The organism is Rhizobium sp. SRDI969, from assembly GCF_025152725.1.
Classification (GTDB): Bacteria; Pseudomonadota; Alphaproteobacteria; order Rhizobiales; family Rhizobiaceae; genus Rhizobium; species Rhizobium leguminosarum_I.
This window is the reverse complement of the sequence record NZ_CP104035.1, coordinates 2,753,849-2,811,519: the sequence shown is the minus strand read 5'-3', so window position 1 is coordinate 2,811,519 and position 57,671 is coordinate 2,753,849. Positions and strand designations below refer to the sequence as shown.

The window sequence follows — 57,671 nt, the reverse complement described above, 5'->3', positions numbered from 1 at the left end:
AAGCGTCGATTTCGAGAATGGAAGTTATTTTTTGGGGGTGTTGATGAGTCGCAAGCATGTCGCTGTCCTGATGGGCGGATTTTCCTCGGAAAGGCCCGTCAGCCTTTCCTCGGGAAAGGCTTGCGCAGAAGCTCTTGAAGCGGAGGGTTTCGACGTAACGCGCATCGACGTGGCGCGCGACGTTTCCGAGAAACTTGCCGCGCTGAAGCCCGATGTCGTCTTCAATGCGCTCCACGGCCCGTTCGGCGAAGACGGCACCATTCAGGGCATCCTCGAATATCTCGAAATCCCCTATACGCATTCGGGCGTGCTTGCCTCAGCGCTGGCGATGGACAAGGACAAGGCGAAGCTCGTTGCCGGCGCCGCCGGCATTCCGGTCGCCGAATCGCAGGTGGTCAACCGTTTCGCCTTTCCCTCGACACATCCGATGAAGCCGCCCTATGTGGTGAAACCCCTCCGCGAGGGGTCGAGCTTCGGCGTCGTCATCGTCACCGAAGATCAGGCGCATCCGCCGCAGATCGTCAGTTCGCCCGAGTGGCGTTACGGCGAGGAAGTGATCGTCGAGCGCTATGTTTACGGTCGCGAACTCACCTGCGGCGTCATGGGTGAAGCTGCGCTCGGTGTCACGGAAGTGGTGCCGCAGGGACACAATTTTTATGATTACGACTCCAAGTATGCGGCGGGCGGTTCAAAACACGTCATCCCCGCGAAAATTTCACCGAATATTTACCAAAAAATACAAACATTGTCCCTAAGGGCGCATCAGGCAATCGGTTGTCGCGGCGTCAGTCGGTCCGACTTTCGTTACGACGATCGTTTCTCCGAAGACGGCGAAATCATCTGGCTGGAGGTCAATACCCAGCCAGGGATGACTCCAACCTCGCTCGTGCCCGAAATGGCCGGTCATGCCGGCTATTCCTTTGGTCAGTTTCTCCGGTGGATGGTGGAGGACGCGTCTTGTTTGCGTTGACGGTCAAGAGGATAGGGCGCCCCAGCCATCATGCCGTGCTTCCGATCATGGAAGCCGAAGAGCGGTTCGTGCTGCCGCGACCATTGCGCCGGGTCACGCGCTTCCTGATCAGCCTCTGCAGCGGCCGCATCTACATTCCTGTTCATACGGGCACGGTCTCGGCGCTCGCTTTTCTGGCTGCGACGGGGCTTTACGGCATGTCGCTCGGCGGTCACACGGAAGCCGTCGCGCAGGCGACGACGACGGCCGCGGGTTTTGCCATCGAGGATGTCAAGGTCTCCGGCAATTCGGAGACCTCCGAAATCGAGATCCTGCAGCTGATTGGCCTTGACGGCACAACCTCGCTGGTCGCCCTCGACGTCGATGCCGCCCGCAGGAAGATCGCCCATCTTCCCTGGGTCGAAAATGTCGAGGTCCGCAAGATTTATCCGAAGACGATCGAGGTGAAGCTCAAGGAGCGCCAGGCCTATGCGATTTGGCAGCACGGGCAGGAGCTTTCCCTGATCGAGAAGAACGGCAGCGTCATTGCGCCGCTGCGCGACAACAAGTTTTCGGCGCTGCCGCTCGTCGTCGGCCGCGATGCCGAAACGGCGGCGGCTTCGCTCGACGAAGCCTTCTCGAAGTGGCCCGACGTGAAGGCCCGCGTGAAGGCCTATGTCTGGATATCCGGCCGTCGCTGGGACCTGCACATGGATAACGGCGTCGTCGTCAAGCTGCCGGAAGACGGTATCGATCAGGCACTGGCGACGCTTTCGAAGTTCGACAATGAGCACCAGCTGCTGGAGCGGGACATTGCCGCAGTCGATCTCCGGCTGGCCGACAGAACCGCGATCCAGCTGACGCCGGAGGCGGCGATCCGCAGGCAGACGGCAGTGACGGAGCGTACGAAAGAATTGAAGAAGGCGGGGCAGAATATATGAGCTTGTTCGGTTCATCCCATTTCGGATTGCCGCGCCTGAAGCCGCTTTCGTCGAAGCGGTCGCATGTCGTTTCGGTGCTCGACATCGGCTCGACCAAGGTCGTCTGCATGATCGGCCGGCTGACGCCGCGCGAGGAAAGCCAGATCCTGCCGGGCCGCACGCACAATATCGAGATTATCGGCATCGGCCATCAGCGCTCCCGTGGCATCAAGACCGGCGTCATCGCCGATCTCGACGCGCTGGAAGGCGTCATTCGCCTTGCGGTCGACGCGGCGGAGCGCATGGCGGGGCTGACCGTCGAAAGCCTGATCGTCAACCTGACGGCTGGCCGCCTCGGCAGCGACATCTACACTGCGACGATCGATCTCGGCGGCCAGGAAGTCGAGCTCAACGATCTGAAGAAGGTGCTGTCGGCCGCTTGCCAGCAGTCGCTGCGCCAGGACCGTTCGGTGCTGCATTCGCTGGCGACCGGCTTCTCGCTCGACGGCGAGCGCGGCATCCGCGATCCGCTGGCGATGTATGGCGATGCGCTCGGCGTCGACATGCATGTCGTGACGGCGGAGCGCTCGGCGCTGAAGAACCTCGAGCTTAGCGTCAACCGCGCACATCTGTCGGTCGAGGGCATCGTCGCGACGCCCTATGCATCGGGTCTTGCGGCTCTCGTCGACGACGAGGTCGAGCTCGGCTGTGCAGCGATCGACATGGGCGGCGGCACGACGACGATCTCGGTCTTTGCCGAGGGCAAGCTCGTTCATACGGATGCTGTCGGCCTCGGCGGCCATCACGTCACCACCGACCTGGCGCGCGGCCTTTCGACCCGCATCGAGGATGCGGAGCGCCTGAAGGTCGTGCATGCCTCGGCCCTTTCGAATTCCTCCGACGAGCGCGAGCTGATCTCGATCCCGCCGATCGGCGAGGATGATCGCGACCAGCCGTCACAGGTGCCGCGAGCCTTGGTTTCGCGCATCGTATCGGCCCGAATCGAGGAGACGATGGAACTGATCCGCGACCGTATCCAGCGCTCCGGCTTCAGCCCGATCGTCGGCAAGCGTGTCGTGCTGACCGGCGGGGCGAGCCAACTGACCGGCCTTGCGGACGTGGCGCGGCGCATCCTTGCCCGCAACGTCCGCATTGGTCGTCCGATGGGCGTTTCGGGGTTGCCGACGGCGGCCAAGGGGCCGGCTTTTTCGACGGCCGTCGGCCTGATGATTTATCCGCAGGTCGCGGACATGGAGACACATGCGTCACAGAGCGGTCTGCTCATGTCGCTTGGGGGAAATAACAGCCGCATAGCCCGCATGGGCCAGTGGCTGAAGGAAAGTTTCTGAAATTGCGTAATTGGCCGGCGTGGCGATGCGGCCAGAGAGAGAAGGAACAGGTACCATGACCATCAAGCTGCAAAAGCCTGACATCACAGAGCTGAAGCCGCGCATCACCGTGTTCGGCGTTGGCGGCGGTGGCGGCAATGCCGTCAACAACATGATCACCGCAGGCCTCCAGGGCGTCGACTTCGTCGTCGCCAACACGGATGCGCAGGCGCTGACGATGACGAAGGCCGAGCGCATCATCCAGCTCGGCGTCAACGTTACCGAAGGCCTCGGTGCCGGCTCGCAGCCGGAAGTCGGCCGCGCGGCTGCCGAGGAGTGCATCGACGAAATCGTCGATCACCTGAACGGCACGCATATGTGCTTCGTCACCGCCGGCATGGGCGGCGGCACCGGCACTGGCGCTGCTCCCGTTGTCGCACAGGCGGCTCGCAATAAGGGCATCCTGACGGTCGGCGTCGTCACCAAGCCGTTCCATTTCGAAGGCGGGCGGCGCATGCGCCTGGCAGAGATGGGCATCCAGGAGCTGCAGAAGTCTGTCGATACGCTGATCGTCATTCCGAACCAGAACCTCTTCCGCATTGCCAACGACAAGACGACCTTCGCCGATGCCTTCGCCATGGCTGACCAGGTTCTCTATTCGGGTGTTGCCTGCATCACCGACCTGATGGTCAAGGAAGGTCTCATCAACCTCGACTTCGCCGACGTCCGCTCGGTGATGCGCGAGATGGGCCGCGCGATGATGGGCACCGGCGAAGCTTCCGGCTCCGGCCGCGCGCTGCAGGCCGCAGAGGCTGCGATCGCCAACCCGCTGCTCGACGAAACCTCGATGAAGGGCGCCCAGGGCCTGCTGATCTCCATTACCGGTGGTCGCGACCTCACCCTCTTCGAAGTTGACGAAGCCGCGACCCGCATCCGCGAGGAAGTCGATCCTGACGCCAACATCATCCTCGGCGCCACCTTCGACGAATCGCTCGAAGGCATCATCCGCGTCTCGGTCGTCGCAACCGGCATCGACCGGGCGATGAACGAAGCCGCCGAGCGGAACCTCCAACCGGCAGCAAGGCCCGCTATCCGTCCCTCCGCGGCTGTTGCTCCGGCAGCGGCCGCAGTTCAGCCTGCCCCCGTGATGCAGGCACCGAAGGCCATGGATCCGATTGCGCAGACCATCCGCGAAGCCGAGATGGAACGCGAGCTCGAAATTCCGGCCCCGCGTGCTGCCGCACCGCTGCAGCAGCCGGCGGCACAGCAGGAGACCTTCCGTCCGCAGAGCAAGATCTTTGCGCCGGCACCGGAAGCTCCGGCAATGCGTCCGGCACCGGTGCAGCAGCAGGCTCCGGCGCCCGTCATGAGCCAGCCGGTGATAAGCCAGCCGGTCCAGCAGCAGCCGGTTCGGCAGGAGCCGATCATCCGCCAGACGCCCGAACCGATGCGCATGCCGAAGGTCGAGGATTTCCCGCCGGTCGTCCAGGCCGAACTCGACCACCGCACCCAGCCGGCCTCCGCGCATGCGGCGGAGGAGCGCGGTCCGATGGGCCTGCTCAAGCGAATCACCAATTCGCTTGGCCGCCGCGACGACGACGCCGTTGCCGCCGATATGACCGCCGCGCCGCCCGCCGCTTCGCAACAGCGCCGTCCGCTGTCGCCGGAGGCAAGCCTCTACGCACCGCGTCGCGGCAACCTCGACGACCAGGGCCGCGCGGTTCCGCAGGCCCGGATGATGCAGGAAGACGACCAGCTGGAAATCCCGGCATTCCTGCGTCGCCAGTCGAACTGAGGCCGTAATCGGCACCGTTTATGCCCGGGATCAAGGTCCCGGGCATTGCTATTTTTCTGCCGGTGATTCGCAAACGATTTCAATTGCGTGACTTCGTAACAAAGCGAAAGAAACAGTGATTTGGATTGGAGCGCCGGCGCACGTAAGTATGGTGCAACGAAACTGCCCCATGAGACCTTTCGACAGGCTCCGGCTGCAGAATAAACGATGACCGCGCCGATCGGACATGCCGCCGGTGCGGAAGAATAAAGGCAGAATTTATGGCAATTGGCTTGCTGGGTTTTCAAACGACGGTATCGCGTCCCGTGACGCTTTCGGGCATCGGAGTGCATTCGGGCGCTGAAGTCTCGATCACTCTGAACCCGGCGGAATCGGACACCGGCGTCGTTTTCCAGCGCCTGCATGACAATGGCGACATTACCGAACTCAAGGCTGTTTCCTCGCAGGTCGGCAATACCGACCTCTGCACCGTGCTCGGCTTCTCACCCGCCCATTCGGTCGCGACGATCGAGCATGTCATGGCCGCCGTCTATGCGCTCGGCCTCGACAATGTGGTGATCGAGGTGCCGGGCTCCGAAATGCCGATCATGGATGGCAGCTCGCTGCCCTTCGTCGAGGCGATTGAGCAGGTCGGTCTCGTCTCGCTTGGCGTCAAGCGCCGTTATATCCGTATCACCAAGCCGGTGCGAATCGAGCATGGCGGCTCCTGGAGTGAATTCCGTCCCTATGATGGTACGCGCTTCGAAGTCGAGATCGATTTCGACTGCCCGCTGATCGGCCGGCAGAAGTGGGCCGGCGACATGACAGCCGCCGTCTTCAAGACGGAACTTTCCCGCGCCCGCACCTTCGGCTTCATGCGCGATGTCGAACGCCTCTGGGCGTCGGGCCACGCGCTCGGCTCCTCACTCGAAAATTCCGTCGTCATCTCGGACGACAACACCGTCATCAACGTCGAAGGGCTGCGTTACGCCAAGGACGAATTCGTCCGCCATAAGACGCTCGATGCCGTCGGCGATCTGTCGCTTGCCGGTGCCCAGTTCATCGGCTGCTACCGCTCGTATCGCGGTGGTCACAAGATGAATGCCAATGCGCTGAAGGCGCTGCTCGCCGATCCCTCCGCCTATGAGGTCGTAGAGACGTCGACGCCGCGCCAGCGTGTCGCTGCCCGCGAGCTGATCGCAGTCAGCGCTTCGGAATTCGCTCCCTGGTCGGCATGACCTCCAGCATATTCTCAAGACCAGGCCGCCTCTTTCCCGGAGGCGGTTTTTTTATGTCCGACCGCGTCTGCGGCGATAACCGATGCTTGGCTGCCACAGGTCGGGAAGAAGTTGAAAAGGCGGTCATTCTTCGGCCGCTGCCACAAAAATGCGTTAATGCCTTATCATTGCGTTGCTCTTGATGCACATTTGTGGCTAGAAACGCCAGCGAGGCGTGGCTGCCGTGGAGAGAGCGGCAGCAGTGGGGTTCTTTCGAATGGGTTATGCAGGATCTGAAGGTATGATGAAGACAGCGCGCGCTTTGTTCGCATCGCTTCTGGTGCTCAGCGCAGGCGCCTCGATCTCCGGTTGCCAGTCGGATCCCGATATCGACATCACCAAGCTCGGCCTCGAAACCGATCCGCCTGACGTGCTCTACACCCAGGGTCTTGCCAATATGAAGGCCGGCAACATGGCGGAAGCGGCGCGCAAGTTCGACGCGATCGACCGCGAAAACCCGTTCTCCGAATGGGCGCGCAAGGCGCTTGTGATGAGCACCTTCGTCAAATATCGCCAGGGCCGTTTGGACGATGCGCTTGCTTCCGGCAATCGCTACATGTCGCAATATCCGAAGTCCCAGGATGCTGCCTATGTGCAGTATCTTATCGGTCTCACCTATTCCAAGCAGATCGTCGACGTGACGCAGGACCAGCGCGCCTCGGCCAAGACGATCGAGGCGATGCAGGCCGTCATCGACAATTATCCGAACTCCGAATATGTCGACGACGCACAGGCCAAGATCCGCTTCGCGCGCGACCAGCTCGCCGGCAAGGAAATGCAGATCGGCCGCTACTACATGGAGCGGAAGGAATACCTCGCCGCGATCTCGCGCTTCCGCATCGTCGTCGAGAAATATCCGAATACGAACCAGATCGAAGAGGCCTTAGCGCGCCTCGTCGAAGCTTATTACGCCATGGGCATCGTCGACGAGGCGCAGACAGCCGCTGCCGTTCTCGGTCACAATTATCCCGACAGCCAGTGGTATGCTGATTCCTATAAGCTGCTGCAGAGCGGCGGTGCCGAGCCGCGTGAAAACAAGGGCTCGTGGATCGCGGCAGCGGGCAAGAAACTTCTTCTCGGTTCCTGAGGCCAATGCTGATCCAGCTTTCGATCCGCGATATCGTCCTGATCGAGCGGCTGGATCTTGCCTTCGAGACCGGCCTCTCCGTGCTGACGGGCGAGACCGGGGCGGGCAAATCCATCCTGCTCGACAGCTTGTCGCTGGCGCTTGGTGGGCGCGGCGACGGCGATTTGGTGCGCCATGGCGAGGACAAGGGCCAGGTGACGGCGGTGTTCGACGTCGGCATGGAACACGGCGCCCGCACACTGCTGCGCGAAAACGGCATCGATGACGAGGGCGACTTGATCTTCCGCCGCCAGCAATCGGCGGATGGGCGCACCAAGGCCTATGTCAACGACCAGCCGGTCAGCGTGCAACTGATGCGCCAGGCCGGTCAGATGCTCGTCGAAATCCACGGCCAGCACGACGATCGCGCCTTAGTCGACACCAACGCTCACCGCACGCTGCTCGATGCCTTCGCCGGCCTCACCGACGAGGTTTCAGAGATCTCCCGGCTCTATCGCCTGTGGCGCGATAGCGAGCGGACGCTGAAGAAGCACCGCGAGAAAGTGGAAAGCGCGGCGCGCGAAGCCGACTATCTGCGCTCGTCCGTCGCGGAACTCGAGAAGCTCCAGCCGCAGGATGGCGAGGAGGAAGAGCTCGCCGATCGCCGGCAGAAGATGATGAAAGCCGAGCGAATTGCCGGCGATATCGCCGAGGCGTCCGAATTCCTGAACGGCAATGCCTCGCCGGTGCCCCATATTGCCTCGCTGGTGCGCCGGCTGGAGCGCAAGAGCCATGAGGCGCCGGGACTGCTCGAAGACACCGTGACGCTGCTCGATGCCGCGCTCGACCAGCTTTCCAACGCGCAGATGGAAGTCGAGGCGGCGCTGCGCAAGACCGAATACGATCCGAGAGAGCTGGAGCGGGTGGAGGAGCGGCTTTTCGCGCTGCGGGCCGCCTCGCGCAAATATTCCGTGCCCGTCACCGAACTGCCGGCGCTTGCCGTGCGCATGATCGCCGATCTTGCCGATCTCGACGCGGGCGAGGAGAGGCTTGCGCGGCTCGAAGCCGAGGTCGGCCTGGCGCGGGAAAATTACGATGCGGCGGCGCGCTCGCTCTCCGACAAGCGCCATCATGCCGGCACCGCGCTGGCTGGGGCCGTCATGGCCGAGCTGCCGGCGCTGAAGCTCGAACGGGCCCGTTTCATGGTCGAGATCAGCACGGATGCGGGGGAGGCGCTCGCCGAAGGCATCGACGTCGTCGAGTTCCATGTCCAGACCAATCCGGGTACGCGACCAGGCTCGATCATGAAGGTCGCTTCGGGCGGCGAACTCTCGCGTTTCCTGCTGGCGCTGAAAGTGGCGCTCGCCGATCGTGGATCGGCCCCGACGCTGGTCTTCGACGAAATCGATACCGGCGTCGGCGGTGCGGTGGCCGATGCGATCGGCCAGCGGCTGAAGCGGCTGTCGGAGCGTGTGCAGGTGCTGTCGGTCACGCATGCGCCGCAAGTCGCGGCGCGGGCGGCGACGCATCTGTTGATTTCCAAAGGACCGTCGGCCGACGGCTCTGAAAAGATTGCGACGCGCGTCGCGACGATGGCGCAGAAGGACCGCACCGAGGAGATCGCCCGTATGCTGGCCGGGGCTTCGGTCACCGAAGAGGCGAGGGCGGCGGCGAAGCGGCTGCTGGCCGGCAACGGCTGATTTTTCTTCCGATGCTCTTTCCGGTTGGGCCGGCGGGATGACAATCACTCCGCAGCACGATATGCGCTGAAGCTTCCCGATCGGCGACGAGCTCATGCCATGCGGCTTTTCCATTTCAGCGACGATGCCGGTATCGCGGCGTTCGAGCCACGCCCGGTTCGCGTCCCGTCAGACCGCGCGCCCGGCCGAGAATGGCTGAACGGTCCGCTCGTCTGGGCAATCGATGCCGATGATGATTTCCTATATCTCTTTCCGCGCGATTGTCCCCGCATCCTGCTCTGGGCGTCAGCCGATACGCCCGAGACTGAACGGCGGCACTGGCTCGGCGATTGGCGCGCTGCGGCTTTCATCGAGCGCCGGTGGCTGGAAAGGCTCGAAGCGGAGACGATCCACCGTTATGAGATGCCGCCCGAGGGCTTCGAGGGTCTGGATGATGCGGGCATGTGGGTGGCGCGCAGACGCATCATTCCCATAGAGAGGACCGCCATCTCGCGGCTCGACCAGGAGTTTGCGCCGCGCAGGGTGGAGCTTCGGGTCGTCGATAGCCTGCGGCCGTTGAAGAACCTCTGGGACACCAGCCTGCATGTCAGCGGCATCCGGCTGCGCAATGCCAGGGATTGGGAGTAGGCGCAGGAAACCAATCTTCCCGATGCAGGATATCCAGCCTCTCTTTTCATCCGGCAATTTTGCTCTAAAAACAATCCAGATTTTCTGGCCAGATTCTCTGGAGTAATATTCCATGTCCACCGAAGGTTCCACCGTCGACACGTTGACGATCGAAGAGGCTGCCGCCGAGCTCGAACGGCTGGCAAAGGAGATCGCGCATCACGATGCTCTCTACCACGGCAAGGACCGGCCGGAGATTTCGGATGCCGATTACGACGCGCTGAAGCGCCGCAACGATGCGCTGGAAATGCGGTTTCCCGAGCTGATTCGTGAGGACAGCCCGTCGCGGCATGTCGGTGCAGCGCCCTCCGTCACCTTCGCGCCTGTTGTTCATGCGCGGCCGATGCTGTCGCTCGACAACACCTTCTCGCAGGAGGACGTGCAGGATTTCGTCGCCGGCGTCTATCGCTTTCTCGGCCGGCTGCCGGACCAGTCGATCGCCTTTACTGCGGAACCGAAGATCGACGGCCTGTCGATGTCGATCCGTTACGAGAACGGCAGGCTGGTGACGGCCGCGACGCGCGGCGACGGCACGACGGGCGAGAACGTCACTGCCAACATCCGGACCATCGCCGAAATCCCCAACGAGCTGCCGAAAGGCGTGCCCGCCGTCGTGGAGATCCGCGGCGAAGTCTATATGGCCAAGAGCGACTTCCTGGCACTGAACCGGCAGATGGAGGCGGAGGGCAAGCAGACCTATGTCAATCCGCGCAACACCGCGGCCGGGTCGCTACGCCAGCTCGACGCCAAGGTGACGGCGAGCCGCAAGCTGAAATTCTTCGCTTATGCCTGGGGCGAGATGTCGGAGATGCCCGCCGATACACAGTTCGGTATGGTGCAGACCTTCAAGGACTGGGGTTTTCCGGTCAATCCGCTGATGAAACGGTTGAACTCGGTCGCCGACATCCTGACGCATTATGACGAGATCGGGCTCAAGCGCCCGGATCTCGACTACGACATCGATGGCGTCGTTTACAAGGTCGACAGTCTCGAACTGCAGGCCCGTCTTGGCTTCCGCTCGCGGAGCCCGCGCTGGGCGACGGCGCACAAGTTTCCTGCCGAACAGGCTTTCACGATCGTCGAGAACATCGACATCCAGGTTGGCCGCACTGGCGCGTTGACCCCGGTGGCGCGTTTGACGCCGATCACCGTCGGCGGCGTGGTCGTCACCAATGCGACGCTGCACAACGCGGATTACATCCAGGGCATCGGCAATAGCGGTGAACGCATCCGCGACGACGAGCACGATATCCGCATCGGCGATACCGTCATCGTGCAGCGCGCCGGCGACGTCATTCCGCAGGTACTCGACGTCGTCATGGAGAAACGCCCGGCCGAGGCCAAGCCCTATGAATTTCCGAAGACCTGCCCGGTCTGCGGTTCGCATGCGGTGCGTGAAAGACATGAGAAGACCGGCAAGCTCGATTCGGTCACCCGCTGCACCGGTGGTTTCATCTGCAGGGCGCAGGCGATGGAGCACCTGAAGCACTTCGTTTCGCGCAACGCCTTCGATATCGAAGGGCTCGGTTCGAAGCAGATCGACTTCTTCTTTGAAAACGAGGATCCGTCGCTGCAGATCCGCACCGCGCCCGATATCTTTACGCTGGAGGAACGGCAGCGGGATTCATTGACCAAGCTCGAGAATATCGACGGCTTCGGCAAGGTCAGCGTCGGCAAGCTCTATGGCGCGATCAACGAGCGGCGCAGCATAGCGCTCCATCGCTTTATCTACGCGCTCGGCATCCGTCATGTCGGCGAGACCACGGCGAAGCTGCTGGCGCGTTCCTACGGCACCTATGGGGCATTCGAGACGGCGATGCGGGAGGCCGAGACACTTTCCGGCGACGCCTGGAACGATCTCAACGCCATCGAGGGCATCGGCGAGGTGGTCGCGCGCGCCATCGTCGAATTCTACAAGGAGCCGCGCAACGTCGAGGTGATCACCCGACTGCTTGAGGAAGTGACGCCCGAGGAGGCCGAGCAACCGAAGACGGCAGGCAGTCCGGTTGCCGGCAAGACGGTGGTTTTCACCGGCTCGCTGGAAAAGTTTACCCGCGACGAGGCAAAGGCGAGGGCCGAAAGCCTCGGCGCCAAGGTGGCGGGATCGGTCTCGAAGAAGACCGACATCGTCGTCGCCGGCCCCGGCGCCGGCTCCAAGCTCGACAAGGCGCGCGAACTCGGCGTGCAGACGATGGACGAGGATGAATGGCTGGCGCTGATCAGCGGCTGAGGGGCTGACGGCAAGCCGCCAACCCGTTTGCTCATAGCCTGAGCCGCGCCATCGTATAGGCGTCGACATACTCGCCGGATCGAAAGCCGAAGGCCTTCAACAGGCCTTCCTGCTCGAAGCCGAATTTCCGATAGAGGCCGATGGCGACGTCGTTGTCGGTGTAGACGGTCAGTTCAAGCCGTTTGATATCGAGCCAGTCGTCGGCAGCGTCGATCATCGCGCCGAGCAGGATCCGCCCGAAGCCGCGGCCGGTGAAATCGTCATGCACGCCCATGCCGATGCTGGCGACGTGCTGCCTACGGCCGGAGAGGCGGTTGAGGCCACCATTGCCAACGATCTTGCCATCCAGGGTGATGACGAGGTTGAGCCGCCCGGCGACGGATTTTCCATGTGTTTGCGAACTTCTTCGACCCGCTGGTATGGCGGCCGCAAGGTGCCGGCCCGGTAGCCCGGCAGATTTAGGAGATCGGTGATCTCCTCCGCATCGGACAGGCGGACGGCGCGCACGAGGACGCCATCTGGCAGGCGCGCTCGGCCGCGAGGTTCATTCTCTTCGTTTTCGGACATTCATGCTCTCCATCGGTTTTACGAGGAGAGCCGGTTTCCGAAACCCTGCTCGCCTCGGCAGGGTTTTCGGGATGATCGGATCGCTGCTAACGCGCCATCGCTCCCGCGTACCCTTCGAGGGTCGTGGTGTGATGAATAAGCGCTGCCATGGTAAGGGAAACGATCATGGCAGCAAGTTTCGGTATGTGGGCTAAAAAGTCAACCTTGCGTCGTGTCGAATTTGCACGGCCGCAAGCGGGGCGGTATTCCTGTTCCCGAAGAAACGATTCGGGTTGCTGCATTGAAGACCATCGCAATTGACTTCGAGACGGCGAACGAACAGCGCGGCAGCGCCTGTTCCGTCGGCCTTGCCTGGATCGAGGACGACAGAGTGATGCGCGTCGAGGAGCGGCTGATCCGACCGCGGGACATGCGCTTCTCCGGGATGAACATCGCAATCCATGGCATCCGGCCGGAGCATGTCGAAGATGCGCCCGAGTTTCCCGAGGTGATGGACGAGTTCGAGGAAGATTTTCGCGGCGCGACGATGATCGCGCACAATGCCGCCTTCGATTTCAGCGTCTGGCGGGCGAGCCTCGATCTCTACCGGCAATCCTATCCGGATCTTACCTATCTCTGCAGCCTGAAGATGGCGCAGCGAATCTGGCCGCATTTCGTCTCGCACCGGCTGAACCTGATCGCCGAGCATCTCGGCCTGCGTTTCGTGCACCACAACGCCGCCGAGGATGCCGCGGTCTGCGCGGCGGCGGCGATCGAGATGGCGAAAGCGGTAAAGGCCAATGCCGTTCACGCGATACCGGCGCTGATCGGCATGCGGCCCGGCCGGCTGACGGCGCGGGCCTACGAGCCCTGCACCTGCCGGAAAGGCTGATCCCTTCCGCGAGCTCCATTTCTTGCAAAGCATGGGTGCATGCTTATCTAGAATGCGGTTATTCAGGGAGCCGCCATGTCCAGACTGCGCAATCTTCTCCTCGCCGCCTTCTCTTTCGCCGCCGTTTCCGCAGGTACTGCCTCGGCCGAAGTCGTCGGCAAGGTCGGGGTCGACTGGATCGGCAACGACATCATCGTCGAGGCGGTCTCCGACCCCGAGGTCAAGGGCATCACCTGCCACGTCACCTATTTCGACCGCAGCCTGATCGACCGGTTCAAGAACGGCAACTGGTTCGAGGACCCGTCGAACAATTCCATTGCCTGCCGGCAGACCGGGCCGATCGAGATCGGCAATATCGACCTGTCCAAGGATGGCAGCGAGGTGTTCCGCCAAGGCATGTCGCTGATCTGGAAGACACTGGTCGTCAACCGTATCTACGACAAGACGAACGACACGCTGATCTATCTCGCCCATTCGCGCGAACTGACCGACGGTTCGGCGAAGATGTCGATCTCGACCATTCCGCTCTATGGGCAGAACGTTGTCTGGAAGAATGGGAAGCCGCAGTGATCAGCGCGTCCTGAATGGGCGGAAATAAGCGCGGATATCTTCGGCCAGAAGCTCGGGCCGCTCCATGGCGGCAAAATGGCCTCCCTTCGGCATTTCGGTCCATCGCCTGACGTCATAGACGCGTTCGACCCAAGAGCGTGGCGGCTGGGGCAATTCCCTTGCGAAATGCGCCACGCCGAGTGGCGGCAGGACGCGTTCGTTCGCCTTGAAATGCATCGGCCGCTTTCGGCTTTCCTTGTAGAGCCTAAGCGACGAATCCAGGGTGCCGCTGAACCAATAGATCGAAATCTCGATCAAGAGGGCGTCGAGAGAGAACGTCGTCCTGATATTGCCGTCGCTCCACGCCTGAAATTTTTCGCTGATCCAGGCAGCGAGGCCAATGGGCGAATCCGTCAGCGCATAGGCAAGCGTCTGCGGCTTCGTTCCTTGCATGTGGGCGTAAGCGCCTTCGCTATCGGCCCATTGCGCGGCGCGTTCGAGAAAGGCCTGTTCCTCCGTCGAAATCGGTGCCTGTCCCGCGCCCAGCGGCGGCCGGTAGCTCCCCGGAATATAGTTCAGGTGCAGCGCTGTCGTATTCTGTGGAAACCGGTAGGCGAGCCAGCTCGAAACGGCCGCGCCGATATCGCCGCCTTGCAGGCAGAAGGTCTCGTATCCCAAACCCTGCATCAGTTTCAGCCACAGTCCCGATATTTCATAGGGGCCGATCCCGGCTGAGCCTGGCGCCTGCGAGAAGCCGTAGCCCGGAAGGGACGGCACGACGACATCGAATGCATCAGCAGGGTCGGCGCCATGTGCTGCAGGATCCGCCAGCATTGGGATAATCCCCTCCATTTCGAAGAAGGAGCCCGGCCAGCCGTGCGTGAGGATGAGTGGCAGTGGCGAGGGCCCGTTTCCTCTCTGGTGGACGAAATGAATCGACAGGTCATCGATCTCGGCAATGAACTGCGGAAGCGTGTTGAGGCGCGTCTCCTGCGCGCGCCAGTCGAAACGGTCTTTCCAATAGGCGAGGAGCTCCTTGAGAAAAGCGAGACTTGTTCCGTCTTCCCAGCTGTCGGCGTCGAGTGCTGTCGGCCATCGCGTCGAGCGCAGGCGCCGTTGCAGGTCGTCGACCCGTTCGTCGTCGATGTTTATCTTGTAGGTGCTGACACGCATGGAAGGCTCCTGACCGGGCACTTTGTCGGAGGGGGAGGTAGTCTCCGTCCGAGCAATTGGAAGGTGACGGCGTGTCCGTCTGCTTGCGGCACCTTGCGCTGCCGGTCCGTTAAATACAAAAAAACCGCCCGCAGCGATCGGCTGCAGGCGGCCTTCCGATCGAGGAGCGGTTGTTCTTATGCGGCCTGTGTCAGCTCGTCGGCAATAACCGTGTCGAGGTTCAAGAAGCAAACCATGGTCTTTTCGAGAGCGACGATGCCGCGGCAGAAGGCGCGCTGGGCTTCCGGGATGATTTCCGGCGGCGGCTGCAGGTCTTCACTCTTGATGGTCATCATGTCGGAAACCTGCTCGACCAGCAGGCCGACCAGCTTGCCGGCGATGTCGGTGACGATGATCGCCGAGCGCTCGGAGGGCTCGGTCATCTTCATGCCGAGGCGGCAGGCCATGTCGATGACAGGGATCACGGCACCGCGCAGATTGATGAGGCCCAGCACGTAGGGCGGGGTGTGCGGCATCGGCGTCACCGGCGCCCAGCCGCGAATTTCGCGGATAGCCATGATGTCGATGCAGAATTCCTGATCGCCTAGGTGGAACGAAACGATTTCGAGATAAGCGCCCGACTGCTTGATGGCGTTGTTGTTCATGGTCAGAATTCTTCCCAGTTGTCCCCGGCGGGAGAGGCGATGCAGAACCGCTGTTAAATATAGATGTGACGGCTTAAGTCTTTCCTAACGATATGTATTTTCCGATTATCCGTCGCTCTAAAGGCAAGCTATTCACAAACATGCCATTTTTGATCCGCGCAGATTCCTGACGTCGGATTTCGTTGCCGTTGCAGTTTCTATCGGTGAGACAATTAATCACCGGTCAGAAAACATATTCTTGAATTGCGCGCGTCCGGTCGAGGCTATAATCACGCGGGGCAAGGGCGGGCCGCGCGTTCTCCGCCCGGATCGAGGATCATGCCAATGAAGACATTCCGCATCGCCGTCTGGGTCGGTGTCCTGATACTTGCCGGGTTTCTTGGTGCCTACACGCTCAACCTGACGAAGTCGAGGGACATGGTGGCCGAACCGCCCTTCGGCGTGCCCTTCACTCTGGTCTCCCAAAGCGGGCAGCCGATCACCGAGCAGGCGTTGCGCGGTAAGCCGACGGCGCTGTTCTTCGGCTTTACCCATTGCCCGGAAGTCTGCCCGACGACACTTTTCGAGTTGAACGGATGGATGGAGAAGGTGGATCCGAAGGGCGACAAGCTACAGGCCTATTTCGTGACCGTCGATCCGGAGCGCGATACGCCTGAGATCATGAACGAATACGTCTCCAATGTTTCCAAGCGCATCATCGGCATTTCAGGCGCGCCTGACAAGATCGCCGACGTCATCAAGGGTTTCCGCGTCTACGCCAAGAAAGTACCGGTCGACGAGAAGGATCCGAACGGCGACTACACAATGGATCACACTGCCTCGGTCTTCCTTCTCGATTCGGTCGGGCGGTTTTCCGGAACGATCGCCTATGGCGAAAACCCGGACACGGCGGTAAAGAAGCTGGAGAATCTCGCCAGCAAGGGCTGACAGCTTCAGCGTGATGGGGCGTTGGCTCGACCTGCGGCGGGCAACGGAAACGGGAAAGACCGCCTATCGTGAGTGAAATCCGCCTTTACGTGACGACGACCGAAAGCAAGGCCGAGGAGATCCTCGACCTTCTGAGCGCGGTCTTCGGTGAAGAAGACTTTGCCATCGGCACCACCGAGATCGACGAGAAGAAGGATATCTGGGAAGCCTCGATCTACATGATGGCCGAGGACGAGGCTGAGGTGCATTCCCGCGTCAAGGACGCATTGAAGGCCTCTTTTCCCGATGCCCGGCTGGAGCGGGAAGTCATCCCCGAGATCGACTGGGTGGTGAAATCGCTAGAGGGGCTGAAGCCCGTCCGGGCAGGGCGCTTCCTGGTGCATGGCTCGCATGACCGCGACAAGATCCGCCCCGGCGACATCGCCATCGAGATCGATGCCGGCCAGGCCTTCGGCACCGGCCATCATGGCACGACGGCGGGCTGCCTCGAGGTGATCGATGCCGTGGTGCGCTCGCGTTCGGTCCGCAACGCGCTCGATCTCGGCACCGGCAGCGGTGTACTGGCGATTGCGGTGCGCAAGCTCAGGAACATACCGGTGCTGGCGACCGACATCGATCCGATCGCGACGAAGGTGGCGGCCGAGAACGTGCGCCGCAACGGCATCGCCTCGGGCATCGTCACCAGGACAGCGCCGGGCTTCCACTCGACGGCCTTTTCCGAGCACGGTCCCTTCGATCTCATCATCGCCAATATTCTCGCGCGGCCGCTGATCCGCATGGCACCGAAGCTTGCGACGCATCTTGCGCCTGGCGGATCGGTCATTCTCTCCGGCATCCTTGCCGGACAACGCTGGAAGGTGATTGCCGCCTATAATGGCGCGCGGCTTCGCCACGTCAGAACCATCTGGCGCAACGGCTGGGTGACCATCCACCTCGATCGGCCTTGATGAAGGCGAGGGTTGGGGAGGCGAATGCGGTGTCCCTCTTCTCCCCAGCGGGAAGAAGTGCCGGAGCGATAGCGAGGCGATGAGGGGTGAGCGGCGAAGCCGCGAATGCGCAGAGCGCAGCGAAGGGCAATGAATGGCCTGCCGCGTGGCCTCCTCGTCCGACCCTTCGGGCCACCCCCTCTCCGAGGGGAGAAGAGAGAGCAAGCTGCGACCGATCATTCCACAGGATAGCGTACCTCCCAAGCCTTGTTGAAGATAAGAAAAAGGCGGTGCCGATGGCACCGCCTTCGACCGGTCTATCCGGTCAATGCCCGCGAGCTCAAGGGGAGGAGGGCTCAAGCGGGCTCTACTGCATTCCAATAGGCCGGTCCGGGAGGGAGGAGACGGACTGGCTTTCAGGCTTAGAACGCGTAGCTGGGGGCGCCCTTGTGGCGCGTGGCCCGCTGGCCGGCGCCGAGCAGCTTGAGGCTGTCCTCGTTTTGCGGGCGGCGGGCGCCGATCACGTGACGCACGGTCTGGCGTTCGCCAGCCTGCACCGGGCTGCTATATGCGAAGCGCGAGAGAGAGGCGGTCATTTCAAGAATTCCTTTGTTATAGGTTCATCGCGAACCGTTCGATGACGCCTATATAGCTATTCTGAAATGCGGAGGCAGAGGGTCTCGCTCATGGGAGCCATGCGGCCAATGCATAAAGCGTGCCAAATTAACTTTTGGCGTCACAGTTCCGTCAAAATGTTGAGCGGTCCCAGGGCTTTCGACTCGCTTGGTCGCTTTTTCTCCCCATCAGTTGAAATTTCGCTAACATGGCCGGCATCCCATTAACCGGATTCGTCTCAATCATTCGGGTTTCCAGCATGTTCCAGTCTTTCGAAGTCACTTCCACGCCGCAATTCGGCAGGGATCGCGTATCGGCGCTGCGCGCCGGTTTCGATTCGCTCGGCATCGACGCCTTTCTCGTGCCGCGCGCCGACGAGTTCAACGGCGAATATGTTCCCGCATGTTCGGAGCGCTTGGCATGGCTGACGGGCTTTACCGGTTCGGCCGGTATTGCGCTCATCCTGCGCACGCAGGCGATCGTCTTCGTCGACGGGCGCTATGTGACTCAGCTTGCCGAACAGGTCGACGGTTCGGTCTTTTCGGGCGGCGACCTCGTCAACGAACCGCCGCACCTCTGGCTTGCCGCAAACGGCGGCAAGGGCCTGCGGCTAGGCATCGACCCATGGCTGCATGCGGGTGCAGAGGTGCGCCGTCTGGAAGAGGCGCTTTCGCAGATTGGCGGCACGCTGGTCTTCCTGCCGCACAATCCGCTCGACAGGCTTTGGAGCGACCGGCCAACCGAGCCGCTCGGCGCGGTCAGCATCCAGAACCTCGCGCAGGCCGGCATGCTGGCCAGGGACAAAATCGCGACGATCGCCACCGATCTTTCGAAGAAGAACCTTGCGGCGGTGCTGATCGCCGATCCCTCTTCGGTTGCCTGGGCCTTCAATATCCGCGGCGCCGACGTGCCGCACACGCCGCATCCGCTGGCGCGCGCCATCATTCATGCCGACGGCCGGGCAGAGCTCTTCCTCGACAAGCGCAAGACCGGCATCGAGCCGGAGGCCTATCTCGCGCAGATCTGCACACAATTGCCGCCGTCGGCGTTGGAGGAGAGGCTTGCCGCCGTTTCGCGAGATGGCGGCCGCGTGCTGATCGACCCTGATATCGCCGCCTATGCGCTGGCGGAGATCATCCGTAAGGCGGGCGGCGAAGTGGTGGAGGGCGCCGATCCCGCCAAGCTGCCGCGCGCGGTGAAGAACGACGTCGAGATCAACGGCTCGGCCGCCGCACATCTGCAGGACGGGGCGGCGATGGTGGAATTCCTCTGTTGGCTGTCGCAGACGAAGCCTGGCACGGTGAGCGAGATCGCTGCTGCCGAGCATCTCGAAGCGGCGCGTGCCCGCGTCGGCCAGAGCATGCAGAACCCTCTGAAGGACATTTCCTTCGACACGATTTCGGGCGCCGGCGAACATGCGGCGATCATGCATTACCGCGTGACGACCGAGACCAACCGGTTGATCGAGGCCGGCGAACTCTTCCTGATCGATTCGGGTGCGCAATATATCAACGGCACGACAGACATCACCCGCACCGTCGGCATAGGTACGGTATCGGAAGAGCATCGGCGCTTCTTCACGCTGGTGCTGAAGGGGATGATAGAGATCAGCACGGCACGTTTCCCGAAGGGCACGCGCGGCTGCGACCTCGATCCGCTGGCGCGCATCGCGCTGTGGCGGGCCGGCGCCGATTTCGCTCACGGCACAGGCCACGGCGTCGGCTCCTATCTCTCGGTGCACGAGGGGCCGCAGCGCATCTCCAGGCTTTCGACGCAGGAACTGCTGCCCGGCATGATCCTTTCGAACGAACCGGGTTATTATCGGCCCGGCAGTTTCGGCATCCGCATCGAGAACCTGATCTATGTGCGCGGGGCCGAGGAGATCGAGGGCGGCGACGCGCCGATGCTCGGATTCGAAACGCTGACTTTCTGCCCGATCGACCGCAGCCTTGTCATTCCCGAGCTTCTGACCCATGACGAACTGCACTGGTTCAACGACTATCATCGCCGCACATGCGAGGCGCTGATGCCGCTCATCCACGATCACGATGTCAGGGCGTGGCTCGAAAACGCGACGCTGCCGCTGGAATATTGAGAGAACGGCATTACGGCGTCGGCGACGCTGTAATGCCTTGAGTTTCTGCGCCGGCTTCGGGCCGGTGCTCAGGCGCCGATCGTGTGGCGCCAGGTCATCACGACGATCCAGGCGGCGACCAGCATCCATGTATGGGTGAAGCGCAAGCCGATGAATAGGGCGGCGATCAGCGCCAGCTTCGATTCCCAGCCGCCGATGAAGAAGGCGGGTGCGACGAGCGTCGTCAGCACGGCCGCCGGAACGGCATTCAGCGCCGCCTCCATGCGCGGGGGGATACTTTTCATTCGGGTGATGAGGATATAGCCGCCGATGCGGGTGGCGAAGGTGGCGGCGGCTGCGGCGAGGATAACGAGCGCCATGTGAAGATCGAATTCCATGGCTCAGACCTCGTGCACTTCGGATTGAAGGGCGTCGGCTTCGAGATCTTGCGGTTGCGGCGGCAGCGGCAACAGGGCGGCAAGCACGATGCCAACGGCGGCACCGAGGCTGACATGCCAGGGCGAGCCGACGTAGCGGTAGGCGAACACGGATGCCACCGCGCTGACGAGCGCCACGGCCAGGAAATTGTCTCGCTTGCGGAAACCGAGGACGATGCCGAGGAAATAAGCCGGCAACAGGATGTCGAGGCCGATGGCCTTGGGATCGCCGATGAAGCCGCCGAGCATGCCGCCGGCGATGCTGATCAGCACCCACGGAATGTAGATGATGATGGCGAAGCCGAAATACCAGGCGAAGGTGAGTTGCCGGCCGGCCTCGGCGCGCTTGACTGCTTCGGCGAATTGCGGATCGACGAGGAGAAAAAAAGTAAAGAATTTCTGCACCGGCGTGAAATGGCCGATGTAGCGCGCCAGCGCCGCCGAGTAGAGCACGTGGCGGAAATTCACGGCGAGGATCGACAGTACGATCAGCCAGGCGTGGACATTGTGACCGAAGAGTTCGATGCCGACCATCTGGCTGGCGCCGGCATAGACGGTGGCACTCATGAAGGCGGCTTCGGAAAGCGACATGCCATTTTCGACCGCCAGCGCTCCGAAGAGAGCGCCAAAGGGCGCCGATGCCAACGCAACGGCGGAGCCGCCCCGCAAACCTTCAACAAAGTCGGCGCGATTCATGCGATCTTGTCCAGTTGGAATTCAAGTTTTCCCTTATGGTCTACGGCTTGCGACGGCAATTGAATTTCCTTGATTGACCAATCGATTTTGCTGAACCATCAAAGTCCCGATCGCATTCGGCAACGAGGAAATCATGAAAAAGATCGAATTTTCCAAGGAAGAAAAGGCTGAGATCGTTTCGCGCATCCGCGCTTATTTCGGCCGGGAACTCGATCCCATCGGTGCATTGCCGGCTGAATTCCTGCTTGACTTCTTCGCCGAGGAGATCGGGCCGTACTTTTACAATCGAGGGCTACGAGATGCCCAGGCCGCATTATTGCAGAGAATGGACGACGTAGCCGAGGATATCCATCTGCTTGAGAGGGAGGAAAAATTCTAAAGCGCGTCGCGATCTTCAAATTCGCTTGTCGCGCTTAAACCGCTGCACAGTTTCGCGCGACATGTTTCAGCGCCCTGAAACCAAAAGAGGCCTTCACTTAACGCCAATTTATTTCTGCGCCGATATGGTCGTGTCGCTTTCGTTCACCGGGTTGCGTGTTATGGCCGTGATTGTCTCTGTTATCGATGAACCTCGATCTGCCAAGCTCGGCAAGGCGTTGATCTTTATGGTCTGGCTTGCGCTGGCGTCTGCGCTCTGCTGGTCCGAAACGCCCTGGCGTGACGAGGTTCGTGCGTTGTCACTCGCGCTTCAAGGGGATAACTTTATCGATATGCTTCGCCGGATGCATGGTGAGGGTCATCCTGCTGTCTGGTATATTCTGCTGCGCGCCGCCCATGCCGTGGTCGGCTCACCTGTCGTCCTGAAGATCGTCGCACTGACGATTGCAGCGACCGCGGCCTATCTCCTTGTTTTCAGGCTGAAACTGCCGCTTTCCATCATGCTTCTGTCGCTGTTCGGCAGCTTTTCGATTTTCGATTATGCCGCGATGTCGCGAAATTACGGCATCAGCATGCTGGTGATTTTCCTTATCGTCCTCAGTTGGGAGAAAGGAGCACGCAACGGGATATTGCTCGGCCTGTTGTTTGCCCTGCTGGCAAATACGAACGTCCATTCGGTCGTCCTCGTCGGCGGCTTCCTCGCCTACTGGTTTTTCGATTTAATTCTGGCCCGGCCAAGGCCGCCTCTGACGGCATATCGGGCCTTTGCGACCGCCGCTGCCATTGCCGCGGTTGGAATTGTTTTATGTTTCGTAACAGTCTATCCGACCTTCAACGATACGGGGCAGAACGATCTCAGCGGCGAGAATTTCGCTTTGCTTGTCCTTCGCGCTTTTGCCCTGACCAGTTCCCATTTTATGGCGTTCTATCCCAACAGCGTCCTTGAACTGGTCGTTGCGTATCCGTTGGCCGCCCAGATTTTCGCAGCGTTGATGTCCGCGCTCATCTACGGCAGCCTGTTGGCGCTGGCGAACCGATGGCCGGCGATGATCGCAGCGGGACTGGTTCTCTTGGGGCTTTCGCTGCTTTTTACGCTTGTCTATCCCGGCGGATACAGACATCAGGCGCTCTGGCTGGTTTTCATGATCGCGATCACTGCCATAGAGTCTCAGCGCGACGGGGCGGGCGTTGCAGGCATCGAGGCTGTTGGCGGCATCGTAAAGTTCGGGCGCCTGTGCTTCCTGATATTGCTGGCGCTACAGGTCGTGTCCGGCGTCGAGAAGGTCCACCAGGCCTTCATAGCCGAAATACCCCTGAGCCGAAGCAAGGATCTCGGTGCGTTCATTCAATCGCGCCCCGATCTCAAGGATGCGATCATCATGGCGGATCCCGACTATCTGGTGGAAGCCTTGCCCTATTACGTCCGCAACCGCACCTATCTTCTGCGGGAGGAGCGGTTCGGCGCCATCGTACGATATACCCGGAATGCGCGGCTTTCGCTCAGCCTTGCCGATATTCTGCAAACGGCACACCGATTGCAGCAGAGTGAGCATGTCCCTGTTGTCATCCTTCTTTCACAGCGACTTGATCAGATTACTGCGCCCGTTTCCCTGCGTGAAAGCTACGTTTGGCGGTTGTCTCTGACGCCGGAAGATATTTCTGCTTTCCAGAGCGCGACAAGCCTCGTCAAGCGTTTCGGCACGGTTGTCGGAAGCGATGAGACGTTCGACGTCTACGTCCTGAAATAAGCTACCGGCCGGCAGCTTATTTACACACGTCCACGCATTTGATCATTGTGACTTGCGTCCGCATTTCGTCGATTACGGCGGCAACACCTTCGGGAGTGGCGCCGCGATTGGAGCGCGAATAGACGAACAAGGGCACGAGCCTATAGACGGGACGCGACAGTGCCCGCGGCCCCGCAATCGCAAAGGCGCGTTCAGCCTTCACGCTTCATCCGCTCCCGGCGTTCGATCTCGGCCTCCGAGGGCTGCGCCAGCTCGAATGTGCCTGTCTTGATTGCGCCGGCGCGCTCGTAGACGCTCATGATGACGCCCGTCGTCGATATCGTGTTGGCAGTGAGCTTCAGCGCCTGCGGCTTGGCGCCTTGACCGAACAGGCGTTTGCCCTGGCCGAGGACGAGCGGAAAAGTCAGGAGCCGGAATTCGTCGATCAGGTCATGCGCCAATAGGGTCTGCAACAGGCCGCTGCTGCCCTGTGTCAGGAGGACGGGACCGTCCTCTCGTTTCAACCGGGCGATTTCGGCGGCGGCTTCGCCACGAAGGGCGACGGAATTTGCCCAGGTGAGCGGCTCGGTGGAAGTGGTCGCGACATATTTGGTCACGGCGTTGAAGACCTTGCCGATTGGATCGTCTTTCCCGACGAAGGGCCAGTGCGCGGCGAAGATTTCGTAGGTCTTGCGGCCAAGCAGCAGTTCGAAGGGATCGGTAAAGATCCCGCCCATGAACTGGCCCATCGGCTCGTCCCAATAATTGACGGTCCAGCCGCCCTGCGTGAAGCCGCCGGTCGGATCCTCCCGCGGCCCGCCCGGCGCCTGCATGACACCGTCCAAACTGACGAAGGCTGCAGCAACTAGCTTTCTCATCTCTCAACTCCCATTGTTGGTGTGTTCAGAGCCGAGGACGGATTGACTTGCACCGATCCGACATTCGACGCGGTTTTTTTCCGGCGGTATCCGAGCTCAATTAGCCGGCCAAGGCCTTGACGCTGTCGATGATCGCGATGCCATGCGCCCGCATCTCTTCGATGGCGGCGGCGACGCCTTCGGGCGTGATGCCGCGGCTTGCGTCCTCGATGAAGCGCACGTGGATACCAGGCATCATCTCCAGCGCGTCGAGCGCGGAGAACTTGACGCAATAGTCGGTCGCCAGTCCGCAGACGTCGAGGTCGGTGACGCCCTGATCCTCGAGGAAATCGGAAAGGCCGGTCGAGGCATCGCGGCCATTGTCGCGGAAGGCCGAATAGCTGTCGATATCAGGATTCTCGCCCTTCTGCTGGATCAGGTCGATCTCTTCGGATTTGAGTTCGGGATGCAGTTCGGCATCAAGCGTACCCTGAATGCAGTGGTCAGGCCACATCATCTGCGGCTTGCCCGACAGTTCGCCCATCTCGAAGGCGGCGGCACCCGGATGGGCGGAGGCAAAGCTGCCGTGGCCCGGCGGATGCCAGTCCTGCGAGGCGACGATCAGGTCGTATTTGCCGCTGTCGATCAGTCTGTTTGCGACGGGAACCACCTTGTCGCCGTCAGGCACCGGCAGATTGCCGCCTGGACAGAAGCCGTTTTGAATGTCGACGAGCAGCAGCGCTTTCATCAAGGCTCAATCCCTTCGCTTATTGCAGTGTAGGACGTTAAGCACACCGAATGGATCAACTAGTGGATTTCCAGGCGCGAACGCGCAAGTGTTAATTCTGGCGCTGGCGGCAGTAAGTCGTCAAAGCAGAATGCTCTAATGCAATCATTGCGATAGCTGGTGGCGGTTCTCGTGGTGAAATGGAACGGAGCGGCAAGGCACGTGCATGATTTCCGGATCGCAGACACGGCCGACGACGGTGGCAAGTGCCGCCAAATCGATCTGCCTGCGTGGACACTTTTGTGCGGCATCGATGGATCGAGGCTCCCCCGGCAGAGCCCGGATTTCAGCCAGCTAGACCGCCGCCACGTCTTCGGTTGCGGAATCGCCTGCTGCGGCGGAAGCGCCGTAGGTATTGCGGTAGGCCTGAAGGGCCGTCTGCATGTCGCTCAGCACTTTGGTGAGGAGCGGATCGCTGTCGCCCGAAGTCTTGATGCTGTTCGGTTCGGCGGCAAGAAATTCGGATTCGGTCAACTTGCCGTCGCCATTCGTATCCATCGCGGCGAAGACGCCCTTGGAATTGTCGTCGCTCTGATCGCTGCCGTCGGCCTGATCGTCGCTGCTGTCGGTCTTCTGCATGGACAGCATCAGCGACAGAATGTCGGCGGTGATCTTGTTGACGATATCGGTGCCGCTGTCGTCGCCGTCGGTCGACGCCATGGCCGATGTCGGGGACTGCGAGGCGGCGGCCAACTCGTCCGCCGATATGACGCCGTCGCCATTCTTGTCCAGACTGGAAAGCGGAGACTGGTACTGGGTCATTGTGCTGCCGAGAGATGAAACACTGGTCACTTGAACCTCCTTCGAAAAGTTCGTCGTGAAGCCCGCCTTTCATGGGTGGGCAGCCTTTGGGCTAAGCTGATTTGCGCAAGGCGTCAAAGCGACGTTTTGACAGGGTAGAAGTGCGATTGACGGCGCGGGGCGACGCACGTTAACCTTTCGGTTACCAAAGTTGTTTCATTGGAATTATTGGCTTTTTTAGCGATTGCTTCGTCTGGAGGCGATTAAATCCATGTCCGTGTTTGCCTGAAATTGTCGTAATGAAGCGTGCGGAGGAGCCATGGGCGGAGTGCCGGGGTTTGCGCGGCTGCGACATTTCGTCTGCTTCCTGTGAGGGCGATGTCAGGTCGAGCTTGCTCTGGATCATGATTTCTGCCTTTCTTACCTCAGCAGCGGGAAGCGAAGCCATGTCCGAGCCGGATCCCGACGAAAAGATCGATGCGACATTTCGCAACGGGTCGCTGACAGCGGCCGGGATCATCCTCGGTTTCTCGCTCAATTTCATCAGTGTCTGGGTTTCCAACCCCAACGACTGGAGTCGCATCGATATTCCGCCGATGCTGTTCTTGACGATCGGCATCGCCATCCAGGTGAAGGTCTTTGCCGATCTGCTGGCGCGCGACTCTCTCTTTGCCGTCAAATATGATCGGTCTCGCCGGCTCTTCCTGATCGGATTGGGAATCATCGCCACCGGAATCGGCATTGCGCTGATCAACGATATTCTTGGGATCGGAAGGATGCGGATGCTCGGGTAAACGTTCTCGCGTCGTGCCGAGGTGAGATCACACGCGCTCGACGAACCCGTCCAAGACCCGCTTCTGTCCGGCCCGGTCGAACTCGATCGTCAGCTTGTTGCCTTCGATGCCGGTGATGTTGCCGTTGCCGAATTTCAGGTGGAACACGCGGTCGCCGAGGGTGAATCTCGACGGTTCCGACGAGGTCGATTTGGCAACCAGCTCGCCTTCGATCGTGCGCCCCTTCGGGCCGCTCTCGCCGTAGCCGATGCGTTCGACGGCGTGGCCGGAGCGGGTGCCCCAATTGTCGCGTGTGGCGTCGGTCTTGTTGGCCTGGGCGCGTTTCCAGCCGGGCGTGGAATAGGAATTGGCGAAGGGTTCGGCCTTGTCGAAGCGGGACTGGCCGTAGCCACCGCGGCCGTACCCGCCGTAGCTCTGTTCCATTTGAGCGACCTCGACATGGGTTTCCGGCAGTTCGTCGAGGAAGCGTGAGGGCAGGGTCGATTGCCAGAGGCCATGGATGCGGCGGTTGGAGACGAACCAGATGTGGCAGCGATGCTTGGCGCGGGTGATGCCGACATAGGCGAGGCGGCGTTCCTCCTCCAGGCCGGCGCGGCCGCTCTCGTCCAGCGAGCGCTGGTGCGGGAAGAGGCCTTCCTCCCAGCCGGGCAGGAAGACGGTGTCGAATTCCAAACCCTTGGCTGAGTGCAGCGTCATGATCGAGACGGCATCAAGGTTCTCGTTGGTCTCGGCATCCATCACCAGCGAGACGTGTTCGAGGAAGCCGCGCATCGATTCGAAGCTTTCCATCGAGCGGATCAGTTCCTTGAGGTTCTCAAGGCGGCCCGGCGCTTCGGCGCTCTTGTCGTTCTTCCACATGTCGGTATAGCCGGACTCTTCGAGGATCTGCTCGGCCAGCTCGGTATGCGATGTGTTTTCAAGCAGTTCCTGCCATCGGCGGAAAGATTGAATCACGTCGAAGAGCGCCTTTCGCGCCTTCGGCTTCAGCTCGTCGGTCTCGATGATGTCGGCGGCCGCCGCAAGCATCGGGATATCGCGGGCACGCGCATAGTCGTGCAGCGCGCGCACCGTCGTATCGCCGAGGCCCCGCTTCGGGGTGTTGACGATGCGTTCGAAGGCGAGGTCGTCGGAGGCTTGCGCAACGAGGCGGAAATAGGCCAAGGCGTCGCGGATCTCGAGGCGCTCGTAGAAGCGCGGGCCACCGATGACGCGGTAGTTGAGGCCGAGGGTGACGAAGCGGTCTTCGAATTCGCGCATCTGGAACGAGGCGCGCACGAGGATCGCCATGTCGTTCAAGAGATGCTTGCCGCGCTGGAGCTGCTCGATCTCCTCGCCGATGGCGCGGGCTTCCTCCTCCGAATCCCAGGAAGCGTGGACCTGCACCTTGACGTCGTCCGGATCGGAGCGGTCGGTGAACAGCGTCTTGCCGAGACGACCCTCATTATGGGCGATCAGATGGGCGGCGGCGCCAAGGATATGTTCAGTCGAGCGATAGTTGCGCTCGAGCTTGATGACCTTGGCGCCGGGGAAATCCTTTTCAAAGCGCAGGATATTGTCGACCTCCGCGCCGCGCCAGCCATAGATCGACTGGTCATCGTCGCCGACGCAGCAGACGTTCTGCGGCTCGCCTTTGGATCGCTGGGCGAGAAGCCTGAGCCACATGTATTGGGCGGTGTTGGTGTCCTGGTACTCGTCGACGAGGATATAGCGGAAGCGGCCGTGATATTCCCTCAAGAGGTCCGGGTTCTTGCGGAAGATCGCGATCGGATGCATCAGCAGGTCGCCGAAATCGCAGGCGTTCAGCGTCGTCAGGCGCGCCTGATAGGCGAAATAGAGATCGCGGCCGCGGCCATTGGCAAAGGCGCGAGCGTCGCCCTCGGGGATATCGGCCGGGCCGAGCCCCTTGTTCTTCCACGTGTCGATCATGCCGGCGAACTGCTTGGCCGGCCAGCGCTTGTCGTCGAGACCCTCGGCCTGGATCAACTGCTTGATCAGGCGAACGACGTCGTCGGTATCGAGAATGGTAAAATCGGAGCGCAGGCCGACGAGCTCGCCGTGGCGGCGCAGAAGTTTGACGCCGATCGAATGGAAGGTGCCGAGCCAGGGCATGCCTTCGACGGCGCCGCCGACGAGCAGCGCGATGCGCTCCTTCATCTCGCGGGCGGCCTTGTTGGTGAAGGTGACGGCGAGGATCTGCGAGGGAAAGGCGCGGCCGGTATTGAGGATATGGGCAATGCGGGTGGTGAGCACCCGCGTCTTGCCAGTGCCGGCGCCGGCGAGCACGAGGACGGGGCCTTCCAGCGTTTCGACGGCTTCGGTCTGCTCGGGGTTCAGCCCGGTGAGGTAATCCGGCCGCTTGCCGCCGTCGCGGGCCGCCATGGCGCGTGCGGCGATGCCGCCACCGGTGGCGGGCGCCCTTTCGGCGGGTGCGGCAGGCGGCTGCGGCTTGCGCGCCATCTCGCCCGGCTCTTCGTCGAAGAAGGGCATTTCGTCGAAACTATTGCTCATGGCGCGTAATGTAGTGATTCGGGAAGGAAAGACCAGAAAAGATGTTCTGCTTTCATTCCCGAGCCGGCGCTATCCAGGCGGCATGTTACAGGCGGCAAGGCCGCCGCCGAGCCCGGCTGCGGTCAAGATGCGGGCGGGCAGGGCTAAAATTCCGATCACGGCGTGTCGGAACCGGCGCCAGTAAGGCGTCCTTGAGGCATCGGACAGCAGTCCGGATCAACACCCGTCAACAAGGAGGCCGTCATGCCGAAGGTCGTTTCAAATCTCTGGTTCGCCGAGGAAGCGCGCGAAGCCGTCGAATTCTACGTGTCTGTTATCCCGGACTCCAGGATCGGCCGCACCACCATACTTCAGGCGGAAACGCCGAGCGGGCCTCCCGGCAGCGTCGAGCTGATCGAGTTCACGCTCGCCGACCAGTTCTTCCTGGCCATGAAGGCCGGCCCGCTCGATAGCTTCAACCATTCCTTCTCGATTGCGATCCTCGTCGAAGGTCAGGCCGAGATCGATCGAATATGGGAGGCATTCCTCGCCAATGGCGGTACGCCGGAGGCCTGCGGTTGGCTGAAGGACCGCTGGGGCCTTTCCTGGCAAATCGTGCCGCGCGTGCTATCGGAGATGATCGCCGACAGCGACCCTGAGCGGGCGAGGCGCGTGACCGAAGTGATGCTCGGCATGGTCAAGATCGACGTCGCTGTGCTCGAGAATGCGTTCAACGGCTGAGAGGCCTGTGGAGACATGATCGCAAATCAGGCGCATGATAGTCATGCGCCTGATTCCCTAAGAATATCCCCAAATTTCGATGACATACGATCCGTCGCGCATCGATATTCACCGATCGAAGCAGGTTCGCCGCCTGCCAATCGCTGACTTTCGTGATCTCGAATCACGGGCGACATTGCACACCTTTTTCATCTTTCTGTCACGTCGTGAAATGTGCTGATACCGCCATGGGGGCTTTCTCAACTATACTGATCGACAGTTTCGTACAGTAATTAAAGAACCGGTGGATGCACAATTTTGTGCATTGCTAGAAATGGCCGGTGAGCGTGGAATAGCCGAAGAAACTATTGATTCTCAGGAACGTCATGGCCATCTCGATGGTTATAGGGACACCTGAAGCCTGTGGCATTAACCTTGAATGGAGGGCCCATGCTGAGCGAATCCGTATTTGATGCGTTCACCCGCAGTTATGATGCGCGTCGCGAAACCGATATGTCGATCGCGGAATATCTCGACCTTTGCAAAAAGGAACCGCTTGCCTATGCCAATGCGACCGAGCGCCTGCTCGCCGCGATAGGCGAGCCGCAGATGGTCGATACCGCCAAGGACGCGCGCCTCGGCCGGATCTTCATGAACCGGACCATGCGGATCTATCCGGCCTTTGCTGGTTTCCACGGCATGGAAGAGACAATCGAACGCATCGTTTCCTTTTTCCGGCACGCGGCGCAGGGGCTCGAGGAGCGCAAGCAGATCCTTTATCTGCTCGGCCCGGTCGGCGGCGGCAAGTCATCGCTGGCGGAGCGGCTGAAGCTGCTGATGGAGGTTCATCCGATCTACGTTCTGAAGGCGGGTGACGAGATCAGCCCCGTTTTCGAAAGTCCTCTCAACCTGTTCGACCCGGACACGATGGGATCGCTCCTCCAGGAGCAATACGGCATTCCCCTGCGGCGCCTGAGCGGACTGATGAGTCCGTGGTGCCTGAAACGGCTCGACGATTTCGGAGGCGATATTTCCCGCTTCCGCGTCGTCAGAGTACAGCCTTCGCGGTTGCGCCAGATCGCCATCGCCAAGACCGAGCCTGGAGACGAGAACAATCAAGATATCTCGTCGCTGGTCGGCAAGGTCGATATCCGCAAGCTGGAGACCTATTCCCAGAACGATCCCGATGCCTACAGCTATTCGGGCGGGCTCAACCGCGCCAATCAGGGCGTGCTCGAATTCGTCGAGATGTTCAAGGCGCCGATCAAGATGCTGCATCCGCTGCTGACGGCGACGCAGGAGGGAAACTATATCGGCTCCGAGAATATCGGCGCCATACCCTTCTCCGGCATCGTCCTTGCGCATTCGAACGAAGCGGAATGGCAAACCTTCAAGGCCAACAAGAACAACGAGGCCTTCATCGACCGTATTTGCGTGATCAAGGTGCCCTATTGCCTGCGCGTCACGGAAGAGCAGAAGATCTACGAGAAGCTGATCGAGGGATCGGAACTCGCCGATGCGCCGTGCGCCCCCGCGACGCTCGAAATGCTGGCCCGCTTCTCCGTGCTTTCGCGTCTGCGCAAGCATGAGAATTCGACATACTTCTCGAAGATGCGCACCTATGACGGCGAGAGCCTGAAGGAAACGGATCCGCGCGCCCGCAGTGTCCAGGAATATCGGGATGCCGCTGGCATCGACGAGGGCATGGACGGCATATCGACCCGCTTCGCCTTCAAGGTGCTCGCCTCCACCTTCAATCACGACACCACGGATATCGGCGCCGATCCGGTTCATCTGATGTATGTGCTGGAGCAGTCGATCCGACGCGAGCAGTTTTCCGACGATGTCGAGAAGCGCTATCTGGAATTCATCAAGGCCGATCTTGCGCCGCGTTACGCAGAGTTTATTGGCAATGAGATTCAGAAGGCCTATCTTGAGTCCTATGCGGATTACGGACAGAACCTGTTCGATCGCTACGTTGATTATGCCGATGCCTGGATCGAAGATGTGGATTTCAAGGATCCCGATACCGGCCAGCTTCTCGACCGCGAGCTCCTCAACCAGGAACTGACGAAAATCGAAAAGCCGGCGGGAATTGCCAATCCGAAGGATTTCCGCAACGAAATCGTCAAGTTCTGCTTGAGATCACGGGCAGCCAACGGCGGAAAGAATCCGTCATGGACGAGCTACGAGAAGATCCGGGAAGTCATCGAGAAACGAATGTTCTCGCAGGTCGAGGATCTTTTGCCCGTCATATCCTTCGGTTCGAAGAAGGATTCGGAAACAGAAAAGAAACACAGCGAGTTTGTCTCGCGCATGGCTGCGCGGGGCTACACGGAGAGGCAGGTTCGGCGCCTCGTCGAATGGTACATGCGCGTCAAACAGGCAAGTTAATGTGGAGCCAATATGCACATTGTCGACCGTCGGCTAAATCCGCGCGGTAAAAGTCTGGAAAATCGGCAACGGTTTCTTCGGCGCATGAAGGGCGCCGTGCAGCAGGCGGTAAAGCGTTCTCTGCAAAACCGGAACATTCGCGATGTGCTCGACGGCGGGGAAATCAGCCTGCCGATCGATGGAATGGCCGAGCCGAACTTGAGAAGGGGCGATGGCGGCATTCGCGACCACATCCTGCCTGGAAACAGGGCCTTTGTCGAAGGCGACATTCTTCCGCGCCCGCCGGGGAGCAGGGGCGGAAAACCCAAGGATGCGGGCGAAGGTGACGGCGAGGACGGCTTCCGCTTTGTGCTGACGCGCGAGGAATTCCTCGATGTGTTCCTGGACGATCTGGAACTGCCCGATCTTGCCAAGCGGCGTCTGGCCGAAACCGAGGAGGAAACTCCCTTCCGTGCCGGCTATTCCGTGTCGGGATCGCCGTCCAACATTGCCGTCGGTCGCACGACCAGGCTCGCGATGATGCGCCGTGTCGCGCTTCACCGTCCGCGCCGCGAAGAAATCGAAGCCCTGCAGCGGCAGATCGAGGAATGCGAGGACGACGAGAGCCGGCTGGCGCTTGAGGCAAAACTCAAATCTCTGACGGAAAAAAGCCGGCGCATTCCCTATATCGATCCGCTCGACGTGCGGTATCGCCGCTTCGAAAACGAGCCGAAGCCTGTGGCAAAGGCCGTGATGTTCTGCTTGATGGACGTCTCCGGCTCCATGTCGGAACACATGAAGGACCTGGCGAAGCGGTTCTACCTGCTGCTCTACCTTTTCCTGTCGAAACGCTACAAGAAAGTCGAGATCGTCTTCATCCGCCATACCGACAAGGCCGAGGAAGTCGACGAGGAAACCTTCTTCTATGGTCCGGCAACCGGCGGCACGCTGGTCTCCAGTGCGCTAGCGGCAATGCGGGCGATCATCGCGGCGCGTTTCGATCCGGCGGAATGGAATATCTATGGCGCCCAGGCATCGGACGGCGACAACGCCCATTCCGACGGGAACCTGAGCGGACAGCTGCTGCGCGAGATTTTGCCGCTGTGCCAGTATTTCGCCTATATCGAGGTCGGCGAAGAAGGCGGTGACTCCTCGATATCACGCTCACCGCTTTGGATGCTCTATGACGGGATCCGTTCCGAGCTGCAGCCGCTTTCGATGCGCAAGGTCTGCCGGCGAAACGAAATTTTCCCTGTTTTCCATGATCTCTTCCAGAAACGTGACGCACAGTCGAAGGTGACGCCATGACCATGACGATGAGGCCACGAGAACGGCTGTTGTTCGAGGGGGCCGACTGGGACTTTTCAACACTTCAACGCATTCACGACGCCTGCGAGGAGATCGCGCTCGGCGAACTTGGCCTCGACGTCTATCCGAACCAGATTGAAGTCATTACCTCGGAGCAGATGCTCGATGCCTATTCGTCGACCGGCATGCCGCTCTTCTACCGCCATTGGTCCTTCGGCAAACACTTCGCGCATCACGAAACCTTCTACCGCCGCGGGATGCGCGACCTCGCCTATGAGATCGTCATCAACAGCTCTCCCTGCATCTCCTACCTGATGGAGGAAAACACGGCGACGATGCAGACGCTCGTCACCGCGCATGCGGCCTTCGGCCACAACCATTTCTTCAAGAACAATTATCTCTTCAAGCTATGGACCGATGCCGAGGGTATCCTCGATTACCTCGATTTCGCCAAGGGTTATATCACCCGCTGCGAGGAGCGTTACGGCGAGATGGCCGTCGAGCGCACGCTGGATGCAGCCCATGCGCTGATGTCGCACGGGGTGCATCGATACGCGGGCAAGACCACGATCGATCTTCGCCAGGAGGAGAAGCGACAGCAGGAGCGCCGCGCCCACGAGGAGCAGATGTTCAACGATCTGTGGCGCACTGTCCCTGTCGGCAAGGCTCGGAAGGCGGGCGACAGCGGCCTGGAAAAGCGCCGCGCCGCCCTCGGTCTTCCGCAGGACAACATCCTTTATTTTCTCGAAAAATCAGCGCCGCGGTTGCAGCCGTGGCAGCGTGAAATCCTTCGCATCGTCCGCCACGTCGCACAATATTTTCACCCCCAGCGGCAGACCAAGGTAATGAACGAGGGAACCGCCACCTTCGTCCACTACCAGATCATGAACCGGCTTCACGGGCGGGGGCAGATTAGCGACGGAAACTTCCTCGAATTCCTGAAGTCGCATGCCAACGTCGTGTTCCAGCCGAGCTATGACGACCGTCGGTTCTCGGGCTTCAATCCCTATGCGCTTGGCTTTGCGATGATGCAGGATATCGAGCGGATCGTCACGACGCCGACGGAAGAGGACCGCGCATGGTTCCCCGATATCGCCGGAAGAGGCGATGCGATGGCGGTCCTGCGCGACATCTGGGCCAATTACCGGGACGAAAGCTTTATCAGCCAGTTCCTCAGCCCGAACCTGATCCGGCAGCTGCGGCTGTTCCATCTCTACGACGATCCCGAACAGACCGAGGGGGTGCTGGTTTCGGCGATCCATAATGAGCGCGGATACCTGCGCATCCGCCGCCAGCTCTCCCGCGAATACGATATCGGCTGGACCGATCCGGCCATCGATATCGTCGATGTCGACCTCGCCGGCGACCGCCGCCTGTTGCTGCAGCACATCGTCATGAATGGCTGCTATCTTCAGGAAGCCGACATGAAACTGGTCTTGCAGCATCTTGCCGATCTCTGGGGCTACGAGGTCCTGCTTCAGGAAATCGATGATTCCAACAGCGTCGCGAGAGAACACACGGCGAGCCCGCGCAAGATCATTCAGTAACCTGGCGTTTTTCTTGAATTGCCGGACTTAGATAGATCTGGAGCCGTTACGGTCTTGCAAAGCGAGGCTATCTGAAGGCGCTGTCAGAACGGATCAAGCATTTCCTGCACCGGGTCGACGTTGTTCCTTGGGATCACGACATCACGCGAGCTTATGGCGACCTGCGCACTGCCTGCGAAGCCAAAAGCATGACCCTGTCGCCCCTCGATATGATGATTGCCGCTCATTCAGTTGCAACTGCCGCAACCCTCGTCACGCGCGACAAGGCTTTTCCGTGTGTTTCGGAGCGTTTGAAGGTCAATGACTGGGCGAATGAAGAAAGCTGAATCGTCCACGCCGCCTCTCATGTCCGGGAAAATGCGGGTCGACGATCAACAATTATCGGTGGCAACGAAGACAAAGGCTTAGTAACTTACCGCCGCTGCAATAGCCCATGATCTCCAATCGACCATTTTAGCCTTTGCAGCAATCTTTCCCGAGGGCGGATAGCGCGGAGACGAGAGACCATGAGTGACACGCGGCGCAAGCTGACGACGATCTTCTGTGCTGACGTGCAGGACTATACGCGGCTGATGGGGGCTGATGAGGAGGGGACGCTTGCGAGCCTGAAGCGCTGCCGGGAGGCGATGGGGCGCCTGATCGAAAGCCATGGCGGCCGCGTCATCAATACCTGGGGCGATGGACTGATCGCCGATTTCCCGAGCGTGGTCGAAGCGGTGCGCGCGGCCGTCGACACTCAGAACGAACTCGCTGGCTTCAACGCCCGCCGCCCGGCCGACGGGCGCATGCTCTTCCGCATCGGCATCAATCTCGGCGACGTGATCGTCGAAGGCGACGACATCTATGGCGACGGGGTCAATATAGCGGCGCGGCTGCAGGCGTCGGCTGCGGCCGGCGGCATCGTCATATCAAGTTCCGTTTACGACCAGGTCCGCAACAAGGTGACTGTTGGTTTCGAGTTTCTCGGACCGTTGATGGTGAAGAACGTCGATGAAGGCGTGCCGAGCTACGCGGTGAAGATCGGCGACGCCAAGGACGAGACGCCGCCCGCTCAACGATCCGGCTCCGCGCGTCCGCAGCCGCAGCCGCAGCCGGCGGCGGTTATGGCGGCTGATACGGCCGAGGCAAGGCCGATACCGCGCGGACGCAGGCTGTACGGCGTGCTCGCCGTCATCGCCGCTGTCCTGATCGGCATCAATCTGCTGTCATGGCAGGGCGTCTTCTGGGGGCGTTTTCCGGTGCTTGCGCTCGCCGTCGTCGCGGCGCTTGCCTGGAACCGCGATCAGATCCTGTTCAATCGCAGGATCACCTCGCTGGCAATCCTGGCGCTCGGCATTGCCGGTATCAACCTCTTCACTTGGACGGGGCAGTTCTGGGCGGTGTGGCCGATACTGGGCATTGCGGCCGTGATGGGCCTGCGGTGGTCGATGCGCCGATAGACGTCCAACCCGCATCGCCAGGGATTTGTACGGTATCTCGGCCGATAATCGGCGGTGTCAAGGACATGGGCGAGTGTCCGTTCAAGCAAAAGTGAGCGGCCGGGTTATTTCCATTCTTTGCTGATATTACAAATCGGTAATGCCGCCTGCTTATGCTTGCCGGTAAGCTGCAAACGCGCGATATTGTCGCATCAGAGGGGAATCTTGATCCCCAACGCCTCTTTCGACCGACCCTGGTCCAACCTCGAGTCCCTCCGGAGACGTGAATGGCCTTTTGGAAGCAGTTCATACTGTCGATCATCGCCATTGTTGCCGGCTTTGCCGCGTGGGTTTTCTTTGTGCCCGGCGCCGGCGATATGATGCGCGATGCAGGTATTCCAGACAGCATCGTTTCCAAGATCGCGCCGAAGGCTGAAGAGACAGCGGATGCCGACGCTCCTGCCCGGGCGCAAGGGCAGCAGCGTGGCGACGGGCAAGGGCAGGGACAGAACCGCCGAGGTGGCGGCGGGCGCAACAGCGCCATTCTCGTCGCCACGCAGGCTGTCGTCCAGGGCGTCGTCAACGACCGGCTGAACGCCATCGGCACGGGTGACGCGATCCGCTCGGTCGCGGTCACGCCGCAGGCATCGGGCACGATCCGCGAAATCCTCATCAAGTCGGGCGATAGGGTCAAGGCCGGGCAGGTGCTCGCCAAGCTCGACAGCGAGGAGCAGGTGATCACCCGCGGCCAGGCCGATGTGGCGGTCAAGGCCGCCGTCGAGAAATCCAATCTCTATCACAACATCAAGTCCAGCGTGTCGCGCATGGACGTCTTCGATTCCGAGATCGCCGAGCAGGGTGCTCGGTTGCAACTGCAGGCCGCCGAGCTCAATCTCGCACGGCGTAATATCACCGCGCCGATCGACGGCATCGTCGGCATCGTACCGGTCAATATCGGCGACAACGTCACGACGAGTATCCCGATCGTCACGCTCGACGACCGTTCGGAAATCCTCGTCGATTACTGGGTGCCGGAGCGCTTCGCCAATACAGTATCGGTCGGCCAGCCGGTCGAGGCGATGTCGGTCGCACGGCCGGGACAGGTGTTTTCGGGCGTGGTCGAAGCCGTCGATAACCGCATCGACGCGGCAAGCCGCACGCTTCGCCTGCGCGCCAAGATCGACAATAGTTCGGATGAACTGCGCGCCGGCATGTCCTTCAACGTCAGCATGAAATTTGCCGGCGACAAATATCCGGCGGTCGATCCGGTCTCCGTGCAGTGGGACTCGCAGGGCTCCTTCGTCTGGCAGGTCAACGACGACAAGTCACGCAAGGTGCGGGTCAGCATCGTGCAGCGCAACCCGGATTTCGTACTCGTCAAAGCCGACCTCAAGGACGGCGACGTGATCGTCACACAGGGCCTGCAGCGCGTGCGTGAGGGTGGGGCGGTGCGTGTCAACGCCGACGTCGCCGCGAATGCGGGGGTCGTCGCCCGATGAGCGTGACCGAGATTCATCAGGACAGAGGCTCGGGCAAACAGGGCTTCACCGCGCTTTTCGTTCGCCGGCCGATCCTGGCGCTGGTGTTCAACACGCTGATGGTCGTTGCCGGCCTTGCCGCCTATGTCGGCGTCGAAGTGCGCGAACTGCCCGATGTCGACCGTCCCGTCGTCACCGTGCGCACCACCTTCGACGGCGCATCGCCGCAGACGATCGACCAGGAGCTGACCAAGGTGATCGAGGGGGCGGTCGCGCGCGTCAGCGGCCTGAAATCGATTTCGTCGACCTCGTCCTTCGGTCAGAGCCGGGTGACGTTGGAATTCTCGGATGCGATCGATCTCTCGGTCGCCGCCAACGACGTGCGCGACGCGATCGGCCGCATTACCCAGAACCTGCCCGACGAAGCGGATGCGCCGCAGATCGTCAAGGCGGATTCGGATTCCTCGGCGATCATGCGCCTCGCCGTCACCTCCACCAAGCTCAACATGGACGACCTGACCCAACTGGTCGAAAACGAGGTGATCGATCGCCTCGCCTCCGTCGACGGGGTTGCCGACGTCGAGGAATATGGCGACCAGGAGAAGGTGTTCCGCGTCGACGTCGACCAGGGGGCTCTCGCCAGTCGCGGGCTGACCATCGGCGACCTGACGAAGGCGCTCGATAATGCGGCACTCGACGTACCGGCCGGCTCGCTGAAGAGCAATACGCAGGATATCGTGGTGCGCGCGACCGCCAACCTGCAGACGCCGGCGGATTTTTCCAACGTCATCCTGCAGGACCGCGTCAGGCTCGGCGACGTCGCGACGGTGATGCTCGGGCCGCGCGACGGCGAAACGGCGCTGCGCTCCAACGGCAAGCTGGGCATCGGCCTCGGCATCATCCGCCAGGCGCAGTCGAATACACTGAACATCTCGACCGGCATCAAGGCGGCCGTCGACCAACTGTCGAAGACGCTGCCCGAGGGCACGACGATCGCCATCACCAGCGATGACGCCGTCTTCATCCAAGGTGCGATCCACGAGGTGGTGCTGGCGCTGGTGCTCGCCGCCGTCATCGTCACTGCCGTCATCTATCTCTTCCTGCGCGATTGGCGGGCGACGCTGATCCCGGCGGTCAGCATGCCGGTGGCGCTGATCGGCACGCTGGCGGCGATCTACATGGTCGGCTTCTCGATCAACATCCTGACGCTGCTCGCGATCGTGCTGGCGACCGGCCTCGTCGTCGATGACGCGATCGTCGTGCTCGAAAATATCGTGCGCCGGCGCGCCGAAGGCATGGGGCCGCGCGCGGCCGCGGTGCTCGGCACGCGCGAGGTGTTCTTCGCGGTGATCGCCACGACGGCGACGTTGGCGGCCGTCTTCATTCCGCTCTCCTTCCTACCGGGACAGGTCGGCGGCCTGTTCCGCGAATTCGGCTTCGTGCTCGCCTTCTCGGTCGGGCTGTCGTCGATCGTGGCGCTGACGCTGTGTCCCATGCTTGCCTCGCGCATGCTGACGAAGCCGATGCTCGAAGATCACGGCGCGCTCGGTCGCTTCGGCGGCGCGCTTGCCAGTCTCTACAAATGGGCCCTGCACGCCTGTCTCAACGCGCCCTTCGTCGTCATCCTCTTCTCGGTGATCTTTGCCGGCGCGGCACTCGTCGCCTTCTCGACGGTCAAGAGCGAGTTGACGCCCGAAGAGGACCGCTCGATGGTGATGATGCGGCTGACGACGCCGCAGGGATCGAGCCTCGAATATACCCGCGACAAGATGCAGCTCGTCGAGGAATATCTGCAGCCGCTGGTCGACAGCGGTGACATCCGCAACGTCTTCTCGATCTCGGGGCAGGGCGGGTCGCTGAACAGCGGCTTCATGGTGCTGACCCTCGCCCCCTGGGGAGAACGTGACAGGACACAGACGGAGATCGTCGGCGATATCAACCAGGCAGCCTCCAGGGTGCCGGCGCTGCGCGGCAATGCCATCTCCTCCAACAGCTTGCGCATCCGCGGGGCCGGCAGTGGTCTGCAGATGGCGCTGATCGGCAATGATCACGAGGCGTTGACGGCGGCGGCCGCCAAGCTGGTGCAGGCCCTGGAGGCCACTGGGCAGTATGATACGCCGCGCTTGACCAACGAGCCCAGCCAAGCGCAGGTATCGGTGGCGATCGATCGCGAGCGCGCGTCCGATCTCGGCATCGACATAACCGGGCTCTCGACGGCGATCCAGTCACTGCTCGAAGGGCGCTCGGTGGTCGACGTCTTCGTCGACGGCGAATCCTATCCCGTGCTTCTGACCTCGACGACGCGGCCGATCGACGATCCGACCGACCTTGAGAACGTGTTCCTGAAGACCGGCGACGGCAAGATCGTGCCGATGTCGGTCATCGCCACGATGAAGGAAGGCTCGGTCGCGCCGCAGCTCAACCGCGAGCAGCAGCTGGCCTCGGTGGCAATCACCGCCGGCCTCAAGAACGGCATGTCGCTCGGCGATGCGGTCAAGCAGGTCACTGAACTTGCCGCGCCGCTACTGCCGGCGGGCTCGCGTTTGTTGCCGCTCGCCGAAGCCGCGACGCTGGAAGAGAATTCGAGCGGCATGGCGCTCACCTTCGGTTTTGCCATCGTCATCATCTTTCTGGTACTGGCGGCGCAGTTCGAAAGCGTGCTGTCCTCGCTGATCATCATGTCGACGGTGCCGCTTGGTCTTGCCTGCGCCGTCTTTGCGCTTGTTATCACCGGCTCCAGCCTCAACATCTACAGCCAGATCGGCCTGGTGCTCCTGGTCGGCGTCATGGCGAAGAACGGCATCCTGATCGTCGAATTTGCCAATCAGCTGCGCGACCGGGGCGAAGATGTGCGGTCCTCGATCGAGAAGGCCTGCGCGCTACGCCTTCGCCCTGTGATGATGACGATGATCGCCACCATCCTCGGCGGCGTGCCACTGGTCTTTGCCCATGGCGCCGGTGCCGAAGCGCGTATTGCGCTCGGCTGGGTGATCGTCGGCGGTCTTGGTTTCGCGACGCTGGTGACGTTGTTCATCACGCCGGTCGCCTATCTGCTGCTTGCCCGCTTCGCCAAGCCGCACGCCCATGAGGAGGCGCGCCTGCACGAAGAGATGTCGGTCGCCACGCGGCCGCGCGCTGCGCCCGACGACGAGCATCTACAGGCCGCCGAATAAGGCTTTCATCCGATTTCGAATGCTGCCGGACCTGCTGCATAGTTCCTTGAATCCTAATCGATTTAAGGACAAAGTTACGCGGCAATTCGAAGTGCTACAGCGTCCTTTGCGGGTCTCAGAAGACGCGCGACGCCGCAATCCGGCGGCGTTTCTCTTGGTGTATGAAACCTTGTGAAATAAGCTAAATTACTTCTGAAGTTTAGTCGTTTATTAAGCATAAACGGCAATGATTGTTACCAGCAACCAATGGTCTTCTTCGTTTCTTGGAGGCCGCAACGCGCTGGAATTCCAGCGACCCCGGACATGAGAGTCCGTGCGGACGGTTCATTTCTTGTGCAGTTTGCGTCTTGTTGTGTTTTTGGAGTTTCGTTTCGTGAGTATTTATCAGCGCGTCTCGGTGGATGCGGCGCTTCATGTGCTGCGCGATATCAACCGTAACATGGCGGTCACGCAAAACCACATCACCACCGGCATGCGTGTCGCAGAGGCCAGAGACAATTCCGTCTACTGGTCGATCGCTACCACTGCTCGAACCGACAACAAGGCGGTTTCGGCGATCCAGGATGCACTCGGTATGGCGGCGGCGACGATGGGAACGGCCTATACCGGCGTTCAGAATGTCATCGACGTCGTCTCCGAAATCAAGGCCAAGCTGGTTGCCGCGACCGAGGACGGCATCGACAAGAACAAGATCAACGACGAGATCAAACAGCTGCAGGAGCAGTTGCGCAGCGTTTCGGAATCGGCGACCTTCAATAGCGACAACTGGGTGGTCCTTACCAACGATGCGACGCCGACGCAGCCGCGCCAGATCCCGGCCTCCTTCATCCGCAACGCCGATGGCACGATCTCGGTCGGCATGTTGAGCTACCATATCGACACGACGCCGAGTGGGACCACGACCTCCAAGGACACCCGCTACTTGATCGACGATCGCGCCACCGGTTCGGGCGAATACGGCGTGTTGACATCGGCCTACTTCGCCACCGAGCTCGGCGCCTCGCAGGACTATGTGCTGATGCAGAGCAAGAACGGCACCACCACCGGGCAGGTGGTGATTTCGCTCTCGGCCGGCACGACGAAAGGACAGGTCAGCGAAATGATCAGCGTCGTCGATGCAGCGCTGACGCAGCTGACGACGGTCGGTTCGGCTTTTGGCGCGCTGGAAAAACGCATCAATCTGCAGAACGACTTCGCGACGAAACTGCATGACAACATCACCGGCGGCATTGGCCGGCTCGTCGATGCCGACATGGAGGAGGAGTCGAGCAGGCTGCGGGCGCTGCAGACGCAGCAGCAACTCGGCCTGCAATCACTGAACATCGCCAACGCAACTTACGATACCGTGCGGCAGTTGTTCCAGAATTTCTGAGGCCAGACTCTCTTGATCATAAACGCGTGACATCGAACTCCGCAGGTAGGAAGTGCTTTCCGCCGCGGAGTTTTCACAAATTCGCGTGCAGGCGCAGGGACGGCATCCACCAAAATTGGTGATAATCAGCGCATTCCGGCAACATGGCGGTGTTTCGACGTCCGAATTTGCCGTATCAGGAGAACATCTTCATTTTCTTGCCGCAATCCTTGCCATTTGCTCGCATCAGTCGAACGGAGACCGTCCTGTCAATGATCAAAAAATTCATACTTCTAGCTATTGCCACAAGCTATCTCAGCGCCTGCACGACGACCGATCCCTATACCGGTGAACAGAAGGTTTCCAATACGGCCGGCGGCGCCGCGCTTGGCGCCCTCGGGGGCGCGCTCGTCGGCGTGGCCGTCGGCGGCGGCGGCCACGGCAAGCGCAATGCGGCGCTGATCGGCGCAGGCGTCGGCGCTCTCGCCGGCGGTGCGATCGGCAATTACATGGACCAGCAGGAATCAGAGCTTCGCGCCCAACTCGAAGGCACTGGCATTTCGGTGACTCGTAACGGCGACAACATCATCCTCAACATGCCCTCGAACATCACCTTCGACGTCGATCAGGATGCGGTAAAGCCGGGCTTCTATCCGACGCTGAATTCGGTGGCGATCGTGCTGCGCAAGTTCAACCGCACGCTGATCGACGTCAACGGCCATACGGATTCGACCGGCAGCCTGCAGCATAATCAAGACCTGTCGCAGCGCCGCGCGTTGTCGGTTGCCGATTATCTCGGCGGCCAGGGCATCGACCAGCGCCGCGTCTCCGCTGTCGGTTACGGCCCGTCCCAGCCGGTCGCCTCCAATGCGAACGAGGCCGGCCGCGCACAGAACCGCCGCGTCGAGATCCAGATCGCGCCGATCACGCAGGGCTGATTTCGGCTCATATGCATTTGCAGAAAGGCCGGGTCACTCCCGGCCTTTCTCGTCAGTGCTGCATCGTCGCACCCTTGGTGATTTTGTCGACGATCTTCTTTTCGGCGCGCAAGGCGATGCCGACCACCTTGGCGTCTTCGGGCGCAAATTCTGCGAAGACGGCGCGGTTGGCTGCGTCGTGGCCGGTTGCAAACATTTCCTCGATAAAGAGCGAGCTGGTGATATCGCGCTCCAGCGCGCGGCGATGAATGGCTGATACGGTCGCCTCGTCGGCGGAGAGCACGATGATCGGCTGGATCGATAGCGGATTGTAGAGGTTGCCGGCGCGGTCCCTATAGGCTGCGCCGATAATCTCGGGATGCCGGCCGGCGATGCCTGTCATCAGGAAGGCGGTGACGTTCAGCTTCTGCCAGCCGGCAAGATTGTTTCGCAGGACGACGGCAATTTTGGTATCAAACATCGGACGGTCTTTCACCTATCTACGGCTTACGGAGTATCGAGCGCGTTGAACCAGGATTTACATCCACAGGTCTTCGAAGGTCTTGAACGTTTGTGCGCGGGCCCCTCCGGCAACGCCATCCTGGCTGCGCCGGCCTTTCCCGGCATCGAACGCATCGAGGCGCAGTTCTCAGGCAATGCCTTCGAGCCGCATCGGCACGACACCTATGCACTCGGCGTGACGCTGAAGGGGGTTCAGACCTTCCGCTATCGCGGCGAGCGGCGCTTCAGTCTGCCGGGGCAGGTGATCGTGCTGCATCCCGACGAAGAGCACGATGGCGGGGCGGGGACGGAAGATGGGCTGCAATACCGCATGCTCTATCTGGAGCCGTCGCTGCTGCTTGAATGCCTGGAGGCGGATGGGGTCGGCCTGCCATTCGTCGGCGAACCCGTGATCGGCGATCCGGCGCTGGCGGGTGTACTGCTGGCGGCTCTCGGCGAACTCGACCGCGAACTGGACGCGCTTTTCGTCGACGATTTCGTATCGCAGGTGGCAGGCGGCCTGTCCCGGCATGCGCGCCTGCCGTCGCGGCCGCTGGGCCCCGTCGCCTGGCGGCAGGCGCGGGCGGCACGGGATTATCTCGAGGCGCGCACGCGACCCGGGCAGTGAATTCCGGCGAGCTTGAGGCGGTAACGGGTCTCGACCGTTTTGCGCTGTCGCGGCATTTCCGGGCGGCCTTTGCCACCAGTCCGCATCGCTACCTGCTGATGCGGCGGCTGCAGCGAGCCCGGGCGATGATCGGCGCGGGCGAGGGGATTTCCGATGTGGCGGCGGCGACAGGCTTTGCCGACCAAAGCCATCTCAACCGCCATTTCAAAAAGGCCTACGGCATGACGCCTGGCCAGTGGGCAGCACTCGCATTCCACCCCAAGCAGGGCACTAGAGCGGGATTGTTTTATGTCCGTTCATATCCGGCTTCCTTGAAGTAGTTTTGGCACTCTTTCGGCGAGACGGTTTGAAGGGTGGCTGCCAGCGCGTCGTCGATGGCCTGTCGGGTTCGAGCCTGCGCCTTGCGCAGCTCGTGCTTGATCTTGGCGAAGAGTTTTTCGATCGGATTGAGATCGGGGGAATACTGCGGCAGGAAGAACAATCTGGCGCCGGCCTTGCGGATGGCGGCACGGATAGCGCCGGCCTTGTGCGAGCCGAGATTATCCATGACGACGATGTCGCCGGGTTTGAGCTCCGGTACCAGCACCCTCTCGACATAGATGCGAAAGCGTTCGCCATTGATCGGGCCGTCGATGATCCACGGTGCGCTGACGCGGTCGGCCCTGAGGGCTGCGACAAAAGTCATGGTATTCCAGTGGCCGAAGGGCGCATGGCCCAACAGCCGTTCGCCGCGCGGCGCCCAGCCCCTGAGCGGCGTCATATTCGTCTTCGTCCAGGTTTCGTCGATAAAGACAAGGCGAGATGGATCGATGCGATGGCGATGCTTCAGCCAGCGCGCCCGCCGGGCGGCAACATCGGGCCGCTCGCGCTCGCTGGCGACCAACGTCTTTTTTTATAACTCAGCCCTTCCTCATGCACGAAGGTCCGGACGGCGCTGTAATCCACTTTCAGGCCGCGCTCTCCGAGTTCCGCCACCAACCCGCGCAAGGTGAACGCCTGCATGTGGCAGCGATCGATCAACCAGACCCGATGTTTACCTGAGATCGCCCGTGGCTTGTGCCCGCCCATCTGGCCGGGAGCCGCGCTGCCCGTCTCACGCAAGCGCCGGACCCAGTCGATCGCGGTGCTGATGCCAATGCCGAAGCGCTTTGCCGCCGCTCGACACGACAGGCCCTCGCGCGTTACTGCGCCAACAACGCGTTCCCGAAGATCATCCGAAAAAGGTTTCGCCATCCAGACCGGCCTCCTGCACCGGCCAGAATGGTGAATCTGATTTGCACCAGAAAGGGAATCCCTGTTCCGATTCCGACTAAAACAATCCCGCTCTAGGCGGGGCTTTCCGCAAGGCCGGAACGGCGTGCGATGAAACGGGCGAGCATCGGGCCGATCATCAGGATCACCAGGAAACGGCCGGTCTGCATCGCCATCACGAAGGGCACGTCGACGTCGCTGGAGGCGGCGATGATGGCGACGGAATCGGCGCCGCCGGGGCTGGTGGCGAGATAGGCGGTCAGCGGATCTATGCCGGCGAAGACGTGAAGCCCCACAGCCATGCAGCCGCAGAGCGCCATCAGCAGCACGATGCAGGCCGATACCCTCGGCAGGGCGCGCGCCACGTGCTTGAGGATCGAGCGGGTGAAGCGCAGGCCGATGCTCCAGCCGACCAGTGCGTAGGAGATGGCGAGCAGCCACATCGGCAGCTCGATCTTCAGCAGGCCCATCCCCTGCAGCAGGGCGCCGAGAAAGAGCGGCACGATGATCGTGCCGCCCTGGAGGCGCAGGCGCCAAACGCCATAGGCACAAAAGGCCGCAAAAGCCATGGTCGCTGCAAAGGCCGGCCGGTCAATCTCGGGAAAGAGGACAAGCGGCGGCGGCTCGGCGCCGTCGGCTGCCACCCACAGACGCGAGATCACCGAGGCGCCGACGGCGACGAAGACAACGCGCAGATACTGCATGAAGGCGACGAGACGGGCATCGGCGCCATAAGCTTCCGACATGATGACCATGGCGGAGGCGCCGCCCGGCGAGGAGCCCCAGACCGCGGTCGTTCCCGGCAGCACCTGCCAGCGCGTCAGCAGCCAGCCGAGGCCGGTGGCAATGGCGATGACCGAGAAGATGAACAACAGAAAGAGCGGCGCGTCTTTCGCCATGGTGCCGAGAATATCGGGCGTGATGGTGCGCGCCATCATCAGGCCGACGAGGACCTGGCCGAATTGCAACGGCCAGAAGGGCACGCGAAGCTTTCCCTTGCCGACGGTTAGCGCCAGCGCGATTGCAGCGACCATCGGCCCTATCAGCAGCGAGGCCGGCAGGGCGAAGAGCTCGAGCAAGACGACGAGAGCCGTGGAAAGCGCGAGCAGCAGCGCCCATTTCGGCAGGCCGGCATCCCGCAGCAGGCGGCTCGCGTCGCTGAATGACATGATCCCCGTATCTTTCCTGGCCGTGCCAAGCCCTGAAGCTGAAGGTAGGGGAAGCTCCGGCATGACGAAGAGAGGCCGGCTGCAGGAGCCGCCCGGCGCGGGTCCGGTATAGGTGGGTGGCACGGCCGCGGTCAATTGCGAAATCTGGCTTCTTGGCGTCTTGGCATGCGAAACTGATTCATGCGGCCGCTTCAAGTCGTTGTTTTCATGCAGATCGTCCTCCAAAGCCACTGAACGGTTTTGAACGAGATGCACTAGAAATGCACATGGCTGACGAGAAAATCGAGCAGCGCGCGTACACGCGCCGGCAGCGGGCCACCCTGGCCCATATAGAGGGCGTAGAACTCTTCGAGATCGCCGGGATTGGCCTCCTCAAGCACCGGCACCAGGCGCCCGGCATCGATATCGGCGCGCACGGTGAAGGCGGCAAGGCGGGCAAGGCCGGCACCTGACAAAGCGAGGTGGCGCATGGCTTCGCCGTCTCCCACCTGCACGCCCGGTGTGATCGGGATCATCACCGTTTCGCCGTCCTCGCGCAGCGGCCAGCCCTCGATGGCGCGGGCATAGGAAAAGCCGATACGGCAATGACGGCGGAGATCGGCGGTCGTGTGTGGTTTGCCGTGACGCGAGAGATAATCCGGCGACGCGACGATGATCTTGCCGGTGACGCCAAGCTTGCGGGCGATCAGGCTGGAATTCTTCAAGGGGCCGGCGCGGATCGCGACATCGGCGCGCTCTTCCATCAGGTCAACTATCCTGTCGGTATGGGAAATATCCAGCGTCACGGCCGGATGATGCGCCATGAAGGCAGGTACGAGCGGCGCCAGCAGATGGTTGCCGAAGGAGCCGCTAGTGTTGATGCGGATGCGGCCTGAGGCCTGTTCGCCGGTCGAGGCCTGATGCTCGGCCTCGGTGATATCGGCAAGGATGGCGATGCTGCGCTCGTAGAAGGCGCAGCCTTCCGGCGTCAGTTGCAGCCTTCGCGTGGAGCGGTTGACGAGGCGGGCGCCGAGGCGTGTCTCTAGCCGGGCGACGAGTTTGCTGACGGCCGACGGCGTCATGCGCCGGGCCGTGGCGGCGGCCGAAAATCCACCGCGCTCGACGACACTGACGAAAACTTCCATTTCGCCGGAGCGATTGATGTCCTGACGGCTCATGATGAATTCAAGTCACAAATGTTTTGCTGGCGGGCAATCTATATCATCGAACCGCCAAGGTCTATCTCATAGGAAAGACAGGAGACAGGTCCATGGACTACAGAAATCTCGGCGCATCCGGCCTCAGAGTATCGGTCTTAAGCTTCGGCGCGGGCACATTCGGCGGCAGCGGCCCACTATTCGGCGCCTGGGGCAATACCGGTGCCGAGGAAGCGCGGCGGCTCGTCGACATCTGCCTCGAAGCCGGCGTCAATCTTTTCGACACAGCCGACGTCTATTCGGCCGGCGCTTCCGAAGAGGTGCTCGGCCAGGCGATCCGCGGCCGGCGCGACGCCGTGCTGATCTCGACGAAGACGGCGCTGCCGATGGGCGAGGGGCCGCAGGACTGGGGAACATCGCGGGCGCGGCTGATCCGCGCCACCGAGGATGCACTGCGCCGGCTCGGGACCGACTATATCGACCTTCTGCAGCTACATGCTTTCGATGCCTCGACGCCGGTCGAGGAGGTGCTGTCGACGCTCGATGGGCTCGTCGCCGCAGGCAAGATCCGCTATGTCGGCGCTTCGAATTTTGCCGGCTGGGAACTGATGAAGTCGCTTGCCGCCGCCGAGCGCCACGGCTATCCGCGTTATGTCGCCCACCAGGTCTATTATTCGCTGGCCGGGCGCGATTACGAATGGGAGCTGATGCCGCTTGGCGCCAACCAGGGTGTTGGAGCGCTGGTCTGGAGCCCGCTTGCCTGGGGACGGCTGACCGGCAAGATCCGCCGCGGCCGGCCGCTGCCTGCGGCAAGCCGTCTGCACGAGACGGCGCAATACGGCCCGCCGGTCGACGACGAAAAGCTGTTCGACATCGTCGACGTGCTCGACGCCATCGCGGGCGAGACCGGCCGGACGGTGCCGCAAATCGCTATCAACTGGCTGCTCAGCCGGCCGACGGTGTCGAGCGTCATCATCGGCGCCAGAAACGAAGAGCAACTGCGGCAGAACCTCGACGCGGTCGGCTGGAGCCTGTCGAAGGAGCAGATCGAAAGGCTCGACGCCGTCAGCGCGGTGACGGCGCCCTATCCCTATTTCCCCTATCGGCGGCAGGAGGGTTTTGCGCGGCTCAATCCGCCGATCGTCTGAGGCGCCGGGGGCGGCGGATTTGGCTATAACAAGCCGCCTACAACAAAAGGGGAATGAATTCTTCTGCCAATCTTAACTGGACAGCCGCTTTGACTTGCCGCATACCCAGCCTAACCTGCGGAACACGATCTGGTTTCCGCGGAATAGCAGGGAGATCAAAGGGATGGCGCTGAAGGACGCAAAGGCCGGCACACGCAACGAGGCGGGTATCGCCGCCGTGCTTAGCATTCTCAAGCAGAGCTTCGGCGAGCGCTTCCAGACCGGCCAGTCCTTCCGCGAACAACATGCCCATACGACCACCTATATCCCACCGCAGCTGCCGGACGGCGTGCTCTTCGCAGAGAGCGCCGAGGATGTGAAGGCGGCGGTCAGGGCTTGTGCGACCCACAAGGTGCCGGTCATCGGATTCGGCACCGGCACCTCGCTGGAGGGGCAGATCAATGCCGCCCATGGCGGTATTTCGATCGATTTCAGCCGCATGAACCGGGTGCTCGAGGTCAATCCCGAAGATCTCGACTGTACCGTCGAGCCGGGTGTGACACGCGAAGCGCTGAACATCCACCTGCGCGATACCGGTCTGTTCTTCCCGATCGATCCCGGCGCCAACGCCTCGATCGGCGGCATGGCCTCGACGCGGGCGTCCGGCACCAATGCCGTGCGCTACGGAACGATGAAGGACAATGTGCTTGCCGTCACCGCCGTCACCGCCAATGGTGAAGAGATCCGCACGGCCCGGCGCGCACGCAAATCCTCGGCGGGCTACGATCTGACGCGGCTCTTCGTCGGCGCCGAGGGCACGCTCGGAATCCTGACCTCGGTGACGTTGCGCCTGCAGGCGATCCCGCAGAAGATCGCCGGAGGGGCCTGTGCCTTTCCGAGCATCAAGGCCGCTTGCGATGCCGTCATCATGACGATCCAGATGGGCATTCCGGTGGCGCGCATCGAGCTCCTCGACACGGTGCAGATGCGGGCCTGCAATGCTTACTCCGGGCTTTCCTATGCCGAAAGCCCGACACTTTTCCTCGAATTCCACGGCACCGACGAGACGGTGCCGCTGCAATCGGCAGCTTTTGCCGAGATCGCGGCCGAATGCGGCGGCAGCGAATTCCTGTGGACCGCCAATGCCGAGGAGCGGACAAAGCTCTGGAAGGCGCGTCACGATGCCTATTGGGCCGCAAGGGCGCTGGCGCCCGGGCTTGCCGCACTTTCGACCGATGTCTGTGTTCCGATATCGAGGCTCGCCGATTGTGTGTCCGAAACGCAGGCGGATATCGAGGAGCACGGGCTGCTGGGGCCGATCGTCGGTCATGCCGGCGACGGGAACTTCCATGTGCTGCTGTTGTTCGACGACAGAAGCGTCGAAGACATCGCCATGGCTGAGAGCTTCGTGCAGCGACTCAACCAGCGGGCGCTCGACCTGGACGGGACATGCACCGGCGAACACGGGATCGGGCAAGGCAAGATGGCGTTTCTGGAACAGGAGCTTGGCGGCGCTGTGGATCTGATGCGACAGGTGAAACAGGCGCTCGACCCGGACGATATCTTCAATCCCGGCAAGATTTTCCATCATGGCTGAAAACGGAATGGTCTCATGAAGTTGGGCCTTGCCCCCGGCATGAATAGCGCTAGAACAGGATGATGTTGGGCCGGCTCAACCTGAAATCTGAATCCTGTTCTCAAATAAAGAGTTAGAGCATGATGTCGTCCGAAAACCGCTCACACTTTTCGGCATCATGCTCTAGTGTCGGCAACAGAATCCCGAATGGAGACGCTTTGCATTGGTAGGCCGGTTCCTCGTCTTTCTGGGGGGAGTGATCGTCGTAGCGCTGTTTGTGGCGCTGCTTGCGCCGCTGTTCATCGACTGGACGGATTTCCGCAAGAATTTCGAGGATCAGGCAAGCCGCATTATCGGCAAGAAAGTCACCGTCTACGGCACGGTGGATGCGCGCCTGCTGCCATTTCCATCAGTGACGCTGCATGACGTGCGCGTTGGCCAGGAGGCTGACGGCACGCCGATCGTCAAGGTCGAGCAGTTCTCGATGGATGCGGAGCTCGCACCTTTCCTGTCGGGTGAAGCGCTGATCTTCGACATGCGTATCGTCAATCCGAAGGTGCGCTTGAGATTGCTCAAGGACGGCACGCTCGACTGGATGCGCGGCAGCCGCGCGGAAATACCGGCAAGGACCGTCGTACTCGAAAACGTGCATGTCAGCGGCGGCGAGGTCGAATTCATCGACGACCAGTCGGGCCGCTTGCGTCGCATCACCGGCCTCAATGCGGAAATGTCGGCAAAGTCGCTGGCCGGTCCCTGGCGCATCGAGGGCGACGCTGCGCTCGACGGCGAACACGGCGGCTTCTCGATCTCGAGCAGTCAACCGGACGAGAAGGGCGTGCTGCGCATGCGCACCAGGCTTTCGCCGGACAAGCACCCTGTCAGCGTCGATCTGGACGGCGAATTGAAGCTCGTCGACAGCAAGCCGAACTATCAGGGCCAGCTTTCGGCCGCGATCGAAATCCGCAACAGCGCCAAGCCCGCCAACAAAAAAGAGCAGCCGCCGCGCGTCAAGGGCCGCTTCGAGCTCACCAATGAACGCATCCGCATTCCCGAATACCGGATGGAGATCGGCCCGACGGACGATCCCTATGTTATAACCGGCGAGGCGACGCTCGATACCGGCAATGCGCCGGAATTCCTGTTGACCGCTGATGGGCAGCAGATCGACGTCAACCGCATCGGCAATCAGGGCGCGGCGGGCAAGACGACACGGGATCCCGCTGTCTCGGCGCGCCAACGGCTGAATTCGCTGATCGATATCGTCCGGCAAGTGCCGATCCCGCAGGTGCCGGGCAAGGCGAGCGTCAAACTGCCGGCGATCGTCGCCGGCGATACGACGCTGCGCGACGTGCAGCTGGAGCTCGAACCGGCCGGCACCGGCTGGATGATCGACAGCGCCACCGGCATGCTGCCGGGGCGCACGCAGGTGGAAGGCAAGGGCAAGCTCCTGCTTGAGGGCGAACCTTCGTTCAATGGCCAGATCGTGGTGGCCTCCAGCCAGCCGACGGGACTTGCCTCCTGGCTTGCCGGCTCGGTCGATCCGGCCATCCGGCAATTGCGGCAGGCTGGCTTTTCCGCCAATGTCAGCCTGACGCACGAATTGCAGCGTTTCGAAAATCTCGAGATCGCCGTCGGACCGGCGACGCTGAAGGGTCGGCTGGAGCGCCAGGCGATCTCCGGCCAGACGCCGACGTTGTCGGTGGCGCTGAACGGCGATACGCTCGATCTCGACGCGCTGCAGGCGCTGAGCGGGCTCATGACCGGCCCGGATGCCGGCGATAACGTGCTCGACCACAAGATCGCCGCCCAACTCAAGGCCGATAAGTTCACGGCCTTCGGCGTCGACGCCGAGAATGTCGAGACCACCTTTACGATCGCCGATGGGGCGCTTGCCGTCGACCGGCTGTCGATCAAGAATATCGCAGGTGCCGAGCTGACGGCGACCGGCAGGGCAGAAGGCTCGCTGCTCGACTACAAGGGCGCCGGTGAGATCACTTTCAAATCGGCCGATCCCGGCGGGTTCTTCACCATGCTGCGCGAGCACCTGCCGCATCACCCGGTGCTCGATCGGCTGGTGCGCAATGCCGGCTGGTACGGCAATACGGCCCTGCGCGGCGCGCTGACGCTCGGCGGCGATGAGGGCAACGCGCTGGCCGTGACGCTTGCCGGCGTGGCGAACGGCAGCCGCGTCAATCTCGACTACCGCATGTCCGACCTCCTGGCGTTGACCGGCAACGGCACGACGAGCCTCGAGGCGACGCTCGAAAACGCCGTGCCGTCCATCCTGTTCGGTCAGGCCGGGCTCGACCCGCTGCCGGTCGATGTCGGGGCCAATGGCCGCCTGACGCTCAAGGTGAAGGCATCGGGCAACGATCCTGCCGATGCGGCGCTGAGCTTTGCGACCGACCGGACCTCGTTCATGGCCAATGGCAAGGTCGATGTCCGGCCGGAGAGCTTCATGAACGGCCAGATCGCGCTGTCGCTCGACAGCGCCGATATCGACCCCTATCTCATCATGAACGGCATCGCCCTGCCGCAGACCGGATCCGGGCTGCCGCTCGGCCTGCAAGTCAATGCAGCCGTCGATAGCGACAAGATCGTCCTTTCGGATCTTAAGGGGCATGCGGCCGACAACGAATTTTCAGGTGCGCTGACCCTCGACCGGAAGGCTGCGAAGACGACAGCGAGCGGCGGCCTGACGCTCTCAAAGGCCGATGCCGGCTGGCTCGGCGAGGCGGTATTCGGCCAGATCGTCGATCCCGCCAACGGACAGCTGACGACGGCGCCGCTGGGGCTGCCCGTCTTCAAGGATCTCGACGTCAACGTAAAGCTGACGGCCAAGCAGTTCTGGCCGGGCCTGCCGGAAACGGCGGTGTCGGACTTCACCAGCAACGTCGCCTACAAGGGCGACGAGCTGCAGCTCAACGACATGGCCGGCAACTGGGACGGCGGAAAGCTTTCCGGCAATCTGTTCTTCACCAATGCCAACGGCACCGGCTTCCTGCAGACGAAGCTTGCGCTTGCCGATTCCGATCTTTCCGGCGTCGTCTGGCTGCGCGACGGCGCGCCGATCGCCAACGGCAAGTTCGGATTGTCGCTGTCGATGGAGGCCTCGGGCAAGACGATCGGCGAGATCGCCAGCTCGCTCAATGGTTCCGGCGAACTGAGGCTCGGCGATACCAGCATACGCGGGCTGAACCTTGCCATCCTTCCGCCGCTGCTTGCCGCGACCGATACGATGCAGGAGCAGATCAATGCCGGCAAGGTGCATCCGATCATCGAAACACTGCTCAGCAACGGCGAGGCGAAGCTGCCGCCGCTCGGCGTTCCCTTCAACATCACCGACGGGACGCTGAGGGTGCAGAATGTCACCGTCGCCAACGATCTCGCCCGCATCACCGCCGATGCGCAGATCGCGCTGCCGGAAAAGCGGGTCAGCGCGACGCTAGGTGTCGGGTTCAATCCGGGAACCGAAGCGCTTTCCGGCGCCGAGCCGGCGCTCAAGCTGAATTTTTCCGGCATGCTGCCGTCGCCCGGCAAGACGATGGATGTGACCGATATCACCAGCTACCTGTCGCTGCGCGCCTTCGAGCGCGAGCGCCGGCGGGTCGAGCGGCTGCAGGCGATCGTGCTCGAAAAACAGCGGCTGCGTCGCGAGGTGGCGCTCTATCGGTTCAACGACGCCGAGCGCATCAAGGCGGCCGAGATCGAGCAACAACGGCAGGCGGAGGAAGAGCGGCTGCGTGCATTGGCGCAGGAGGCGGCCGCACGTGTTGCGGCTGAAGCGAAGGAGAAGGCGGATGCGCAGGCAAGGGCCGCAGCCGAGGCAGCGCGTCGGGGCGAGCAGTCGCAGCCCGGCCAGCTCAATTTCGATCAGGTGCCCGGCGTTCAGGCGCAATAAAGCGTGTCATAGCCACGGCTGCTCTTTTCTCGGCGAGTTGCCTTGTTCTCTCCGGCGCGGCCGGTTGATCGGCCGTTACGACGATCACGTTGACGTGACGGCGTAACAAACCGCCCCCTCACAGCGAAATCAAACATATCGGGTTGGGTGGTTCCAACATCGAAGCCGTTTGAAAAGGGAGCGCCAACATGAACCAGCGGGGAAAGATCACTGCAACGATCGCATCAACTCTTGCTGCCGTCACGACCACGATGCCGGTATTTGCCGCCGATCGATCACCGACGGTTGTCGAGCTGTTCACCAGTCAGGGCTGCTCGTCTTGCCCACCGGCCAACGCCAATCTCATCAAGATCAGCAGCCGCCCGGACGTGCTGGCGCTGAGCTTTTCGGTGACCTATTGGGATTATCTCGGGTGGAAGGACACCTACGGGAAACCGGAATATACGCAACGGCAGGTCGATTACGAGCCGGCGCTGCGGCAAGCTGGTCCCTTCACGCCGCAAATGGTGGTGAACGGCACGACAACCACAGTCGGCAACCGTCTTTCCGACGTCGAGGCGCTACTATCCCAGGCGCGACCGCCCAAAGGGCCGAGCCTCGCACTTGATCATGATCGCATCGAGATTGGCGGAACCTCCAATGTCGCGAACGCGGCCGACGTCTGGCTCGTTCGTTATGATCCGCGCATCGAATCCGTTCCGGTGGCGCGTGGCGAGAATGAGGGCAACACCCTGCCGCATACCCATGTCGTGCGTCGTCTCGATCGCTTGGGAATATGGAATGGATCGAAGGCTTCCTTTCCCCTTCCTCTGCCTGAATCAGGGCTGAAAACCGCCATCCTGGTGCAGGCGCCGAACGGAGGTCCCATCCTGTCGGCGATCACGGACTGAGCTTTGCAACGACACCCTCAATGACGCGCGGCCACGTTGCGCGTCACCTTGCCTGAATTGCGGCCTTCAGCCACGAGAGCACATGCAGCCGCAGCGCCGAGGAGAGGTTGCTGTCCGTAGGGCGGTGGTCGTCGATTTCGGAAATCAGGGCAGCGAGCGGGATCGAACGGCTTGCGGCGATCGTCTTCAGTTCGGCCCAGAATTCATCTTCGAGCGAGAAGCTGGTGCGATGGCCGTGCAGTGTCGCCGAATGCTTACGGATCACGACGGGCTGTTTCAGATCTTGGTTGGGGTTTAGAGATCGATTCAAGGCGATCGCTCAAGTGGCTGATCGCAGAATCCATTCCGGCTCTTAAAGCTTTGCGTGAAGCCGTCATGCGCCGTCGTCATCGGTTTCGATCCGGCCGTCGCGATGGGCCTTGTCGGCCTTGTCGTTCAAGCTGCGGGTCAGTTGTTTCTCGGCCTTGGTTCGGCCGAAGGAGATGCGGTTCTGCTCGGCCTGCCTCTCCTTTTCGGAGCGGGCCTGCTTCTTGCGGAACTGGCGCAGGTTGACGATTTCGGCACTCATGGCCCTCGATTCCTATGAAAAAGGGAGGCAGAGCCTCCCTTTCAAATCACTGCTTCTTGCGGAAGGAGTCGAGTGAGACGACGGAGCCCGGTTTTTTCTCCTCGCCGTCGGCGGGTTTTGCGCCCGCGACGTCGTCGGGCTTTCCGGCCGCATCCACCGGATAGGCGGTGATTTCGCCGGACGGCAATTCCTCGCCATCGGCGAGAGGCACGTCGAATTCGAGCTCGAAGTTGACGGAGGGATCGTAGAAACCGCGGATCGCATTGAATGGGATGACCAGTTTTTCCGGAACGTCCGAGAAGGAAAGGCCGATCTCGAAATGCGTCTCAGTGATCTTCATATCCCAGAACTGGTGCTGGATGACGATGGTCATCTGCTCGGGGTATTTCGACTTCAGATGCTGGGAGATGCGCACGCCGGTCGCGCCAGTGAGGAAGGTGATGAAAAAGTGGTGATCACCGGGCAGGCGGCCCGTGGCTGCAACTTCCGCCAAAACCTTGCGGATGACGCCGCGAAGTGCATCCTGTGCCAGAATGTCGTAGCGGATATGATCCTGCCCCATGCTTTTCCTGTCTTTCGTCGGTTCGGAGTCTTTTCACAAGGTTGTATGCCACGTCCGGGCGCCTTGGGAAAGACCGGAGCCGAGTCACGTTTTTAAGCAGCATACATGATTTCGGCGGCAGGGAGAAGGTGAAGGCTTCTGTTGCCAGGTGCCTTCGGACCCCGCCTAGAGGTGCGAACCACTAGGACTTTGATTGAAGTGTCACACCGCGATTAAGCAGCGAGACGAGCTTCCGCATAGTTGTCGTTTGCAACTACAATTTTAGCCCGATAACGGCGGTACAATGCCGAGCAAAAAGACGATCTTTACACCCTTGTCGATCCTGTTTCGCCCCCATCAAAAGCCGGCCTTTAAGACCGCCGGTTTTTGGTGGAGGCGCCGGGTACCGCCCCCGGGTCCAATAGGTTTATTACACCGCTCATTTATCGCCATAGCCGGCCCGAAAGCCGGCAGGGGTCATATAGTGGTTTCCTCAGCCCATGGAAAGGGCAAACGTCATAAAAGCGTTATGCGATCCATCAGAAACTTTGGGAAAATGCCCGCCGGAGATTGGTTTCCCGGTTCCGAAGGCTTAAATTAGCCGAAACGGAATCAGCGCGACATGAAGCAATATCTCGATCTCTTGAATCATGTGATGGAAAAGGGCTCCGACCGGGGCGACCGCACCGGCACCGGCACACGCTCGGTCTTCGGCTATCAGATGCGCTTCGACCTCGAAGAGGGCTTCCCCGTCCTCACCACGAAGAAGCTGCATCTGCGCTCGATCATCCACGAGCTTCTCTGGTTCCTGAAGGGCGAGACGAACATCCGCTATCTCAAGGAGAACGGCGTTTCGATCTGGGACGAATGGGCCGACGAAAACGGCGATCTCGGGCCGGTTTACGGCGCCCAGTGGCGCTCCTGGCCAGCGCCCGGCG

47 protein-coding genes, 1 other RNA gene and 3 pseudogenes (1 of these 51 cut by a window edge) are annotated in these 57,671 nt (G+C 61.5%); 33 read left to right on the top strand and 18 right to left on the bottom strand.

Going from position 1 to position 57,671, the window contains the following annotated elements; translation table 11 throughout:
- The first annotated feature begins 43 nt into the window (after nucleotides 1–43).
- From N2A41_RS14170 to ligA, 9 genes are all read left to right on the top strand, one after another.
- Nucleotides 44–970: a D-alanine--D-alanine ligase gene (locus N2A41_RS14170; RefSeq protein WP_017965096.1), complete on the top strand. Its 927-nt coding sequence runs from the start codon at nucleotides 44–46 to the stop codon at nucleotides 968–970.
- Nucleotides 958–1,890, top strand: a complete 933-nt coding sequence (locus N2A41_RS14165; protein ID WP_222291577.1) for a cell division protein FtsQ/DivIB — start codon at nucleotides 958–960, stop codon at nucleotides 1,888–1,890. The genes N2A41_RS14170 and N2A41_RS14165 overlap by 13 nt, the downstream gene beginning before the upstream one ends.
- Nucleotides 1,887–3,218: a cell division protein FtsA gene (gene ftsA / locus N2A41_RS14160; protein ID WP_003561012.1), complete on the top strand. Its 1,332-nt coding sequence runs from the start codon at nucleotides 1,887–1,889 to the stop codon at nucleotides 3,216–3,218. Before N2A41_RS14165 ends, ftsA begins: the two co-directional genes overlap by 4 nt.
- Before the next feature lie 55 nt (nucleotides 3,219–3,273).
- Nucleotides 3,274–4,992, top strand: a complete 1,719-nt coding sequence (ftsZ, locus tag N2A41_RS14155) for a cell division protein FtsZ (RefSeq protein WP_260109072.1) — start codon at nucleotides 3,274–3,276, stop codon at nucleotides 4,990–4,992.
- 260 nt (nucleotides 4,993–5,252) lie between these two features.
- A complete protein-coding gene (gene lpxC, locus N2A41_RS14150) occupies nucleotides 5,253–6,209 on the top strand; it encodes a UDP-3-O-acyl-N-acetylglucosamine deacetylase (RefSeq protein ID WP_017965093.1) in 957 nt (318 codons plus the stop codon).
- Between the two features lie 256 nt (nucleotides 6,210–6,465).
- Nucleotides 6,466–7,335 (top strand): outer membrane protein assembly factor BamD, encoded by an 870-nt coding sequence (locus tag N2A41_RS14145; protein WP_017965092.1) that lies wholly within the window; start codon nucleotides 6,466–6,468, stop codon nucleotides 7,333–7,335.
- 5 nt (nucleotides 7,336–7,340) lie between these two features.
- Nucleotides 7,341–9,014 carry a DNA repair protein RecN gene (gene recN / locus N2A41_RS14140; RefSeq protein WP_260109071.1) on the top strand — a complete coding sequence of 558 codons (1,674 nt, stop codon included), beginning with the start codon at nucleotides 7,341–7,343 and terminating at the stop codon, nucleotides 9,012–9,014.
- A 99-nt stretch (nucleotides 9,015–9,113) separates the two neighbouring features.
- On the top strand, nucleotides 9,114–9,641 hold the full coding sequence (locus N2A41_RS14135) for a DUF6886 family protein (protein ID WP_170262262.1): 528 nt from the start codon (nucleotides 9,114–9,116) through the stop codon (nucleotides 9,639–9,641).
- 112 nt (nucleotides 9,642–9,753) lie between these two features.
- The gene (ligA, locus tag N2A41_RS14130; protein WP_260109070.1) at nucleotides 9,754–11,910 is read left to right on the top strand and encodes an NAD-dependent DNA ligase LigA; all 2,157 of its coding nucleotides are present in this window, start codon (nucleotides 9,754–9,756) and stop codon (nucleotides 11,908–11,910) included.
- A 31-nt stretch (nucleotides 11,911–11,941) separates the two neighbouring features.
- Here the strand turns inward: ligA and N2A41_RS14125 are convergent.
- Nucleotides 11,942–12,477, bottom strand: a pseudogene (locus tag N2A41_RS14125) (GNAT family N-acetyltransferase).
- A gap of 280 nt (nucleotides 12,478–12,757) precedes the next feature.
- Here N2A41_RS14125 and N2A41_RS14120 point away from each other — a divergent pair.
- Complete coding sequence (locus N2A41_RS14120) at nucleotides 12,758–13,348, top strand: 3'-5' exonuclease (protein WP_017965087.1); 591 nt, start codon at nucleotides 12,758–12,760, stop codon at nucleotides 13,346–13,348.
- Between the two features lie 75 nt (nucleotides 13,349–13,423).
- Nucleotides 13,424–13,918: a CreA family protein gene (locus N2A41_RS14115; RefSeq protein WP_260109069.1), complete on the top strand. Its 495-nt coding sequence runs from the start codon at nucleotides 13,424–13,426 to the stop codon at nucleotides 13,916–13,918.
- Here the strand turns inward: N2A41_RS14115 and N2A41_RS14110 are convergent, their stop codons facing one another.
- A complete protein-coding gene (locus N2A41_RS14110; RefSeq protein ID WP_260109068.1) occupies nucleotides 13,919–15,070 on the bottom strand; it encodes an epoxide hydrolase family protein in 1,152 nt (383 codons plus the stop codon).
- A gap of 176 nt (nucleotides 15,071–15,246) precedes the next feature.
- The gene (locus N2A41_RS14105) at nucleotides 15,247–15,714 is read right to left on the bottom strand and encodes a chemotaxis protein CheW (protein WP_017965084.1); all 468 of its coding nucleotides are present in this window, start codon (nucleotides 15,712–15,714) and stop codon (nucleotides 15,247–15,249) included.
- Nucleotides 15,715–16,038: 324 nt separating this feature from the next.
- On the opposite strand from N2A41_RS14105, the gene N2A41_RS14100 reads away from it, so the two are divergent.
- Both N2A41_RS14100 and N2A41_RS14095 read left to right on the top strand, forming a co-directional pair.
- Entirely contained in the window at nucleotides 16,039–16,641 is a 603-nt protein-coding gene (locus tag N2A41_RS14100; protein WP_260109067.1) for an SCO family protein, read from the top strand.
- A gap of 68 nt (nucleotides 16,642–16,709) precedes the next feature.
- Nucleotides 16,710–17,588, top strand: coding sequence for a 50S ribosomal protein L11 methyltransferase (locus tag N2A41_RS14095; protein WP_260109066.1), 879 nt, complete (start codon nucleotides 16,710–16,712; stop codon nucleotides 17,586–17,588).
- Between the two features lie 401 nt (nucleotides 17,589–17,989).
- Here N2A41_RS14095 and N2A41_RS14090 read toward each other — a convergent pair whose 3' ends face one another.
- Nucleotides 17,990–18,163: a hypothetical protein gene (locus N2A41_RS14090; protein ID WP_003541368.1), complete on the bottom strand. Its 174-nt coding sequence runs from the start codon at nucleotides 18,161–18,163 to the stop codon at nucleotides 17,990–17,992.
- A gap of 278 nt (nucleotides 18,164–18,441) precedes the next feature.
- Between N2A41_RS14090 and N2A41_RS14085 the strand changes: the two genes are divergently transcribed.
- Entirely contained in the window at nucleotides 18,442–20,277 is a 1,836-nt protein-coding gene (locus N2A41_RS14085; protein ID WP_260109065.1) for an aminopeptidase P family protein, read from the top strand.
- A gap of 68 nt (nucleotides 20,278–20,345) precedes the next feature.
- On the opposite strand, the gene N2A41_RS14080 is transcribed toward N2A41_RS14085, so the two are convergent.
- Together N2A41_RS14080 and N2A41_RS14075 are read right to left on the bottom strand one after the other, a co-directional pair.
- Nucleotides 20,346–20,654, bottom strand: a complete 309-nt coding sequence (locus N2A41_RS14080; protein ID WP_017965080.1) for an AzlD family protein — start codon at nucleotides 20,652–20,654, stop codon at nucleotides 20,346–20,348.
- Between the two features lie 3 nt (nucleotides 20,655–20,657).
- A complete protein-coding gene (locus N2A41_RS14075) occupies nucleotides 20,658–21,389 on the bottom strand; it encodes an AzlC family ABC transporter permease (RefSeq protein ID WP_260109064.1) in 732 nt (243 codons plus the stop codon).
- Nucleotides 21,390–21,522: 133 nt separating this feature from the next.
- On the opposite strand from N2A41_RS14075, the gene N2A41_RS14070 reads away from it, so the two are divergent.
- A complete protein-coding gene (locus N2A41_RS14070) occupies nucleotides 21,523–21,768 on the top strand; it encodes a DUF2164 domain-containing protein (protein ID WP_170254989.1) in 246 nt (81 codons plus the stop codon).
- 160 nt (nucleotides 21,769–21,928) lie between these two features.
- Nucleotides 21,929–23,515, top strand: a complete 1,587-nt coding sequence (locus N2A41_RS14065) for a hypothetical protein (RefSeq protein ID WP_260109063.1) — start codon at nucleotides 21,929–21,931, stop codon at nucleotides 23,513–23,515.
- A 191-nt stretch (nucleotides 23,516–23,706) separates the two neighbouring features.
- Here the strand turns inward: N2A41_RS14065 and N2A41_RS14060 are convergent, their stop codons facing one another.
- From N2A41_RS14060 to N2A41_RS14050, 3 genes are all read right to left on the bottom strand, one after another.
- Entirely contained in the window at nucleotides 23,707–24,372 is a 666-nt protein-coding gene (locus tag N2A41_RS14060) for a dihydrofolate reductase family protein (protein WP_017965075.1), read from the bottom strand.
- Between the two features lie 100 nt (nucleotides 24,373–24,472).
- On the bottom strand, nucleotides 24,473–25,099 hold the full coding sequence (gene pncA, locus N2A41_RS14055) for a bifunctional nicotinamidase/pyrazinamidase (protein ID WP_026154231.1): 627 nt from the start codon (nucleotides 25,097–25,099) through the stop codon (nucleotides 24,473–24,475).
- Between the two features lie 333 nt (nucleotides 25,100–25,432).
- On the bottom strand, nucleotides 25,433–25,930 hold the full coding sequence (locus N2A41_RS14050; RefSeq protein ID WP_162115981.1) for an EF-hand domain-containing protein: 498 nt from the start codon (nucleotides 25,928–25,930) through the stop codon (nucleotides 25,433–25,435).
- Nucleotides 25,931–26,325: 395 nt separating this feature from the next.
- On the opposite strand from N2A41_RS14050, the gene N2A41_RS14045 reads away from it, so the two are divergent.
- Entirely contained in the window at nucleotides 26,326–26,673 is a 348-nt protein-coding gene (locus N2A41_RS14045; protein ID WP_260109062.1) for a hypothetical protein, read from the top strand.
- 27 nt (nucleotides 26,674–26,700) lie between these two features.
- Here the strand turns inward: N2A41_RS14045 and N2A41_RS14040 are convergent, their stop codons facing one another.
- On the bottom strand, nucleotides 26,701–29,181 hold the full coding sequence (locus tag N2A41_RS14040) for an ATP-dependent helicase (RefSeq protein ID WP_260109061.1): 2,481 nt from the start codon (nucleotides 29,179–29,181) through the stop codon (nucleotides 26,701–26,703).
- A 243-nt stretch (nucleotides 29,182–29,424) separates the two neighbouring features.
- Between N2A41_RS14040 and N2A41_RS14035 the strand changes: the two genes are divergently transcribed.
- The 10 genes and pseudogenes from N2A41_RS14035 (at nucleotide 29,425) to N2A41_RS13990 (ending at nucleotide 43,466) form a co-directional block, all read left to right on the top strand.
- Nucleotides 29,425–29,901 (top strand): VOC family protein, encoded by a 477-nt coding sequence (locus N2A41_RS14035; protein WP_222386276.1) that lies wholly within the window; start codon nucleotides 29,425–29,427, stop codon nucleotides 29,899–29,901.
- Nucleotides 29,902–30,330: 429 nt separating this feature from the next.
- Nucleotides 30,331–32,274 (top strand): PrkA family serine protein kinase, encoded by a 1,944-nt coding sequence (locus N2A41_RS14030; protein WP_017965069.1) that lies wholly within the window; start codon nucleotides 30,331–30,333, stop codon nucleotides 32,272–32,274.
- A gap of 12 nt (nucleotides 32,275–32,286) precedes the next feature.
- Entirely contained in the window at nucleotides 32,287–33,561 is a 1,275-nt protein-coding gene (locus tag N2A41_RS14025) for a YeaH/YhbH family protein (RefSeq protein WP_162115983.1), read from the top strand.
- Nucleotides 33,558–35,108, top strand: coding sequence for a SpoVR family protein (locus N2A41_RS14020; protein ID WP_260109060.1), 1,551 nt, complete (start codon nucleotides 33,558–33,560; stop codon nucleotides 35,106–35,108). Before N2A41_RS14025 ends, N2A41_RS14020 begins: the two co-directional genes overlap by 4 nt.
- 47 nt (nucleotides 35,109–35,155) lie before the next feature.
- Nucleotides 35,156–35,434: pseudogene (locus N2A41_RS14015) on the top strand (PIN domain-containing protein); the annotation flags it as partial.
- Between the two features lie 180 nt (nucleotides 35,435–35,614).
- On the top strand, nucleotides 35,615–36,547 hold the full coding sequence (locus N2A41_RS14010) for an adenylate/guanylate cyclase domain-containing protein (protein WP_162115986.1): 933 nt from the start codon (nucleotides 35,615–35,617) through the stop codon (nucleotides 36,545–36,547).
- Between the two features lie 266 nt (nucleotides 36,548–36,813).
- Complete coding sequence (locus N2A41_RS14005) at nucleotides 36,814–38,025, top strand: efflux RND transporter periplasmic adaptor subunit (protein WP_260109059.1); 1,212 nt, start codon at nucleotides 36,814–36,816, stop codon at nucleotides 38,023–38,025.
- Nucleotides 38,022–41,177, top strand: a complete 3,156-nt coding sequence (locus N2A41_RS14000) for an efflux RND transporter permease subunit (RefSeq protein WP_222386273.1) — start codon at nucleotides 38,022–38,024, stop codon at nucleotides 41,175–41,177. The genes N2A41_RS14005 and N2A41_RS14000 overlap by 4 nt, the downstream gene beginning before the upstream one ends.
- 373 nt (nucleotides 41,178–41,550) lie before the next feature.
- Nucleotides 41,551–42,549 (top strand): flagellin N-terminal helical domain-containing protein, encoded by a 999-nt coding sequence (locus N2A41_RS13995; RefSeq protein ID WP_260109058.1) that lies wholly within the window; start codon nucleotides 41,551–41,553, stop codon nucleotides 42,547–42,549.
- Nucleotides 42,550–42,800: 251 nt separating this feature from the next.
- Nucleotides 42,801–43,466, top strand: a complete 666-nt coding sequence (locus N2A41_RS13990; RefSeq protein WP_222386271.1) for an OmpA family protein — start codon at nucleotides 42,801–42,803, stop codon at nucleotides 43,464–43,466.
- Between the two features lie 52 nt (nucleotides 43,467–43,518).
- Here the strand turns inward: N2A41_RS13990 and N2A41_RS13985 are convergent, their stop codons facing one another.
- Nucleotides 43,519–43,926: a DUF2000 family protein gene (locus tag N2A41_RS13985; RefSeq protein ID WP_222386270.1), complete on the bottom strand. Its 408-nt coding sequence runs from the start codon at nucleotides 43,924–43,926 to the stop codon at nucleotides 43,519–43,521.
- Between the two features lie 45 nt (nucleotides 43,927–43,971).
- Here N2A41_RS13985 and N2A41_RS13980 point away from each other — a divergent pair.
- A pseudogene (locus tag N2A41_RS13980) lies at nucleotides 43,972–44,894 on the top strand (AraC family transcriptional regulator).
- Here the strand turns inward: N2A41_RS13980 and N2A41_RS13975 are convergent.
- The 3 genes from N2A41_RS13975 to N2A41_RS13965 form a co-directional block, all read right to left on the bottom strand.
- A protein-coding gene (locus N2A41_RS13975; RefSeq protein WP_222282285.1) for an IS630 family transposase occupies nucleotides 44,861–45,807 on the bottom strand; the annotation gives its coding sequence in 2 pieces (ribosomal slippage) (nucleotides 44,861–45,466 and nucleotides 45,469–45,807; 945 coding nt in all). The pseudogene N2A41_RS13980 and the gene N2A41_RS13975 overlap by 34 nt on opposite strands.
- A 92-nt stretch (nucleotides 45,808–45,899) precedes the next feature.
- Nucleotides 45,900–46,994, bottom strand: coding sequence for an AbrB family transcriptional regulator (locus N2A41_RS13970; RefSeq protein ID WP_260109057.1), 1,095 nt, complete (start codon nucleotides 46,992–46,994; stop codon nucleotides 45,900–45,902).
- A 254-nt stretch (nucleotides 46,995–47,248) separates the two neighbouring features.
- Nucleotides 47,249–48,151, bottom strand: coding sequence for a LysR family transcriptional regulator (locus N2A41_RS13965; protein WP_170254998.1), 903 nt, complete (start codon nucleotides 48,149–48,151; stop codon nucleotides 47,249–47,251).
- Nucleotides 48,152–48,243: 92 nt separating this feature from the next.
- On the opposite strand from N2A41_RS13965, the gene N2A41_RS13960 reads away from it, so the two are divergent.
- From N2A41_RS13960 to N2A41_RS13945, 4 genes are all read left to right on the top strand, one after another.
- The gene (locus N2A41_RS13960) at nucleotides 48,244–49,278 is read left to right on the top strand and encodes an aldo/keto reductase (RefSeq protein WP_222386268.1); all 1,035 of its coding nucleotides are present in this window, start codon (nucleotides 48,244–48,246) and stop codon (nucleotides 49,276–49,278) included.
- A 163-nt stretch (nucleotides 49,279–49,441) separates the two neighbouring features.
- Nucleotides 49,442–50,854 (top strand): FAD-binding oxidoreductase, encoded by a 1,413-nt coding sequence (locus N2A41_RS13955; RefSeq protein WP_260056433.1) that lies wholly within the window; start codon nucleotides 49,442–49,444, stop codon nucleotides 50,852–50,854.
- Nucleotides 50,855–51,056: 202 nt separating this feature from the next.
- The gene (locus tag N2A41_RS13950) at nucleotides 51,057–54,734 is read left to right on the top strand and encodes an AsmA family protein (RefSeq protein WP_260109053.1); all 3,678 of its coding nucleotides are present in this window, start codon (nucleotides 51,057–51,059) and stop codon (nucleotides 54,732–54,734) included.
- Nucleotides 54,735–54,922: 188 nt separating this feature from the next.
- Nucleotides 54,923–55,624 (top strand): DUF1223 domain-containing protein, encoded by a 702-nt coding sequence (locus tag N2A41_RS13945; RefSeq protein WP_260109051.1) that lies wholly within the window; start codon nucleotides 54,923–54,925, stop codon nucleotides 55,622–55,624.
- A gap of 43 nt (nucleotides 55,625–55,667) precedes the next feature.
- Here N2A41_RS13945 and N2A41_RS13940 read toward each other — a convergent pair whose 3' ends face one another.
- From N2A41_RS13940 to ssrA, 4 genes are all read right to left on the bottom strand, one after another.
- A complete protein-coding gene (locus N2A41_RS13940) occupies nucleotides 55,668–55,889 on the bottom strand; it encodes a ribbon-helix-helix domain-containing protein (protein WP_170255003.1) in 222 nt (73 codons plus the stop codon).
- A gap of 108 nt (nucleotides 55,890–55,997) precedes the next feature.
- Nucleotides 55,998–56,192 (bottom strand): DUF4169 family protein, encoded by a 195-nt coding sequence (locus N2A41_RS13935; protein ID WP_064249591.1) that lies wholly within the window; start codon nucleotides 56,190–56,192, stop codon nucleotides 55,998–56,000.
- A 46-nt stretch (nucleotides 56,193–56,238) separates the two neighbouring features.
- Complete coding sequence (locus tag N2A41_RS13930; RefSeq protein WP_170255005.1) at nucleotides 56,239–56,754, bottom strand: SspB family protein; 516 nt, start codon at nucleotides 56,752–56,754, stop codon at nucleotides 56,239–56,241.
- A 127-nt stretch (nucleotides 56,755–56,881) separates the two neighbouring features.
- Nucleotides 56,882–57,244: a transfer-messenger RNA gene (gene ssrA, locus N2A41_RS13925) on the bottom strand.
- Between the two features lie 111 nt (nucleotides 57,245–57,355).
- Between ssrA and N2A41_RS13920 the strand changes: the two genes are divergently transcribed.
- Nucleotides 57,356–57,671: the 5' portion of a thymidylate synthase gene (locus tag N2A41_RS13920; protein WP_260109049.1), read on the top strand. Its footprint extends 479 nt past the window's final position; the window shows 316 of its 795 coding nt (coding positions 1–316); its start codon is at nucleotides 57,356–57,358; the stop codon falls past the right edge of the window.

Bases quoted from the DNA above. Each gene is read 5' to 3' on its own strand.
- N2A41_RS14170 (WP_017965096.1), top strand. From the start codon at position 44: ATGAGTCGCAAGCATGTCGCTGTCCTGATGGGCGGATTTTCCTCGGAA.
- ftsA (WP_003561012.1), top strand. From the start codon at position 1,887: ATGAGCTTGTTCGGTTCATCCCATTTCGGATTGCCGCGCCTGAAGCCG.
- ftsZ (WP_260109072.1), top strand. From the start codon at position 3,274: ATGACCATCAAGCTGCAAAAGCCTGACATCACAGAGCTGAAGCCGCGC.
- lpxC (WP_017965093.1), top strand. From the start codon at position 5,253: ATGGCAATTGGCTTGCTGGGTTTTCAAACGACGGTATCGCGTCCCGTG.
- N2A41_RS14145 (WP_017965092.1), top strand. From the start codon at position 6,466: ATGGGTTATGCAGGATCTGAAGGTATGATGAAGACAGCGCGCGCTTTG.
- recN (WP_260109071.1), top strand. From the start codon at position 7,341: ATGCTGATCCAGCTTTCGATCCGCGATATCGTCCTGATCGAGCGGCTG.
- N2A41_RS14135 (WP_170262262.1), top strand. From the start codon at position 9,114: ATGCGGCTTTTCCATTTCAGCGACGATGCCGGTATCGCGGCGTTCGAG.
- ligA (WP_260109070.1), top strand. From the start codon at position 9,754: ATGTCCACCGAAGGTTCCACCGTCGACACGTTGACGATCGAAGAGGCT.
- N2A41_RS14115 (WP_260109069.1), top strand. From the start codon at position 13,424: ATGTCCAGACTGCGCAATCTTCTCCTCGCCGCCTTCTCTTTCGCCGCC.
- N2A41_RS14110 (WP_260109068.1), bottom strand. From the start codon at position 15,070: ATGCGTGTCAGCACCTACAAGATAAACATCGACGACGAACGGGTCGAC.
- N2A41_RS14105 (WP_017965084.1), bottom strand. From the start codon at position 15,714: ATGAACAACAACGCCATCAAGCAGTCGGGCGCTTATCTCGAAATCGTT.
- N2A41_RS14100 (WP_260109067.1), top strand. From the start codon at position 16,039: ATGAAGACATTCCGCATCGCCGTCTGGGTCGGTGTCCTGATACTTGCC.
- N2A41_RS14090 (WP_003541368.1), bottom strand. From the start codon at position 18,163: ATGACCGCCTCTCTCTCGCGCTTCGCATATAGCAGCCCGGTGCAGGCT.
- N2A41_RS14085 (WP_260109065.1), top strand. From the start codon at position 18,442: ATGTTCCAGTCTTTCGAAGTCACTTCCACGCCGCAATTCGGCAGGGAT.
- N2A41_RS14080 (WP_017965080.1), bottom strand. From the start codon at position 20,654: ATGGAATTCGATCTTCACATGGCGCTCGTTATCCTCGCCGCAGCCGCC.
- N2A41_RS14075 (WP_260109064.1), bottom strand. From the start codon at position 21,389: ATGAATCGCGCCGACTTTGTTGAAGGTTTGCGGGGCGGCTCCGCCGTT.
- N2A41_RS14070 (WP_170254989.1), top strand. From the start codon at position 21,523: ATGAAAAAGATCGAATTTTCCAAGGAAGAAAAGGCTGAGATCGTTTCG.
- N2A41_RS14065 (WP_260109063.1), top strand. From the start codon at position 21,929: ATGGCCGTGATTGTCTCTGTTATCGATGAACCTCGATCTGCCAAGCTC.
- N2A41_RS14060 (WP_017965075.1), bottom strand. From the start codon at position 24,372: ATGAGAAAGCTAGTTGCTGCAGCCTTCGTCAGTTTGGACGGTGTCATG.
- pncA (WP_026154231.1), bottom strand. From the start codon at position 25,099: ATGAAAGCGCTGCTGCTCGTCGACATTCAAAACGGCTTCTGTCCAGGC.
- N2A41_RS14045 (WP_260109062.1), top strand. From the start codon at position 26,326: ATGTCCGAGCCGGATCCCGACGAAAAGATCGATGCGACATTTCGCAAC.
- N2A41_RS14040 (WP_260109061.1), bottom strand. From the start codon at position 29,181: ATGAGCAATAGTTTCGACGAAATGCCCTTCTTCGACGAAGAGCCGGGC.
- N2A41_RS14035 (WP_222386276.1), top strand. From the start codon at position 29,425: ATGCCGAAGGTCGTTTCAAATCTCTGGTTCGCCGAGGAAGCGCGCGAA.
- N2A41_RS14030 (WP_017965069.1), top strand. From the start codon at position 30,331: ATGCTGAGCGAATCCGTATTTGATGCGTTCACCCGCAGTTATGATGCG.
- N2A41_RS14025 (WP_162115983.1), top strand. From the start codon at position 32,287: ATGCACATTGTCGACCGTCGGCTAAATCCGCGCGGTAAAAGTCTGGAA.
- N2A41_RS14020 (WP_260109060.1), top strand. From the start codon at position 33,558: ATGACCATGACGATGAGGCCACGAGAACGGCTGTTGTTCGAGGGGGCC.
- N2A41_RS14010 (WP_162115986.1), top strand. From the start codon at position 35,615: ATGAGTGACACGCGGCGCAAGCTGACGACGATCTTCTGTGCTGACGTG.
- N2A41_RS14005 (WP_260109059.1), top strand. From the start codon at position 36,814: ATGGCCTTTTGGAAGCAGTTCATACTGTCGATCATCGCCATTGTTGCC.
- N2A41_RS14000 (WP_222386273.1), top strand. From the start codon at position 38,022: ATGAGCGTGACCGAGATTCATCAGGACAGAGGCTCGGGCAAACAGGGC.
- N2A41_RS13990 (WP_222386271.1), top strand. From the start codon at position 42,801: ATGATCAAAAAATTCATACTTCTAGCTATTGCCACAAGCTATCTCAGC.
- N2A41_RS13985 (WP_222386270.1), bottom strand. From the start codon at position 43,926: ATGTTTGATACCAAAATTGCCGTCGTCCTGCGAAACAATCTTGCCGGC.
- N2A41_RS13970 (WP_260109057.1), bottom strand. From the start codon at position 46,994: ATGTCATTCAGCGACGCGAGCCGCCTGCTGCGGGATGCCGGCCTGCCG.
- N2A41_RS13965 (WP_170254998.1), bottom strand. From the start codon at position 48,151: ATGAGCCGTCAGGACATCAATCGCTCCGGCGAAATGGAAGTTTTCGTC.
- N2A41_RS13960 (WP_222386268.1), top strand. From the start codon at position 48,244: ATGGACTACAGAAATCTCGGCGCATCCGGCCTCAGAGTATCGGTCTTA.
- N2A41_RS13955 (WP_260056433.1), top strand. From the start codon at position 49,442: ATGGCGCTGAAGGACGCAAAGGCCGGCACACGCAACGAGGCGGGTATC.
- N2A41_RS13945 (WP_260109051.1), top strand. From the start codon at position 54,923: ATGAACCAGCGGGGAAAGATCACTGCAACGATCGCATCAACTCTTGCT.
- N2A41_RS13935 (WP_064249591.1), bottom strand. From the start codon at position 56,192: ATGAGTGCCGAAATCGTCAACCTGCGCCAGTTCCGCAAGAAGCAGGCC.
- N2A41_RS13930 (WP_170255005.1), bottom strand. From the start codon at position 56,754: ATGGGGCAGGATCATATCCGCTACGACATTCTGGCACAGGATGCACTT.